The sequence below is a fragment of the Thermus brockianus genome (genome assembly GCF_001880325.1).
GTDB lineage: Bacteria > Deinococcota > Deinococci > Deinococcales > Thermaceae > Thermus > Thermus brockianus.
In genome coordinates this window covers 1,898,813-1,950,829 of record NZ_CP016312.1, presented here as the reverse complement: position 1 = coordinate 1,950,829, position 52,017 = coordinate 1,898,813, and the positions used below count along the sequence as shown (strand labels likewise).

Annotated in this window: 67 protein-coding genes, 2 other RNA genes and 4 pseudogenes (2 of these 73 only partly in view); 28 read left to right on the top strand and 45 right to left on the bottom strand. The window is 69.4% G+C overall.

Going from position 1 to position 52,017, the window contains the following annotated elements; all coding sequences use genetic code 11:
• The 3 genes in view from udk to csaB are tightly spaced (each overlapping or abutting the next) and all read left to right on the top strand, a layout consistent with a single transcriptional unit that may run on beyond the window.
• A protein-coding gene (gene udk / locus A0O31_RS10550; RefSeq protein WP_152024467.1) for a uridine kinase crosses the window boundary here: on the top strand, positions 1-96 show its end. It extends 540 nt beyond the left edge of the window; 96 of the gene's 636 nt are visible here — the last part of the coding sequence; its start codon lies off the left edge, out of view; it ends in the stop codon at positions 94-96.
• Positions 93-1,793, top strand: coding sequence for a DUF5693 family protein (locus tag A0O31_RS10545; RefSeq protein ID WP_071677804.1), 1,701 nt, complete (start codon positions 93-95; stop codon positions 1,791-1,793). The genes udk and A0O31_RS10545 overlap by 4 nt, the downstream gene beginning before the upstream one ends.
• A complete protein-coding gene (gene csaB, locus A0O31_RS10540; protein WP_071677803.1) occupies positions 1,778-2,770 on the top strand; it encodes a polysaccharide pyruvyl transferase CsaB in 993 nt (330 codons plus the stop codon). Before A0O31_RS10545 ends, csaB begins: the two co-directional genes overlap by 16 nt.
• Here the strand turns inward: csaB and A0O31_RS10535 are convergent.
• The 4 genes and pseudogenes from A0O31_RS10535 to miaA all read right to left on the bottom strand — a co-directional run bounded on the left by A0O31_RS10535 (position 2,745) and on the right by miaA (position 6,880).
• Positions 2,745-3,797 (bottom strand): hypothetical protein, encoded by a 1,053-nt coding sequence (locus A0O31_RS10535; RefSeq protein ID WP_071677802.1) that lies wholly within the window; start codon positions 3,795-3,797, stop codon positions 2,745-2,747. The two genes, csaB and A0O31_RS10535, sit on opposite strands and share 26 nt — an antisense overlap.
• Position 3,798: 1 nt before the next feature.
• Positions 3,799-4,545: a 3'-5' exonuclease gene (locus A0O31_RS10530; RefSeq protein WP_071677801.1), complete on the bottom strand. Its 747-nt coding sequence runs from the start codon at positions 4,543-4,545 to the stop codon at positions 3,799-3,801.
• A 4-nt stretch (positions 4,546-4,549) separates the two neighbouring features.
• Positions 4,550-5,965 carry an Asp-tRNA(Asn)/Glu-tRNA(Gln) amidotransferase subunit GatA gene (gene gatA / locus A0O31_RS10525; RefSeq protein ID WP_071677800.1) on the bottom strand — a complete coding sequence of 472 codons (1,416 nt, stop codon included), beginning with the start codon at positions 5,963-5,965 and terminating at the stop codon, positions 4,550-4,552.
• Positions 5,966-5,972: 7 nt separating this feature from the next.
• Positions 5,973-6,880, bottom strand: a pseudogene (miaA, locus tag A0O31_RS10520) (tRNA (adenosine(37)-N6)-dimethylallyltransferase MiaA).
• 18 nt (positions 6,881-6,898) lie between these two features.
• Between miaA and A0O31_RS10515 the strand changes: the two are divergent.
• Positions 6,899-7,306, top strand: coding sequence for an Hsp20/alpha crystallin family protein (locus A0O31_RS10515; RefSeq protein ID WP_071677799.1), 408 nt, complete (start codon positions 6,899-6,901; stop codon positions 7,304-7,306).
• On the opposite strand, the gene A0O31_RS10510 is transcribed toward A0O31_RS10515, so the two are convergent.
• The 3 genes from A0O31_RS10510 to A0O31_RS10500 form a co-directional block, all read right to left on the bottom strand.
• Complete coding sequence (locus A0O31_RS10510) at positions 7,300-7,878, bottom strand: thymidine kinase (protein ID WP_071677798.1); 579 nt, start codon at positions 7,876-7,878, stop codon at positions 7,300-7,302. The genes A0O31_RS10515 and A0O31_RS10510 overlap by 7 nt on opposite strands.
• A 65-nt stretch (positions 7,879-7,943) precedes the next feature.
• On the bottom strand, positions 7,944-8,159 hold the full coding sequence (rpmE, locus tag A0O31_RS10505; RefSeq protein ID WP_026234242.1) for a 50S ribosomal protein L31: 216 nt from the start codon (positions 8,157-8,159) through the stop codon (positions 7,944-7,946).
• Between the two features lie 78 nt (positions 8,160-8,237).
• Positions 8,238-8,426 (bottom strand): hypothetical protein, encoded by a 189-nt coding sequence (locus A0O31_RS10500; RefSeq protein ID WP_237259004.1) that lies wholly within the window; start codon positions 8,424-8,426, stop codon positions 8,238-8,240.
• 43 nt (positions 8,427-8,469) lie between these two features.
• Here A0O31_RS10500 and rnpB (A0O31_RS10495) point away from each other — a divergent pair.
• Positions 8,470-8,817: RNase P RNA component class A (gene rnpB, locus A0O31_RS10495), an RNA gene on the top strand.
• Between the two features lie 15 nt (positions 8,818-8,832).
• Here rnpB (A0O31_RS10495) and A0O31_RS10490 read toward each other — a convergent pair.
• The 38 genes from A0O31_RS10490 to A0O31_RS10305 all read right to left on the bottom strand — a co-directional run bounded on the left by A0O31_RS10490 (position 8,833) and on the right by A0O31_RS10305 (position 35,121).
• Positions 8,833-9,939, bottom strand: a complete 1,107-nt coding sequence (locus tag A0O31_RS10490; protein WP_071677797.1) for a hypothetical protein — start codon at positions 9,937-9,939, stop codon at positions 8,833-8,835.
• Positions 9,929-10,312 (bottom strand): hypothetical protein, encoded by a 384-nt coding sequence (locus A0O31_RS10485; protein ID WP_071677796.1) that lies wholly within the window; start codon positions 10,310-10,312, stop codon positions 9,929-9,931. The genes A0O31_RS10490 and A0O31_RS10485 overlap by 11 nt, the downstream gene beginning before the upstream one ends.
• A 3-nt stretch (positions 10,313-10,315) precedes the next feature.
• The gene (locus A0O31_RS10480) at positions 10,316-11,179 is read right to left on the bottom strand and encodes a hypothetical protein (protein ID WP_084720326.1); all 864 of its coding nucleotides are present in this window, start codon (positions 11,177-11,179) and stop codon (positions 10,316-10,318) included.
• Positions 11,180-11,190: 11 nt separating this feature from the next.
• Positions 11,191-11,502: a hypothetical protein gene (locus A0O31_RS10475; RefSeq protein ID WP_237259003.1), complete on the bottom strand. Its 312-nt coding sequence runs from the start codon at positions 11,500-11,502 to the stop codon at positions 11,191-11,193.
• A 278-nt stretch (positions 11,503-11,780) separates the two neighbouring features.
• Positions 11,781-12,539: a phage tail protein gene (locus A0O31_RS10470; protein WP_071677793.1), complete on the bottom strand. Its 759-nt coding sequence runs from the start codon at positions 12,537-12,539 to the stop codon at positions 11,781-11,783.
• Positions 12,532-13,566 (bottom strand): baseplate J/gp47 family protein, encoded by a 1,035-nt coding sequence (locus A0O31_RS10465; RefSeq protein ID WP_071677792.1) that lies wholly within the window; start codon positions 13,564-13,566, stop codon positions 12,532-12,534. Before A0O31_RS10465 ends, A0O31_RS10470 begins: the two co-directional genes overlap by 8 nt.
• Positions 13,559-13,921: a hypothetical protein gene (locus A0O31_RS12890; RefSeq protein ID WP_071677791.1), complete on the bottom strand. Its 363-nt coding sequence runs from the start codon at positions 13,919-13,921 to the stop codon at positions 13,559-13,561. The genes A0O31_RS10465 and A0O31_RS12890 overlap by 8 nt, the downstream gene beginning before the upstream one ends.
• A 3-nt stretch (positions 13,922-13,924) precedes the next feature.
• Positions 13,925-14,572: a hypothetical protein gene (locus tag A0O31_RS12885; RefSeq protein WP_071677790.1), complete on the bottom strand. Its 648-nt coding sequence runs from the start codon at positions 14,570-14,572 to the stop codon at positions 13,925-13,927.
• Complete coding sequence (locus A0O31_RS10450; RefSeq protein WP_071677789.1) at positions 14,562-15,299, bottom strand: hypothetical protein; 738 nt, start codon at positions 15,297-15,299, stop codon at positions 14,562-14,564. The genes A0O31_RS12885 and A0O31_RS10450 overlap by 11 nt, the downstream gene beginning before the upstream one ends.
• Positions 15,296-15,889: a hypothetical protein gene (locus tag A0O31_RS10445; RefSeq protein ID WP_071677788.1), complete on the bottom strand. Its 594-nt coding sequence runs from the start codon at positions 15,887-15,889 to the stop codon at positions 15,296-15,298. Before A0O31_RS10445 ends, A0O31_RS10450 begins: the two co-directional genes overlap by 4 nt.
• Positions 15,889-18,705 (bottom strand): phage tail tape measure protein, encoded by a 2,817-nt coding sequence (locus A0O31_RS10440; RefSeq protein WP_071677787.1) that lies wholly within the window; start codon positions 18,703-18,705, stop codon positions 15,889-15,891. The genes A0O31_RS10445 and A0O31_RS10440 overlap by 1 nt, the downstream gene beginning before the upstream one ends.
• Positions 18,702-19,334 carry a M23 family metallopeptidase gene (locus A0O31_RS10435; RefSeq protein ID WP_084720324.1) on the bottom strand — a complete coding sequence of 211 codons (633 nt, stop codon included), beginning with the start codon at positions 19,332-19,334 and terminating at the stop codon, positions 18,702-18,704. The genes A0O31_RS10440 and A0O31_RS10435 overlap by 4 nt, the downstream gene beginning before the upstream one ends.
• Before the next feature lie 99 nt (positions 19,335-19,433).
• Positions 19,434-21,122 (bottom strand): DNA methyltransferase, encoded by a 1,689-nt coding sequence (locus tag A0O31_RS10430; protein ID WP_071677785.1) that lies wholly within the window; start codon positions 21,120-21,122, stop codon positions 19,434-19,436.
• Between the two features lie 20 nt (positions 21,123-21,142).
• An RNA gene (gene rnpB, locus A0O31_RS10425) (RNase P RNA component class A) lies at positions 21,143-21,514 on the bottom strand.
• Positions 21,515-21,807: 293 nt separating this feature from the next.
• Positions 21,808-22,104 (bottom strand): hypothetical protein, encoded by a 297-nt coding sequence (locus tag A0O31_RS10420; protein WP_039456918.1) that lies wholly within the window; start codon positions 22,102-22,104, stop codon positions 21,808-21,810.
• Positions 22,062-23,252 (bottom strand): phage head morphogenesis protein, encoded by a 1,191-nt coding sequence (locus tag A0O31_RS10415; protein ID WP_071677784.1) that lies wholly within the window; start codon positions 23,250-23,252, stop codon positions 22,062-22,064. The genes A0O31_RS10420 and A0O31_RS10415 overlap by 43 nt, the downstream gene beginning before the upstream one ends.
• Positions 23,236-24,747: a DUF935 domain-containing protein gene (locus A0O31_RS10410; protein ID WP_071677783.1), complete on the bottom strand. Its 1,512-nt coding sequence runs from the start codon at positions 24,745-24,747 to the stop codon at positions 23,236-23,238. The genes A0O31_RS10415 and A0O31_RS10410 overlap by 17 nt, the downstream gene beginning before the upstream one ends.
• Positions 24,747-26,030 carry a terminase large subunit domain-containing protein gene (locus A0O31_RS10405; protein ID WP_071677782.1) on the bottom strand — a complete coding sequence of 428 codons (1,284 nt, stop codon included), beginning with the start codon at positions 26,028-26,030 and terminating at the stop codon, positions 24,747-24,749. The genes A0O31_RS10410 and A0O31_RS10405 overlap by 1 nt, the downstream gene beginning before the upstream one ends.
• A complete protein-coding gene (locus A0O31_RS10400) occupies positions 26,020-26,553 on the bottom strand; it encodes a phage protein Gp27 family protein (protein ID WP_052155158.1) in 534 nt (177 codons plus the stop codon). Before A0O31_RS10400 ends, A0O31_RS10405 begins: the two co-directional genes overlap by 11 nt.
• On the bottom strand, positions 26,550-26,732 hold the full coding sequence (locus A0O31_RS10395) for a hypothetical protein (RefSeq protein WP_071677781.1): 183 nt from the start codon (positions 26,730-26,732) through the stop codon (positions 26,550-26,552). Before A0O31_RS10395 ends, A0O31_RS10400 begins: the two co-directional genes overlap by 4 nt.
• 2 nt (positions 26,733-26,734) lie before the next feature.
• Positions 26,735-27,037 (bottom strand): hypothetical protein, encoded by a 303-nt coding sequence (locus tag A0O31_RS10390; RefSeq protein WP_152024437.1) that lies wholly within the window; start codon positions 27,035-27,037, stop codon positions 26,735-26,737.
• Between the two features lie 37 nt (positions 27,038-27,074).
• Complete coding sequence (locus tag A0O31_RS10385; protein WP_071677779.1) at positions 27,075-27,323, bottom strand: hypothetical protein; 249 nt, start codon at positions 27,321-27,323, stop codon at positions 27,075-27,077.
• Between the two features lie 60 nt (positions 27,324-27,383).
• Entirely contained in the window at positions 27,384-27,830 is a 447-nt protein-coding gene (locus tag A0O31_RS10380; protein WP_039456905.1) for a hypothetical protein, read from the bottom strand.
• Complete coding sequence (locus tag A0O31_RS10375) at positions 27,823-28,665, bottom strand: helix-turn-helix domain-containing protein (RefSeq protein ID WP_071677778.1); 843 nt, start codon at positions 28,663-28,665, stop codon at positions 27,823-27,825. Before A0O31_RS10375 ends, A0O31_RS10380 begins: the two co-directional genes overlap by 8 nt.
• Complete coding sequence (locus A0O31_RS12880) at positions 28,662-28,922, bottom strand: hypothetical protein (RefSeq protein ID WP_161489865.1); 261 nt, start codon at positions 28,920-28,922, stop codon at positions 28,662-28,664. Before A0O31_RS12880 ends, A0O31_RS10375 begins: the two co-directional genes overlap by 4 nt.
• A 13-nt stretch (positions 28,923-28,935) precedes the next feature.
• Positions 28,936-29,160 (bottom strand): hypothetical protein, encoded by a 225-nt coding sequence (locus A0O31_RS12875; protein WP_071677776.1) that lies wholly within the window; start codon positions 29,158-29,160, stop codon positions 28,936-28,938.
• 159 nt (positions 29,161-29,319) lie between these two features.
• Positions 29,320-29,535 carry a hypothetical protein gene (locus tag A0O31_RS12870; protein WP_054391875.1) on the bottom strand — a complete coding sequence of 72 codons (216 nt, stop codon included), beginning with the start codon at positions 29,533-29,535 and terminating at the stop codon, positions 29,320-29,322.
• Complete coding sequence (locus A0O31_RS10355; RefSeq protein ID WP_039456885.1) at positions 29,519-29,902, bottom strand: hypothetical protein; 384 nt, start codon at positions 29,900-29,902, stop codon at positions 29,519-29,521. The genes A0O31_RS12870 and A0O31_RS10355 overlap by 17 nt, the downstream gene beginning before the upstream one ends.
• Positions 29,868-30,278, bottom strand: a complete 411-nt coding sequence (locus tag A0O31_RS10350; RefSeq protein WP_071677775.1) for a helix-turn-helix domain-containing protein — start codon at positions 30,276-30,278, stop codon at positions 29,868-29,870. Before A0O31_RS10350 ends, A0O31_RS10355 begins: the two co-directional genes overlap by 35 nt.
• A 197-nt stretch (positions 30,279-30,475) precedes the next feature.
• Positions 30,476-30,721, bottom strand: a complete 246-nt coding sequence (locus A0O31_RS10345) for a hypothetical protein (RefSeq protein WP_039456879.1) — start codon at positions 30,719-30,721, stop codon at positions 30,476-30,478.
• Entirely contained in the window at positions 30,711-30,986 is a 276-nt protein-coding gene (locus tag A0O31_RS10340) for a hypothetical protein (protein WP_071677774.1), read from the bottom strand. Before A0O31_RS10340 ends, A0O31_RS10345 begins: the two co-directional genes overlap by 11 nt.
• The gene (locus A0O31_RS13505; RefSeq protein ID WP_039456873.1) at positions 30,983-31,264 is read right to left on the bottom strand and encodes a hypothetical protein; all 282 of its coding nucleotides are present in this window, start codon (positions 31,262-31,264) and stop codon (positions 30,983-30,985) included. The genes A0O31_RS10340 and A0O31_RS13505 overlap by 4 nt, the downstream gene beginning before the upstream one ends.
• Entirely contained in the window at positions 31,254-31,439 is a 186-nt protein-coding gene (locus A0O31_RS12760) for a hypothetical protein (protein WP_054391872.1), read from the bottom strand. The genes A0O31_RS13505 and A0O31_RS12760 overlap by 11 nt, the downstream gene beginning before the upstream one ends.
• Positions 31,439-31,864, bottom strand: a complete 426-nt coding sequence (locus A0O31_RS12755) for a hypothetical protein (protein ID WP_071677773.1) — start codon at positions 31,862-31,864, stop codon at positions 31,439-31,441. Before A0O31_RS12755 ends, A0O31_RS12760 begins: the two co-directional genes overlap by 1 nt.
• Entirely contained in the window at positions 31,851-32,186 is a 336-nt protein-coding gene (locus tag A0O31_RS10320) for a hypothetical protein (RefSeq protein WP_071677772.1), read from the bottom strand. Before A0O31_RS10320 ends, A0O31_RS12755 begins: the two co-directional genes overlap by 14 nt.
• A complete protein-coding gene (locus tag A0O31_RS10315) occupies positions 32,183-32,977 on the bottom strand; it encodes an AAA family ATPase (RefSeq protein ID WP_071677771.1) in 795 nt (264 codons plus the stop codon). Before A0O31_RS10315 ends, A0O31_RS10320 begins: the two co-directional genes overlap by 4 nt.
• 10 nt (positions 32,978-32,987) lie before the next feature.
• On the bottom strand, positions 32,988-34,919 hold the full coding sequence (locus A0O31_RS13500) for a helix-turn-helix domain-containing protein (RefSeq protein ID WP_071677770.1): 1,932 nt from the start codon (positions 34,917-34,919) through the stop codon (positions 32,988-32,990).
• The gene (locus A0O31_RS10305; RefSeq protein ID WP_071677769.1) at positions 34,897-35,121 is read right to left on the bottom strand and encodes a helix-turn-helix domain-containing protein; all 225 of its coding nucleotides are present in this window, start codon (positions 35,119-35,121) and stop codon (positions 34,897-34,899) included. Before A0O31_RS10305 ends, A0O31_RS13500 begins: the two co-directional genes overlap by 23 nt.
• A 112-nt stretch (positions 35,122-35,233) precedes the next feature.
• On the opposite strand from A0O31_RS10305, the gene A0O31_RS10300 reads away from it, so the two are divergent.
• From A0O31_RS10300 to A0O31_RS10190, 23 genes and pseudogenes are all read left to right on the top strand, one after another.
• Positions 35,234-35,866, top strand: coding sequence for a helix-turn-helix domain-containing protein (locus A0O31_RS10300; RefSeq protein WP_071677768.1), 633 nt, complete (start codon positions 35,234-35,236; stop codon positions 35,864-35,866).
• Between the two features lie 94 nt (positions 35,867-35,960).
• Positions 35,961-36,230, top strand: coding sequence for a hypothetical protein (locus A0O31_RS10295; protein ID WP_054391867.1), 270 nt, complete (start codon positions 35,961-35,963; stop codon positions 36,228-36,230).
• 71 nt (positions 36,231-36,301) lie between these two features.
• Entirely contained in the window at positions 36,302-37,315 is a 1,014-nt protein-coding gene (locus tag A0O31_RS10290; RefSeq protein ID WP_071677767.1) for a phage protease, read from the top strand.
• On the top strand, positions 37,315-37,698 hold the full coding sequence (locus tag A0O31_RS10285) for a capsid cement protein (RefSeq protein ID WP_071677766.1): 384 nt from the start codon (positions 37,315-37,317) through the stop codon (positions 37,696-37,698). The genes A0O31_RS10290 and A0O31_RS10285 overlap by 1 nt, the downstream gene beginning before the upstream one ends.
• Entirely contained in the window at positions 37,699-38,607 is a 909-nt protein-coding gene (locus A0O31_RS10280; RefSeq protein WP_071677765.1) for a Mu-like prophage major head subunit gpT family protein, read from the top strand.
• Positions 38,604-39,041, top strand: coding sequence for a gp436 family protein (locus A0O31_RS10275; protein WP_039456851.1), 438 nt, complete (start codon positions 38,604-38,606; stop codon positions 39,039-39,041). The genes A0O31_RS10280 and A0O31_RS10275 overlap by 4 nt, the downstream gene beginning before the upstream one ends.
• A complete protein-coding gene (locus A0O31_RS10270) occupies positions 39,041-39,538 on the top strand; it encodes a phage virion morphogenesis protein (RefSeq protein ID WP_071677764.1) in 498 nt (165 codons plus the stop codon). Before A0O31_RS10275 ends, A0O31_RS10270 begins: the two co-directional genes overlap by 1 nt.
• On the top strand, positions 39,535-40,026 hold the full coding sequence (locus A0O31_RS10265) for a hypothetical protein (protein WP_071677763.1): 492 nt from the start codon (positions 39,535-39,537) through the stop codon (positions 40,024-40,026). Before A0O31_RS10270 ends, A0O31_RS10265 begins: the two co-directional genes overlap by 4 nt.
• Position 40,027: 1 nt before the next feature.
• Positions 40,028-40,225 (top strand): hypothetical protein, encoded by a 198-nt coding sequence (locus tag A0O31_RS10260; RefSeq protein ID WP_071677762.1) that lies wholly within the window; start codon positions 40,028-40,030, stop codon positions 40,223-40,225.
• Positions 40,226-40,239: 14 nt separating this feature from the next.
• Positions 40,240-40,530: pseudogene (locus A0O31_RS13220) on the top strand (DUF2586 family protein); the annotation flags it as partial.
• 221 nt (positions 40,531-40,751) lie between these two features.
• Positions 40,752-41,651 (top strand): annotated as a pseudogene (locus tag A0O31_RS13215) (DUF2586 family protein); the annotation flags it as partial.
• Positions 41,652-41,662: 11 nt separating this feature from the next.
• On the top strand, positions 41,663-42,079 hold the full coding sequence (locus A0O31_RS10245) for a hypothetical protein (protein ID WP_039456840.1): 417 nt from the start codon (positions 41,663-41,665) through the stop codon (positions 42,077-42,079).
• Positions 42,080-42,087: 8 nt separating this feature from the next.
• The gene (locus tag A0O31_RS10240; protein ID WP_039456838.1) at positions 42,088-42,339 is read left to right on the top strand and encodes a DUF6848 family protein; all 252 of its coding nucleotides are present in this window, start codon (positions 42,088-42,090) and stop codon (positions 42,337-42,339) included.
• Between the two features lie 1,213 nt (positions 42,340-43,552).
• A complete protein-coding gene (gene mraZ / locus A0O31_RS10235; RefSeq protein ID WP_071677759.1) occupies positions 43,553-43,987 on the top strand; it encodes a division/cell wall cluster transcriptional repressor MraZ in 435 nt (144 codons plus the stop codon).
• A 6-nt stretch (positions 43,988-43,993) separates the two neighbouring features.
• A pseudogene (gene rsmH / locus A0O31_RS10230) lies at positions 43,994-44,853 on the top strand (16S rRNA (cytosine(1402)-N(4))-methyltransferase RsmH).
• Entirely contained in the window at positions 44,850-45,095 is a 246-nt protein-coding gene (locus A0O31_RS10225) for a hypothetical protein (protein WP_071677758.1), read from the top strand. Before rsmH ends, A0O31_RS10225 begins: the two are co-directional and overlap by 4 nt.
• Positions 45,092-46,411, top strand: coding sequence for a peptidoglycan D,D-transpeptidase FtsI family protein (locus A0O31_RS10220; RefSeq protein ID WP_071677980.1), 1,320 nt, complete (start codon positions 45,092-45,094; stop codon positions 46,409-46,411). Before A0O31_RS10225 ends, A0O31_RS10220 begins: the two co-directional genes overlap by 4 nt.
• Positions 46,395-47,705, top strand: coding sequence for a UDP-N-acetylmuramoyl-tripeptide--D-alanyl-D-alanine ligase (locus A0O31_RS10215; protein WP_071677757.1), 1,311 nt, complete (start codon positions 46,395-46,397; stop codon positions 47,703-47,705). The genes A0O31_RS10220 and A0O31_RS10215 overlap by 17 nt, the downstream gene beginning before the upstream one ends.
• Entirely contained in the window at positions 47,693-48,388 is a 696-nt protein-coding gene (locus tag A0O31_RS10210; RefSeq protein WP_071677756.1) for a hypothetical protein, read from the top strand. The genes A0O31_RS10215 and A0O31_RS10210 overlap by 13 nt, the downstream gene beginning before the upstream one ends.
• Positions 48,379-49,236: a phospho-N-acetylmuramoyl-pentapeptide-transferase gene (locus A0O31_RS10205; protein ID WP_071677755.1), complete on the top strand. Its 858-nt coding sequence runs from the start codon at positions 48,379-48,381 to the stop codon at positions 49,234-49,236. Before A0O31_RS10210 ends, A0O31_RS10205 begins: the two co-directional genes overlap by 10 nt.
• Positions 49,233-50,486, top strand: coding sequence for a Mur ligase family protein (locus A0O31_RS10200; RefSeq protein ID WP_071677754.1), 1,254 nt, complete (start codon positions 49,233-49,235; stop codon positions 50,484-50,486). Before A0O31_RS10205 ends, A0O31_RS10200 begins: the two co-directional genes overlap by 4 nt.
• Positions 50,465-51,523 (top strand): FtsW/RodA/SpoVE family cell cycle protein, encoded by a 1,059-nt coding sequence (locus tag A0O31_RS10195; protein WP_071677753.1) that lies wholly within the window; start codon positions 50,465-50,467, stop codon positions 51,521-51,523. Before A0O31_RS10200 ends, A0O31_RS10195 begins: the two co-directional genes overlap by 22 nt.
• On the top strand, positions 51,511-52,017 hold the start of the coding sequence (locus tag A0O31_RS10190) for a UDP-N-acetylglucosamine--N-acetylmuramyl-(pentapeptide) pyrophosphoryl-undecaprenol N-acetylglucosamine transferase (RefSeq protein WP_071677752.1). It continues 513 nt past the right edge of the window; 507 of the gene's 1,020 nt are visible here — the first part of the coding sequence; it begins with the start codon at positions 51,511-51,513; its stop codon lies beyond the right edge, outside the window. Before A0O31_RS10195 ends, A0O31_RS10190 begins: the two co-directional genes overlap by 13 nt.

The following is a 52,017-nucleotide window of genomic DNA, read 5'->3' as shown; positions in this document are numbered from 1 at the left end:
GACGTGATCCTGCCGGGTGGCGGGCAAAACCCCGTGGCCGTGGAGATGCTAAAGGCCAAGGCCCTTGCCCGCCTGGCCGAGATGGAGGCAGCGTGAGGGCCTTCTTTAATGTCCTCCTCCTCCTGGCCCTTTTCCCCTCCCTCCTCGCCCTCGCCCCCCGGCTACGGGCAGAACGGCCTGGGCCCGTGGTCCTCCTTTTGGACGCCGAGTCCGTCCGCGAGGAGGCCAGGGTGGAGGGGAAAAGCCTCCTGGAGGTCCTGGAAGGCTACCGGGCCTTGGGCGTTCAGGGGGTGGCCTTTCCCGAGCGTTTTCTTAAGGACTGGGTGGATGAAGGCGTTCTCCTCTACCGGCCGGGAAGCGAGCTACGAGAGGCGGGACTAACCGCCCGGAAGGGCTGGTACTACGTGAAGGGGGAAGCGTGGCTTGTGGAGCTGTTGGCCAAAGCCTACGCCCTCCCCACCCACCGCCTCGGGGACTGGCTTGGCTTTCCCCTGGACGTGCAGGCTTTTCCCGCCTTCTACCCCTTGGAAGAGCTACGCCAGGCCAAGGCGGCGGGGTTTTACGTGGCCGTGCGGCCCATCAACCACCGCCTGCGCCTCCTTGACCCAGGCCTCCCCCTGGTGCCCAAGGAGGCGGACGCCCTGGTCTTCGCCGGCCTCGAGGCTCTGGGCCACCCCTACCGCCTGGAGGAGGCCAAGGCCTTGGTGGGGGTCCCGGTGGCCCTCATTGAGGGCACGCCCCAGCCGGGCCTCCAGGCCTTTAGGGAAAAGGGGGTTCTCCGGCTTTTTGGCCTGCGCTACGAGTGGCAGCTCACCCTACGCCCCGAGGAGGCGGCGGACAAGTACGCCCTGGCGGCCCGGGAGCGGGGGCACCAGCTCCTCTACCTAAGGCCCTACCCCTACCGAGAGGACACGGAGCGCTTCCTCAAGCGGCTCACCGCGGAGCTTAAGGCAAGCGGCATCCCCTTGGGCCGCCCTGCCCCCCGGGACTTCGCCCCAAGCCCCCTGCGTCACGCCGCCTGGATGGGGGTGCTAGCGGGACTTGGCCTTCTCGCCTTGGGGCTTCCTGTCTACGGGCCCCTGGTGGCCTTTGCCCTCCTCCTCCTGGCCTTGGGCTATGCCGGAAGCCAAGCGGGGGCCCTCCTCGCCGCCTTGGTCTTTCCCGTGCTGGGCTTTTTGGGCCCCAGAAATGGCCTTTGGATGTGGCTTCGCACCCTGGGCTACGCCCTGGCGGGGGTGGTCTTCCTCTCCGCCCTGGGCTCTACCCCGGCCACGGTGCAGGGGCTAACCCCCTTCAAGGGCGTTTCCCTGACCCTCCTGGTGCCCCCCCTCCTGGTGGCGTACAGCTTTTTGGAAAAGGATTTCAAGCGGGCGCTTACCCAGCTCTTCCAACACCCCTTACGCCTGGGAGAGGTGGCCTTGGCGGGGCTTGCCCTTTTCCTCCTGGCCCTAGCCCTCCTCCGCCGCGGAAACGACGCCCCCCTGGTCCCAGACCTGGAGCTTAAGCTGAGAAGCCTTCTCCAAGACATCATGGTCCGTCCCCGCTTCAAGGAGGTCTTCGGCCACGCCCTCTTCCCCCTGGCCCTTCTCCTCCCCTGGCCCCGCTTCGTGCAAAACGGCCTCCTCTTCCTGGCCGCCTTGGGCGTGGCCTCCATCCTGAACACGTTTAGCCACTTCCACACCCCCCTCACCATCTCCTTCTTCCGGGTGGTAAACGGGGCCATCTTGGGCCTTCTTTTGGGGCTTGTTGGGGTTATCCTGGTGAGGAGGCTCCGGGCATGGTGGTTGGGGTAGCGGGGTACTACGGCTTCAAGAACACGGGGGACGAGGCCATCCTCGAGGCCATCGTCCGCGAACTGAAGGCTAGAGGCCACGAGGTGGTGGCCCTTTCGGGGGATCCCAAGCGCACCCGGGAGGAACACGGCATCCGCGCCTACCACCGCCTAAACCCCTTGGCCCTCCTCAAGGCGGACCTTTGGCTTTTGGGAGGGGGCGGGCTTTTGCAGGACGCCACCAGCTCCCTAAGCCTTCTCTACTACCTTTCCGTGTTGCGCCTAGCCCGGCTTTTCCGCAAAAAGGTGGTGGTCTTCAACCAGTCCCTGGGCCCCCTCTCCCCTTGGGGCGAGGCCCAGGTGCGCCGGGCCCTCCAGGGGGTACCCCTCATCGTCCGGGACCAGGACTCCCACGCCTACGCCTGGGAGCTGGGCCTAAACCCCCTTTTGGGCGCCGACCCCGCCCTCCTCCTCACCCCTCCCCCGGTGAAGCGGGAAGGGGACCTGGTCCTGGTCATCCCCCGGGCCGGGGTAGACCCGGAGGCCCTGAAGAACCTCTACATCACCGCCAACCATCTCTTCCACGAGGGGAAACAGGTGATCGTCCTCCTCCTCCAGCCCGGCTACGACGACGAGGTGGCGAGCGTCTTCTACCTCCACCGGATTGAAAAGACCTCCGACCCGCGCCGCCTCCTTTACCTAACGGCCCAGGCGGGGTATGTGATCTCCATGCGCCTCCACGGGCTCATCCTAGCGGCGGCGGCGGGAACCCCCTTCGCCGGGGTAGCTTACGACCCCAAGGTGGCCGCCTTCGCCAAGGAAACCGGGGCCTACTACCAAGACCTCCCCGGGGACCCCACCACCCTAGCCAAGGCGGCCCTCTACGGCCGCAGCCCCGACTGGGAGAAGGTGGCGGCCCTGAAGGAGCGGGCGAGGCAAAGCTTTGACCTGGCCCTCGGGGAAGCCGCTTTGGTCAAGCGCCCTCACGGACGCGGTTAAGCCTGGCCTTAAGCCCCTCGGCGAAGGCCTGGAGGTCGCTTAAAGCTTCCTCCACCTCCTGCCTTAGGAGGAACTCCCCAGGGGAAAGCCTCTTTAGAACGAGGAAAGGCGGGCTTGCCAAAAGCTCCACCCCCTTGCGCACCACCTCGGGGATGAGGCCTTCCTCCAGGGCCTCGGCCTCGAGGTCCGAAAGCAGGAAGACCTGCCCCAAAGGCTTCTTGGCGAGAAGGAGGAGCAAGGCGGCAAAGGCCCCCCTTTCCGAGAGCTCCGCCACCAGGCGGTCCTCCAGGGCCTCCACCGCCTCGAGGTCCACCCGTCCCTGGCGCAGGAGGTCCTCCAGATCCAAGGCGGAAACGGGGAAACGGGCCTTGAGGCGGACCAAGCGGCCGATGGCCTCGGGGGAAACGTGGCCGAAGCCCTCGGGCACCTGGGCCTTGTGGGACTCGGGCGCCAGGTAAGCGGGGTAGCTCCCTTCCCGGCGGTAAGGCTTGAGCAGGGCCGGCTCCCCTTCCCCTAAGCGCAAGAGGGCCAGCACCACCTGCCGCCGCCCCAAGGGGGCCTTGTAAACCCAAGGAAGCCCGCCCTCCAACACGAAGCCGAGCCGCCTTAGGTCTTCGGTAACGCCCGGGGGTTCCAACACCTGGGGCTCGTGGGGGAAAAGCACCTCCTTGGGGTACGGCGCAACCCGCACCCGGCGCTTTTCCAGCCGGGGCTCCTCCCGCTCGGGGCGGGAAGGCTCGGGGGCAGGAGCCCGCCCCTGGCTCCTTGGGGCCGCTTTGAGCTCCACCTCCTCCCCCCGGAAGTGGAGCAGGATGGTCTCGTTCACCGCCAAACGCCGCTTGGCGTAATAAGGGCCGAGCCCCCGGACCACCCCCGCCTTCCAGTCCACCTCCCCTTCGTACACCTCGCCATCCTCGTCCACGAAGCGCACCCGCTCCTTGCCCAGAAGCCGCTGGCGCAAGGAAACGGTGAGGGCCATGGTGCCCGTTTGAATACACGCACTGGTAAGGACATAGCGTGCGGTCATATCACCTCCCAAGGTCCTCGAGGGGACGGGGGCTCCCTGAAGTGAGCATATAATACACCTCGTACACCACGGCAAGGGTCCGCTCCACATCGTCAAGGGCCCGGTGCACCTCCCGCTTGGGGAACTCCAGCACCTCGGAAAGGGCGTCCAGGCCGTAGCGCTTTAGCCCCCTGAAAGCCCGGCGCGCCAGGCGCACCGAGTCCACCACGGGGTTTTCCAACCGGTAACCCATGCCCTCCAGGGCCGGGCGCAGGAAGGAAAGGTCAAAGGCGGCGTTGTGAACGACCAAGGTGGCCCCGGAGAGGAGGGGATAAGCCTGCTCTAGAACCGCCTCCAGGAGAGGGGCCTCCTCCAGCATCCCCGCCCGGATGCCCGTGAGGCGCTCAATGAAGGGGCTTGGCGGGCGCTCGGGCCGGACCAGGCTCTGGAAGGGGATGCGCTTTTCCCCTTCCAGACGCACCAGGGCCACCTCAATGATCTCGTTCAAGCCGGGGGCCAGGCCCGTGGTTTCCAGGTCCAGGACCACCACCGCCTCCCCCTTGTGGGGAAAGGGATAGCGCCACTCCCATAGCCCCACCTCCCTCTCCAGGACAAAGCGCCCGTCCAACAGGGGCCGCACCACCCGCTCCACCGGCCCCCGGAGGCCCAAGGCCTCGCCCAAAGCGGGAAGGGGCAAAGGCCTTGCCGCTTCCCTCAGGGTGCGGGCCAGGCGCGTGGCCAGGCGGTAGCGGAGGAAGGCATCCTCCATGGGGCTAAAGCGCCTCCCCTAAAGGCGTCTTGAGGAAGGCCCGGTCCGTGGCCTCTTCAAAGGCCAAGGCCACCCGCAGAAGGCGCTCGTCCTGGCCCCAAGGGGCGAGGAGCTGTAGCCCCACGGGGAGGTTCCCCTCAAACCCAGCGGGGAAGGAAAGGGCGGGTAGCCCCGCAAGGCTCGCCCCCACGGTGTAGAGGTCCTCCCGGTACATGGCGAGGGGGTCCTGCCGCCCCCCCAGGGGGAAGGCGGGGTGGGGGGTGGTGGGGAGGAGGAGGAGGTCCACCTCCTGGAAAAGCGCCTTGGCCTCCGCCTTAAGCCTCCTCCGGAAAGCCTGGGCCCGGCCGTAGTAGGCCTCGTAGTAGCCGCTTTGGAGGACAAAGGTGCCCACCAGGATGCGGCGCTTGACCTCGAGGCCAAACCGGGCCCGGGTGGCCTCCACCACGGGCCAAAGCTCCTCCCCCTCCGCCCGGTGGCCGTAGAGGGTCCCGTCGTAGCGGGCCAGGTTGGAGCTGGCCTCCGCCGGGGCCAGGATGTAATAGGCGTTGAGGGCCAAGGGCAAGGAGGGCCAGGACACCTCCGCCACCTCCAGGCAAAGCCCTCGGAAGACCTTAAGGGCCCCCTCCAAAGCCCTTTCCACCCCCGGGCTATTGCCCGCTAGCCCCTCCCGCACCACCCCGAGGCGCAAAGGGGGCAAGGGCTCGGCCAGGGCCTCCTGAAAGCGGGGGGGGAGGTCCAGGCTGGTGGCGTCCAAGGGATCCGGGCCCGCCATGGCATCCATGAGGAGGGCCAGATCCCGCACGGAGCGGGCCAGGGGGCCGATCTGGTCCAGGCTCGAGGCGTAGGCGATGAGGCCATACCGGCTCACCCGGCCGTAGGTGGGCTTCAGGCCATACACGCCAGAGAAGGCCGCAGGCTGGCGCACGCTTCCCCCCGTGTCCGAACCCAGGGCCACGGGGGCCAGGTCCGCCGCCACCGCCGCAGCGCTTCCCCCGCTGGACCCTCCCGGCACCCGGTCCGGGTCAAAGGGGTTCTTGGTGGGGAAGAAGGCGGAGTGCTCCGTGGAGGAACCCATGCCGAACTCGTCCAGGTTGGTCTTGCCCAGGATCAGGGCGCCCCGCGCCTGCAGCCGGGCCACCGCCGTGGCCTCGTAGGGCGGGACAAAGTTTTCCAAAAGCCGGCTCCCCGCCGTGGTGCGCAGGCCCTTGGTGGCGATGTTGTCCTTCACCGCCACCACCACCCCGGCGAGGGGAAGGGCCGGATCCAGCCTCGCGGCCTCCTCCCAAACCGCCTCGTTTAGGGTGAGAAAAGCGCCCAGGCTAGGGTCAAGCCGCTGGACCCGTTCCCAGTACGCCTGGACCACCTCCTTTGGGGTAAGCTCCCCCCGGGCCACCCGGGCGCGGATCTCGTGGGCCAACATGCCCCCACTATAGCCCGAAGTGGAGGCGAAGCCAGTCGCGAAAGCCCACGTAGGCCGCCTCCCCCCGCGGGGCAGGTAGGTGACGTCCCCCGGCTCGTGGCGGAACCAGGTGTACTGCCTTCTGGCGTAGGCCTTCACCGCCTGGATGTCCCGCAAAAGGGCCTCTTCCAAGGAATACTCGCCCCTTAAGTAGCCCACCACCTCCTTGTAGCCGATGGCCTGCAGGGCGGTGGGGATCTCGGGATAGCGGGCGAGGAGGCCTTGCACCTCCTCCACAAGCCCGCGGGCGAACTGGGAGCGCGCCCTCTCCTCCAGCCTTGGCCAAAGCCAGGCCCGTTCGGGCCAGAGCACGAGCTTCTTGTAGGGGAAGCGGGGCGGGCGCTTGGGAAAGCGGGCGGGGGGCGTACCGGTGCGGCGCAGGACCTCCAGGGCCCGCACAAGCCGCCTGGGGTTTTTCCCCACCCGCGCCGCATCCAAAGGACTCGCCCGATAGAGCTCCGCCCACAGGGGCGCAAACCCCCGCTCCCCAAGCTCTTGCCAAAGGGCGGCCTGGACCGCAGGCTCAGGTGGGGGAAGGTCGTATAGGCCCTCGGAAAGGGCCCGGATGTAGTACCCCGTTCCCCCCACCACCAGGGGCAGGCGGCCCCGGGCAAGCACCTCCGCGATGGCCGCCTCCGCCATCTCCAGGAAGCGGGCCACGCTCATGGCCTCGGAAGGTTCCAGCACGTCCACCAGGTGGTGGGGCACCCTTTGCCTCTCCTCCGGGCTCGGCTTGTCCGTCCCGATGTCCAGGCCCCGGTACACCATGGTGGCGTCCGCAGAAATGACCTCCACGGGCCACTCCTCCCCCAGGCGCAAGGCGAGGAGGGTCTTGCCGCTTCCCGTGGGGCCTGCCAGCACCGGCACCGCTTCCACATCCCTTATGCTAAGGGCATGCTGGAGCGCCTGGACCGCCTGGAAACCCTACGCAAGCTAAAAGAGCTGCAAGAGCGCATCGCCGAGCTCGCCTACCAGCTCACCGGCGAGGAGCCCGCCGCCTGGACCCCCCGGGTGGACCTCCTGGAGGACGAGGACCATTACGTCCTCCTGGTGGACCTCCCCGGGGTGCGCCCCGAGGACCTGGAGCTTTTGGAAGAGGGAAGCCGCATCACCTTGGCTGGGGTCCGCCACCCCCTTCCCGGCACCTACCTGCTGGAGGAAAGGCCCATGGGGACCTTCCGCCGCACCCTGGACCTCCCCGGCCCCATTGAGGAAGGAACCGCCCAAGCCAGCCTCCGCCAGGGGGTGCTGGAGGTGCGCTTCAGGAAAAAGAAGGGCACGCCCCTGCCCTTGGCTCAGTAAGCCACCTCGTGGCAGGCCCGGCACCGGGGCTCGTAGTGCTCCTTAGCCCCCACCAGGATGACAGGGTCGCTGTAACGGGCGGGCCTCCCGTCCACCAGGCGCTGGGTCCGGGTAGCGGGAGCCCCGCAACGGGGGCAGATGGCGGTTAGCTTCTCCACGAACTCCGCCCGGGCCAGAAGCTCGGGCATGATGCCAAAAGGCTCTCCCCGGAAGTCCAGGTCTAGCCCAGCGGCGATGACCCGCACCCCCGCTTGGGCCAGCCTCTCCGCCAGGTCCAGGAAGCCCCGGTCCAGGAACTGCACCTCGTCCACCGCCACCACCTGGGGTAAGGGGGCAAGGTGGGCTTCCATCTCCTCCGCGCGGTCCACAGGAATGGCTTCCACCTTCTCCCCGTCATGGCTCACCACGTGGCTTGCGTGGTAGCGGTGGTCCAGCCTTGGCTTGAAAACCAGAACCCTCTGCCGGGCGATAAGCGCCCGCCGCACCCTCCGGATGAGCTCCTCGCTCTTTCCGGAGAACATGGGTCCGGCGATGACCTCAATCCACCCTTGGCGGTGCAGTACGGGGGGCATCCTTTCCTCCAGGGGCTATTTTAAGAAGAACCGGGGGCTTAGGCCCCCGGTCCGGCCCCGTACCTCTAACGCCCCTTGCGGTAGGAATCGCCAAAGCGCCGTTGGAAGCGCTCCACCCGCCCCTCGGTGTCCACGAAGCGCTGCTGGCCCGTGTAGAAGGGGTGGCACTTGCTGCACACTTCCACGTGGATCTCGGGTTTGGTGGAGTAGGTGTGGATCACGTTGCCGCACCCGCAGATGATGCGGGCGGGAACCAGCTTGGGATGAATGCCCTCTTTCACGCTCGCCTCCTCCCGCACGGTCTTGGCCGTGCGAAAACCGCTTCCTAGTTTAGGGCCCGCCCGCCCTTAAAGCAAGGCCTAGCGGGGCGGGGGCAACCGGCGCCAGCGGGGACCCCATCGCCGCCGTAGCCCCTTAAGGGCCCAAAAAGCGGCGCCCAAAAGCAGGGCCAGCACCCCCACGAACCAAAGGGTAGCCAAGACCCCAAGGCCCACGAGGCTTAGAAGGAGGAGCACGAAGGGCACGTACCAGGGTAGACGCAGGCCCACCCCTTCACCCTAGCAGAAAAAACGGCTAAACTAAAGGATGCCCCGGGACAGGGGTGCGGTCGCGCTCAAGGGGCCAAACCCCCTTGGGTGAGGAAAGTCCGGGCACCATAGGGCAGGGTGCCAGCTAACGGCTGGGCGGGGTAACCCGACGGAAAGTGCCACAGAAAAGAGACCGCCAGCGGCCGGGCCCAAGGCCCGGTGCGGGTAAGGGTGAAACGGTGGGGTAAGAGCCCACTGTCACGCGTCACGCTTCGAGGTCAATTTCAGTCATCTTTTTAGTGCAGTTTGACTGAGTTCGGTCATTTTGAGGTTCGTAAGGTGAGCGTTTATGCGCACGGAACATGAGCGTTATCATGTAAAGTAGCAGGGCCGGGGCTCCATGCCCCGACCCTAGCTAGCCCCGCCGTCACAACGCCCAGACTACGAAGGCGTTAGAGGGACTATGAGAAAAGCCTAACCCGAAAACTACATTGCTCGACCAATCTGGCCGGGCCCGGTTTTGGGCTGGGTTCTTGCCGGCCAACTGGACATAATCGAGGAACGCCCCCTTCGTCACCCCGGGGATGGGCACGAGGCCCAACGCGTAGGCGATGGTGGGGGGGGTGAGCCCCGACTCGTAAGCGAGGCTCATGCTCGAGTTGGTCACGTAATCCTGTGTAGTCGTGTTTTCGTCCCACCCGCTGGGGAATGTGTCTGGGCTCGTGCCCAGGATGGCGGGGCCGACGTTTTGACTCACGCCGTCGTCCGTGAAGCTCTTCGTGGGGTCCTTTTTGTAATACAGGACCCCGGTCTGCCCCGACTGGGGCGTGACGGGCGCCCCGTCCGACGCCCGGATGGCCATCCAGTTGGGGGAAGCTAGGGATAGATCCAGGCTCGCATCGGGGATGATCTCTATGCGCCCGTAGTTGACGCGGAGCCCCCCAAACCAGAGAAAACGGCTGCCAAAAATGTCGGCCACGCCGAATGGCGTGCCGTCATGCCGCCATGCTAGAGGCCCAGACCCAGCAAGGGTAGCGTTGTCTCCCGTCGTCGTGCCCGGAGCCTGCCCATCCACCCGCACCCCCCACTCGTAGGGCGCTTCGTGCGAGCGCCCCCACTGCGTGTTGCCCCGGATGGGGGGGTCAGTCTTGCCCGCCTTGAGCCACTCGGGGAGGACCACGGCCATGAACTCCGCCCGGGTCATGAGGTGGAAGCCGGGGCCGTTGGCCGCGGCGTAGGCCACGGCCTGATCGTAGGTGAGCAATGACGCATTCTGGCCGGGGACGCTCACGAGCTCGCCATTGGAGAGCACGGCGCGGTACATGGAGACCCAAATCTCGCTTTTGGTCTCCCCGTTCACCACAAACGCCGGGTGGGGGCCGGAGCCGAACTGGGGCCCGAGCTGCTCCAGGTTGAAGCGGGGGATGCGCCGCATGAAGAGCGGCTGCCCCTTTTTGGTGTACATCACCGTGCACAGACCTCCTGACGCCGCCTCTACCGCTTGCCGCAGACTATCCTTCACGCTAAAGATCATGCCTCACCTCCAAAGCGTCCAAAATGGGCAGGGCGAAGAGCCGCACCCGCACCAAATCCGCCCGCAGCGGGGTGGGGCGCCACTCGTACACGGGCTCCCGGCGCTCCACCACTTCGCCGCCGTCCTCCAGCTGGTAGACCATCTCCCCCACCTCCACCTGCTCCAACGGCCGAGCCGGCAGAAGGACCTCCGCCCCCAGCCAGTCGGTGGGGTCCAGGGTGGGACCGCCCTGGGGGGTGGCGTAGACGTAGACCCGCTGGGGCTCTGGGCCGGAGAGGGCCTCGAGGTCCAGCGCCACCCCGTCCACATAGAGGACGCCCCCTTCCAGCCGCGCCTCCCAGTGCCGCCCGTCTCCAACGCGCTCCACCGTCACACCTCACCTCCAGTTTTGGTGCACCGCCATCCACCAGACCACGAGGTCATCCGCGGTGCCGCGGTTTTCTATCGTGAAGGCGTTGCGGGCCTTGTTCGCCACCGCAAGCGCCACCCTCCCCAGGTCCGAGGCGCCTTCCACGCGCAGGTAGACGTTGTAGTTGGTGTTTGGCATAGGGTAGGCCAGGGACACCGTATAGGCGGGGAGCACGGGGGGGAACCACGTGGACGGGGAGGCCACCACCCGCGCGTCCGTGATGGTGCCGGCGAAGGTGGGGCCCGTGTCCCCAGCGGGGACGCTCACCTGGGCTAACGGCATTCCCCCCTCGGGCGCCTGGGCGCCCTCCACCAAATAAGGGGCGCCGTCGTTGGTGAGGTAGAGGGTGTAGGTCTTGGCCGCGCTACCCGGGTTGGTGGGCACGGCAATGGCGTTGGGCCGCGCGGGGTAGCTGCGCCGCATCCCCCCTTGGACCGCCACCCCCGCGGCGATGGAGAGGGAGCGCCCCGTTCCCGCGCTCACCTGGAGCCCGGAAACCACATACTTGCGGGGAATGTACACCCGCCCCGTCTGGATGGCCCGGTAGCGGAGGTCCTGGAGCCCGTCCCAAGCCCCCTTGGCCAGACTGAGGGCGGCGGAGCCCAGCACCGCCGCCGCCCGCATGGCCGCCCGGTCCCGCATGGCGTACTGGGCCATAATCCGGGCGAAGGGGCCAACCTCCAGGATGTCGTTGGTGGCGCTCCGGACCAACCCCTTGGATGAAGTTTTGGGGATTGTCCCCCCGCCCGACTCGATGGTCTCCGCGGGCTGCCAGTCGTCGGCAAGCCCTTGACTAGCCAGAAACTCTAGGATGTCCTCTACTGTGGGCACGCTTCACCTCCCTACACGCTCTCCAGGCTGACCTCCAGCCGGTCGATGAGGGTCAGCCCCACCTCCAGGTCCACCGGGTCCCGGGTGCGGCGGTAGAGCATGACCCGGTTGCCGTTGGCGTCCCGGCCAAAGAGGGCGATCTCCCGCAGGGTGCGCACCCCTAGGCCCTCCCAGGCCAGGGCGTACTCGAAGATGGCCCGCCCCCCCTCCAGACGCTTGGAGATGAGGGTGGTGTAGACCGGGTTGGTGAGGGCGCTGGCGTTGGCCGCCCCCGAGGTGCCCCAGCCCGCTTCCACCACCATCTCCATGAGCCTGCGTAGCAACTGCTCTCTGGCGTACGTTGTGAACATTCAGAAGCTCACCTCCCCGAACGGCGGCGCGTAGTCCCGCCACCGCTCACCTCCCTCGCTCAGCAGGGCCAGGCGGGGATACGCCACGTCTCGCTCCCCAGCTTCAAACGGCCAACCGTCCAGGGGCAGGGCGTAGACCCTGCGGTGGGTCAGACCCCCCACCAGCCCTGCCCGCCCCTCTCCCCTACCCTCGCCCCGCCACCTGGGGCGGGAGGGGATGGGTCCCCACGTGCGCCTAGCCACCGGTGCCGTCAAAATCCCACCTCCCCAAAACGCCAGCTTCCGTCAAACACTTGGGCTTGGGCCATCCTGCCCTCGGCCCAGGCGGCGAGGCTCATCCCGCCCGCCAGCGCTACCCGCCGGGTGTCGCCAAAGAGGAAGTCCCCGAAAGCTCCAAGGTCCAGGAGGACCACCGCCGCCTGCGGCCGCAGGCGGAAGACGCGGCGGTCCTGGGCGTAGAGCTCCACCCCCCGCAGGACCGCGTGGGCGGGCTTGAGCTCCCGGACCGCGTGGCGCAGGTAGGCCCGCTCCCGCGCGGTCCAGGGCCCCGCTGGACTGACCTCCAAAATGAACTCCGCCCAGGCAGGGCCCGTGAAAGCGCCCTCGTAGTCCCCAAAGTGCCACGTGCCGTCAAAGGCGTTCTCGAAGGGCCCTTCCACCACCTTGGCCACAAAACCAAGGCGGGCGAGCTCGGCCTCCATGCCGGGCTTCGTCCCCGCCCGGAGCCACCAGTCCCAGGCGTGCCGGACGCGCTCCCGGTAGGAGGCGTCCGGCTCGTCGGGGGGGAAGCGGCGGAGGGCGCGGCCTTCGCCCAGCCGGGAGAGGGCCTCCCCTTCCGCGTACTGGGGGAAGGCCTGGGGGAAGGCCTCCAGGGCCTCCCGGATGAGGTCGGCCTCCTCCTGGGCCAGGGCCCGCACCATCCCGTCCGCCGCCCTTCCCGCCCGGGGGTAGCGGCCCGGGGGGAGGAGGGAGAGGAGGTGGCGGTAGAGGGCCTCGGCGAGCTCACTCATAGACCGTCACCTCCCCGGGGACGATGAGCTCGTCCCGGGCCACGGCCACAGGTCCCGCGGGGGCCAGGACCTCCACCGCCTCGAGGCCTCCCCGGTCGTGCAGGTGGTCCATGAGGCGGGAGGGCCAGAAGGTCTCCCCGATGTTTAGCCCGTTCAGGAAATCCAGGGCGAAGCCCCGCCAGGCCTCGAGGGAGGGGCTTCCCGGGAGGCGGTGCAGGCGCAGGGCGAGGTCCAGGGGCCGGGGGCTGGGGGAGCGCACCAGGGCGTTCACGGTGAGGGGCCGCCGCTCGTCCACCACCCTCTGGACCCGGGCGAGGAGCTCGGGGGAAGGGAGGCCCCGGGCGGGGGCTATGACCACGTCCACGGTGCCCTGGCCCCGGGGGTGGTCGTCTATGACCTGGACCTTCCGCACCTCGGGGTCCTCCAGGGCCCAGCTCATGTAGGCGTGGTAGGTGCTCCCCCGGCCCAGGGCGGGCCAGGCGAGAATGAGGCGGGCCCGGAGCTCCTCGTCCGTCTCCCGGTCCAAGCCGGGCTCCAGGACCTCCTCCACCTCCAGGGCCTCGAGGCCCCCCACCACGGTAACGGGGAGGAGGCGGGTCCCCGGGGGGAGGTTGTAGCGGCTCCCCACGCCCTCGCTCCAGACCTCCACGAGGGCGTCCGGGGCGAAGGGACCCTCGGCCCGGTAGCGGAGTTCCCCCACCCCCAGGAGGGCCCCGGGGGGGAAGGTGCCGGGAGCGGAGGCGAGGACGCGGCAGCGGAGCCTGGCCCCCCGGGCCTCCTTGCGGGCGAGGCCCAGGCCCTTGGCGTGCTCATCCAGCCAGGCGCCGGTGGCGGTGATCACAAAGAGCTGGGGGACGAGCTCCCGGGTGAAGGCGCGGGCCTCGAGGGCCGCTTGGGCCGCGAGGCGCAGGTAGGTGCCGAAGGCGCTGAAACTGTCGGGGTTCCGCACGGGGAAGCCCTCGGGGAGGAAGCCGAGGAGCCTCTGGGTCTCCTCCTCCAGGGTGGGGAGAGGGGGAAGCTCAGGCACCCTTCACCTCCAAGGGCCAGGGGAGGAGGAGCCTAAGGGCCTCCCCCGAGAGGCGCAAGGCGAGGCGGAGGCCTCCTTCCGTCCACTCCCCCCGGGCCTCCTCCACCCGGGCGTCCTCGAGGCAGGTCCGCTCCGCTTCCTGCAGGACCTCCACTCGGGTGAGCTCGTCCAGGGCCGCCTGCACGTAGTCGGGGAGGGCGCTTCCCTCATGGGGGAAGGCCCAGTGGCTCCCCCGGGGGGAGACGAGGCGGGCGAGGAGGTCCTGACGCACCACCTGGAGGCCCTCCACCAGGGCCGCATCCCCCCTGGGGGTGAAGCGGAAGTCACCGTCCTCAAAAAGCCAGTCCCGGTACACGGCTCACCCCGAAAAGACTTTGGAACTGCCGCCGATGATTACCCCGATGGCCGCCCCCACCTGCACCGGGTCCCCCACCCGGGCCACAGGGGGGCCACCGCCCGCGAGCTCCACCCGGGGGGCGTCCACCCGCACCACCGCGGTGCCCAAGAGCTCCACGGTCCCGTCCGGCTTCAGGCGGAGGACCACCCCGGGGGCGGCCTGGACTTCAATCTCCCCGTCGGGCTTGAGGCGCACCCAGGTGTCGGCGTCCTTCTGCACCAGGTACTCCCCGGGCTCCACCGGGACCACGGCCTTCCCCTCGGAGAGGACCCCGTCCACGTAGGGATAGGCGGGGTTCCCCTCGTAGTAGGCCACCCGCACGATGGCCCCCACCTCGGGAAGGGCGTAGACCCCGCGGCCCCCGCCGATCCAGGGCACGTCCAGGGGGACGTCCCGGAGGAGGGGGCGGCTCGGGTCGGGCTGGCCGTCCACGGTGAGGGGCTCCAGGTCCACGCTGTAGCGCGGGCTCCCGGGAGGCCCCGCCACCCCGGGCTCGGACCTCACCGCCACCACCCGGGCCTTGTGGGGGAGGTGGGTGCGGTGGGCGAGCTCGGGCCAGAGGGCCTCCACGAGCCTGCGGAGGGCGGTCTTCAGGGCATCACTCCTCACGGCCGATCACCTCGTGGTAGGCCTCCTTGGGAGAGAGGACCAGGCGGTGCTCCTCCACCCTGAGCCCCCCCCGGTAGGCAGGGTGGTCCACCCGCAGCAGGTGGAGGACCCTAAGGGCGGGGAGAGGGGCCATGCGAAGCCCGTAGCGGCCCGGGGACAAGGGGCGCACCCAGGCCACCTCCTCCCCCACCCGGTGGACCACCCCGTAGTGGGGGCTCTTCCCCTCGGGCCCGGCGTAGAGGACTCCCCCGTCCAGCTCGTGCATCACCGCCTCCACCCCCCAGGCCTTGAGGACCATGAGGACCCCCTCCCAGGCCCGCACGCGGGGGAGGGCGTAGTGGCGCTTGGGCTCGGTCTGGAAGCCCCAGAGGGCCTTCCCCCCCACCTGGCCTTTGACCCACTCGGCCACCTCCTCGGCCTTCGCGTCCTGGAAGCCCTGGGGGCCCACCTCCCGCCGCCACTCGGGGAGGCCCCAGGCCACCCCCTCCGTGGCCGAGAGGAGGCCCTGAAGGGCGCCCCGGAAGAGGGGGCCCTCGAGGGTGAGCCGCACCGCCTCCCCAGGCTGGAAGGGTTTAGTGGTCTCGTCGGAGGGGCGGGCCGTGCCCTCGAGGTAGACCTGCCCCTGGAGGTGCAGGGTGCGCCAGGGGACGTGCAGGCTCTCGTGGAAGACGAGGCCCGCGGGGGTGCCCTTCTGGGTCTCGGGTTTGGGAACGTGGACGAGGTTCATCTGGACCCTCCCACGAGGCTATGGGCGCTCTGCCGCCCGTCCAGGAAGCCCTGTAGCATCGCCGGGGGCTTGGGCGGGGCCTGCCCCCCCTTCCCCTCGTTCCGCCTCTGCTGGGCGCTCCCCGGCGGGGGGCCCGCCTGGGGGCCGGGGGCCGCGGCCAGGGCCTGGGCCTCCCGGGCGTTGGCCTCGGCCAGGGCCTCCCGGGGCTCCACCTGGGTGAGCTCCAGCACGGCCGTGAGCCCGTCCTCCCCGCCCTCTTCCCGGGTGGTGAGCCGGGCGAAGAGGGCCTTCTCTATCCCCCGGGCCGCCAGGTGGGGGTGGACCACCCGCAGGGGCTCGGTCTTGCTCTTGGCGAACTTGGCGTGAAGCCGCCTGGCCTCCGCCAGGGGGTCCTTCCCCGCCAGGCGAAGGGTGATGCGCACCCGGAAGTCCCGGTAGCCCCTGAGGACGTGCACGTCCCCGGTGCGGCCCTCCCGGGGAAGGCTCTCCACGGAGTTCTCCCCCTCCACCTCCACGGCCACCACCACCCCGGGCATCTCCTCCCCGTCCAGCCGCAGGCGGTCTCCGGTGGCGAAGCGCAGGTAGGGCATCAGACCTCCTCCAGATAGGGCAGCATGAGGCGCTTCAGGGCCCCGAGGAACTCGTCCGCATCCCGCACGGAGGGGAGTTCCAGGCGCTCGATGCGCACCACCTGGACCACCCTGCCCTCCGCTTTGCGGCCCTCTCCCCTGCCCTGAGCCTGGCCGGGCACGGGGGCCACAGGGGAAGGGGGCACCAGGGCCCCCAAAGGCGGCAGCTCCGGCATCTCCACCGCAGGGCGCAAGACGGGAAGCTCCAGCAACTGCGGTACCGGGGGCACCAGGGCCTGCACCGCCCGGGCCACCTCGGGGGCCGCCCCCTGCAGGCCCACGGCCATCCCCAGGGCGGTCATGGCACCGATCTCGGCGAAGACCCGGCTGGGGGAGCGCATCCCCAGAAGGTTCCGGAGCGTGGTAATTGCCTTCCCCCCCAGATCCCTGACGGCATTCACCGGGGCCGCCGCCAGGCTGAGGATGCCTTGGGTGAGCCCCTGGACGATGGCCTTGCCCGCCTCCAGGAAGGAGCCCACCAGCCCCCGCACGAAGGCCAGGGCCTGGCCCAAGGCCGCCTTTAGGGCGTCCCAGACCACGCCCCCCAGGCGCAGGGGCAAGGAGAGCAGGGCCTTGAGAGCCTGCCACCCCCTCTCGGCAAAGGCCAGGGCCAGGCGGAAATCCCCCTGGAGGAGGGCCCGCAGGGCCCCGATGCCGGAGAGGACCACGGTCTGGAGGAGCCGGAAGACCGCCTCGGCCCCCGTCACCAGGCCCCGCCAAGCGGCCCCCAACCCCTCTCCCAGCCGGGCCAGGGCGGGAAAGCGCTCGCTGGCCACCTGCCAGAGGCGGGCCAGGGCGTTGAGGGCGGTATCCACCAGAACGCCCCCCACCCGGATGGGCACGGAGAGGACAGCCCGGAGCCCCTCCCACACCCGCAAGGCCCCCTGGCGGGCCCGGTCCAGGTCCAGGGTGAAGAGGCCCACCACCAGGTCCACGAAGCCCCGCAGGATGCGGATGAGGCCCGCGAGGCCGTCGGCGAAGATGGGGGCGAGGCGGACGACGAGGGCTTCCAGGAGGCCGAAGAGGAAGCCGATGCCATACCCCAGGGCGTAGCCGAAGCGGTCCCAGGCGGCCTGGGCGGAGGCCAGGGAGGCCTGGATGGCCCCCCCGAGGGGGCGGAAGAGCCCGGCCAGAGCCTCCCCCAGGCCCCGGAACTCGGCGAGGACCGGGGCGAAGGCGCTCCGCACCGCCTGGAGGGTGCCGAGAACGCTCTTGCGGAAGCTCTCGCTCGCCCCCCAGGCCTGGCGGAAGAGGTAGACGAGCCCGGCGAGGGCGCCGAGGACCAGCCCCACCGGGTTGAGGAGGAGGGCCCGCCCCAGGAAGAGCACCGCCTGCCCGGCCCGGAAGGCCCCCTGGGCGAGGAGGCCGAAGGCCCCCCGGAGGAGCCCCACCGCCCCCAGCCGGGCCATCTCCCCCCGCAGGAGGGCGAGGCCCAGGGAGAGGAGGCGCGCCTGCCTGAGGGCGCCGGCGAGGCCGCTTTGGAGGGCGAGGAGGCCCAGCCGGGCCTGAGTGGCGGCGAAGCCCAGGGCGGCGAGCCCCGTGACCAGGAAGCCGCCCACTACCAGAAGCCCCCCGAGGGTGGCCGTGACGGCCACGAGGGCCCCCCGGAGGAGGGGGAAGCGGTCCAGGAGGTCGGAGACGCGGTTCAGGAGGTCGGCGAGGCGGGCCACCACCGGGGTCACCACGGGCAGGAGGGCGTTGCCGAGGGTGATCCAGATGCGCTCCAGGGCGTTCCGGAGCAGGATGAGCTGGTTCCTCAGGGTGGCGGAGCGGTTCTGGAACTCGGCGAGGACGCTCCCCGTGTAGGCGGCCGGACTTCGCACCAGGCTGAAGGCCTTCTCCAGGGTGCCCAAGGAGCCCACCAGCTTGGCGATGTCGTCGGCGTACTCCATACCGAAGAGGTCGGAAAGCACGGTGAGCTGGTCGGGCACCGCCCTGAGGCGGCGTAGGAAGTCCATGATGGCCCCGGCGGCGTCCCGCCTCAGGGCCTGCTGGAGGCCCGTGGCCGTGAGCCCCAGGCGGGCCAAGGCTTCCTGAAAAGCCTTGGGCTGGACGTGAGCGGTGGCCAGGCGCTGGAAGAGGGCGTTGAGGCCGGTGGCGGCCACCTCGGGGGCGGTGCCGAGGGCGAGGAGGCTCGCGGAGAAGGCCGCCACCTGCTGCCCGGTGAGGCCCAGGAGCTTCCCCGTCCCCCCTACCCGGCGGAGGACCTCCAGGATCTCCGGGGCGGTGGCCGCCATGTTGTTGGAGAGGTGGTTCACGGCGTCCGCCAAGCGCATGACCCCCTCCTGGCTGAGCTCCAGGACGTTGCGGAGCTTGGCCAGGGCGTCTCCCGCCTGGCCCGCGGAGATGCCGAAGGCCACCCCCACCCGGGCCGCGTCCTGGGTAAAGCGGACCAGCTCCTGCATGGGGATGCCCGCCTGGCCCGCGGCGGCGGCGATCTCCGTGAGCTCCCTGGCGGTCATGGGGATGACCCGGGTGAGGCCCAAAAGCTCCCGCTGGAGGGCCATGAGGGCGGGGGCGGGGGCGTCCACCACCTTGCGCACGTCGGCGAAGGCGTCCTCAAAGTCCATCGCCGCCCGGGTGGCGAGGACCAGGGGCGCGGCGAGGGCCGCCCCGGCCCCGGCCACGGAAAGGCCCGCCCCCAAGCGTTGCAGGGCGAGGTCCGCCCGGCGGGAAAGCTCCTCCACCCGGCGCAGCCCCTCCCCCACCCGGCCCAGGGGGTTGGAGACGCGGTCCGTCAAGTCCAACAGCAGTTGCAACCTGAACAGGGCGTTCACAGCTTCCTCACCGCCACCTGAACCCGGTCGGGTTCCTCCAGGTTCACGACCACGCCCTCCACCTCCTGCCGGGCCGGGGTCCAGAAGACCCCCCGCACCCGGTAGAAGCGGCGGGCGGGGGCGTAGTGAGCCTTTAGGAAGGCCTCGGGGTCCAGGTACTTCTCCCGGATGAGGTCCACGTTGCTCCCGGGCCAGAAGTCGGCCTCCAGGGGCGCCCGCCGCACCTCAAAGTGGAGGTGGGCGAGGTACGGCCTGGCCGGGTCCCCCTTGCCGATGGCCCCCACGGGCTCGCCCGCGAAGAGGTAGTCCCCCTCCCGGGCCACCCGGAAGAGGAGGTGGGCGTACTGGGTCCAGAAGCGCCCGAGGCCGGGGAGGTCGTGCTCCAGCAGGACCACGTTGCCCCAAACCCGGTGGAAGGCGCTGTGGACCACCCGCCCCTCAGCCACGGCCACCACGGGGTAGCCCAGGTCGGCGTCCCCGGAGGAGCCGGAGAGGTTAAGGTCCACCCCGGGGTGCTGGTGAGGGGCGAGGCCCTGGGCCTTCCGCCACTCGGGGTAGCGCGGGTCCAAAAAGCCCGCGTCCACGCGGTTCTTTTCGGGAGATGGGGGCAAAGGCCAGAGGACGCGCATGGAGGGGTAAAATCAGGCTGCCCCCGGGTTTCCCCGGGGGCAGTTATCCCACCTTAGCCCTATCTTACCCCGGAGGGTGGGGGGGTGGCAAGAAGGCGGCTAAAGCAAAGGCTCCATCCCCCCCTTTGGCCGTGCCGTCCGCACTTCCTTGCGCTCGTAGCTCACGTTGAGGCTTCCCGCGGGAAACTCAGGGCGCTTTCCGGCGAGGAGCTCTTCCACGGTAAGGATCTGGAGCCTGGGGTAGGACTGGCTCCCCCAGGAATAGACACCCGCCTTCGCGGCCTCCTCCCGCATGCCTTGCGTGGGGGCCTCCAGGACGATGAGAACCCCGAAGGCCGCCTTCTCCCGCTCCATCACGCCCCGCAGGTCCCTCACCACGCTGGGCCCCAGGCGCTTCCCCCCCTTGACCTGGACCACGACCTTCTCCAGCCTACCCCCGTCCGGGGTGCGGAAGTAGAGGAAGCCGTCTATGCCCGTGTCCTTGCCCTTCTTTCCCTTTTGCGGGTCCCCGTACGGCTGAGCCCCGATCAGGCCCAGAGCCCAGAGCTGAAATTGGTGGGGGTCTTTCTCAAAGAGAAAACGGGCGCTCTCCACGTCCTTGGGCGTCCCAAGAACCTCGTAGTCCCTCCCCGGCTCCAGGCCGAAGTCCCGCCTCAGCCGCGCCTGGATGAGGGTAATGGCCAGGTGGGTGATGTCTATGCCTATCCATCTGCGCCCCAGCTTCTCGGCGGCGGCGAGGGCTGTGCCGCACCCGCAGAAGGGATCCAAGACCACGTCCCCGGGGTTGGAACTGGCCTGGATGATACGCTCCAGGAGAACGAGGGGCTTCTGGGTGGGGTAGCCAAGACGTTCCTTGGAGTGGTGGCCCAAGGGGGGGATGTCGGTGACGACATCCCGAATGGGAACCCCCTTGGCGGTGTCCAGGTACTTCTTGAAGCGGGGCATGACCCCACGCGAAGGCCAGTAAATCAACCCCTCCCGGTCCAGGAAGTCTAACCGCTCCTGCACGGGAAGGTCGTCCCAGTCATCCGGGGGGGTAAGCCACGAAGGGAGCTTATCCTTGGAGGGCACAGCCCAGTGACGATTTTTTACCCCAGGATCTATCCCCCGCCAGGGCTTCCCCGAGTCGCCCTTGCTGGCTCCTGCCCCCGTCAAATCCTTAAGGGCATATCTACCCTTGGCGTCTTGATAGTCGTATTCGTCTTCCATGTACCGTTCTTCATAGTTTTCGTAGACGACATTCCAGGTGTACTCCTCTCCCTTGGTATAAAACAGGAGCGTATCGTGCACCGGCCCCCACCTCTTGGCAGAGCTATGGGCACTCGTGCGCTTCCAAACAACCTCGTTGCGAAAGTTCTTGGGCCCGAATATCTGGTCCAGGATGACCTTCAGGTAGTGGCTCGCAGTGGGGTCGCAGTGGAGGTAGAGGCTCCCCGTGGGCTTGAGCACCCGGTGAAGCTCCAAAAGGCGCACCGCCATCATCACCAGATAGGCGGAGAGGTCATTCTTCCCGAGGAAGCGCACCAGGAAGTCCAAGAACTCCCCAAGTCTCCCGTGCTTAGCCACCACCTCCTGGAGGGCCTGCTCGCTCTCCATCCCCCAGCTCCAGGTGTCCTCAAAGGCCTTGATCTGGGCCCCGGGGCCCTTGCCCGTATGCTCGCGGAAAATGACGTTGTAGTCCGCCTTGGAGTTGAAGGGAGGGTCCAAGTAGATGAGGTCCACACTTTCGTCGGGGATGTGCTTCCGCAGGACCTCGAGGTTGTCTCCGAAATAAAGCCGCTTCTCCATAGAACCTCCCCCCAAAGGGGACCCCGGGACGGGGCGTAAGCCGGGTTCTGTTTTCCGCGGTCATCTCTCTGGGACCACGGTCGCCCGTGGCCTCAAGCGGCCCATCCCGCAGGTTCTGGCGGGCCGGGCAAGCCCTTCCTGCCTACTGGGCCTTGCACCGGGTGGGGTTTGCCGTGCCCCAGCCTGTTGCCAGGCCAGGCGGTGGGCTCTTACCCCACCGTTTCACCCTTGCCCGCACCGGACCGTTAGGCCCGGCCGCTGGCGGTCTTTTCTCTGTGGCACTTTCCGTCGGGTTACCCCGCCCAGCCGTTAGCTGGCACCCTGCCCTATGGTGCCCGGACTTTCCTCACCCAAGGGGGTTGGCCCCCGGGCGCGACCGCGCCCCCGTCCCGGGGCACCCCTATTCTACCACAGGCGAAAGCATTGAGGAAATCGCTCACGCTCCAGGACAGAAACCCGCCTGAGCGCCCTCCCGGAGAGGGAAAGACGCTGTGCACAGGAGGGAGGAAACCCGGCCTGAAAGGCCCAAAAAGGCGGGGGGAGGCCGGGGCTAAGGGGGAAGGCCAGGCCACCCCCTTCCCGGGCCTTCCAGGGGGGTTACAGGGCCGTGTAAGCGCTTTCAAATCGGGGATGGCGGAAGAAGGGGGGCCGGGGAGGACCCCCGGCCCCCCTGGGCCTGCCGCCCTCAGGGCTCCAGTCCCACCCGGGCGAGGAAGGCCTCCCAGGTCTCGGGAAGGGGGAAGCCGTGGGCCCGAAGCCTGGGCCCTTCAGCGAAGACCTCCCGGGCCAGGGCGAGGGCGGCCTCCCGGTCCTCCCGCGCGGCGTCCCTCAGGTACCCCCGGAAGGGGGTCCACTCCTCCACAGCGTCCAGGAGCTCGTCCGGGTCGGCCTCCTCCCCCCGGTCCAGGAGCTCCCTCACCCAGGCCACGTAGGCCCGGGCTAGGGCGAGGGGGGCGTAAGCCAGGGAGGTCTTTTGAGCCATACCACCTTGTCCCAAGGGACGTCCAGCTCGCTCAGGTCCCGCACGCTGTAGCCGGTGGCCAGCGTCCCGCTGTGGAAGGAGTATACCACGAACCAGAGGGCCTTGAGCCTGGGCCCCCGGGCCTCCTCGGGGATGAAGGAGGCGGGGGCCAGGGCGGCCAGCACCGGGCCCTGGTCCCGGGCGTAGGCGAAGAGGGCGGCCTCGGGGTGGGCCGGGGCCTCGCGGCACAGGCCCTCGTAGACCTCGGGAGGGGTGCCCGGGGCCAGGTGCCCGTCCATGACCCGCTGGGCCACGTGGAGCTCCAGGCTGGTGGCCCGCTCCCGGCCGAGAAGGGGCCTCAGCTCCTCGGGAACGGAGCGCCCCCGGCGGTTGAAGGGGGCCCGCACCATCTCCCCGGCGGCGAAGAGCCAGTCCCGAGGGGCGGGCCTCCCCTGGCCCCGGCTCTCCGCCAGGCCCCTGAGGTGGGCCCGGGCCTCGGGGAGGGCGGCGAGGGCCCGCAGGAAGGCCCGCCAGAGCTCAGGGTGGTAGTCCCGGGGGTCGGGGCTCCACTCCTCCGCCGTGGGGGGGCGGCCGAAGCCCGCCTGGGGCTCGTGGGGAGGGGGCTCCTTCCAGGCCCGCCTCTCCCCTTCCTCCCGGGTGTAGGTGACCAGGGCGGTGCGGCAGTTGTGGTGGAGGGGCGGGACGTGGGTGCGCCAGAACGGGTGGTCGGCGGGGAGGACGATCCCCGCGAGGGGCCGGCAGATCTTTGAGGTGCGCCCGTCCAGGACCACGGAGAGGCCCCAGTAGGGCCTGAGCTCCCGGGCGGAGACCGCCTCCTTCCACCGCCCCGCCCCGTAGGCCAGCTGGAGGTTGGTGCGGAAGACGGTCTCCAGGCGGTGGCGGCTCCCCTCGCCCCAGGCGTTCTTGACCCGGTCGGAAAGCTCCCTTTGGAAGTCCTCAAAGGGCCTCCCCTCTTCCAGGGCCCGGGCGAGGGCGTCCATCGTCTCCTGCACCATGTCCAGCGCGGCGAGGCCCGCCACGAAGAAGGCCCGGCGCCTCGCCTCCTCCCCCAGGGCGCGGAACTCGGGATCGGGGAGGGGAAGGCGGGCCCGGAACCAGCGGAGGGCCTCCTCGGGCCGCAGGGGGTCGGGCTCAACCGTCCAGGCCACTGTCCTGCCGCTGGGCCCATCTCCCCGCGAGCTCGGAGAGGGTGAGGGCGGCCTCCAGGAGCTGGGCGAGCTCGGCGAAGGAGATCCCGGGGAAGAGAGCGAGGAGGCGCCGCCTCAGGTCCTCGTACCCCTCGGCCTCCCCGATGGCCTGGAGGAGGGCGGGAAGCCCGGGCATAGGGGCCTTTTCTAGGAGCCTATCCCCCAGGCCGTCCACGAAGGCCTGGCCCGCCACCAGGCCCCGCTCTTTTCTCTCCTGGGGGGCGAGGAGGGGGGTGAGGACGGGGCCCTGGGGGTCGGGGGCGGGGACGCCGAACTCCTCCCGGAGCCAGGCCTCGGGGATGGAGAGGCCCATGCCCAGGAGGGTCTGGAGCACCCGGGCCCGGCTCTCCAGATCCTTCTCCTCCTCCACCTCGGGCACCACGAGGGGGGCGAGGTCCAGGAGCTCGGGGCCGAAGTTGAAGGCCACGAAGGGCTTGAGAAGCCCCTCCCGCAAGGTGCGGGCCAGGGCCCGGGCGTCCGCCTTTAGGAGGTCTATCCGCACCCGCTCGTGCACCTTGGCCAGGGCGTAGCTCCCCCCTTCCCCCTCCGAGGAGGTGAGGGTCTGTCCCAGCACCGCCTGGGTCATCTCCCGGTTGGCCAGGCGAATGAGGCGCTCGTAGACCTCGGGCCCCTGGCCCTTGGCGGCCTCGAGGATCTCTATCTCGGTGTCCTTGGAGATCACCCCGGCGGCGTCCGCCCCCAGGCTCCGCACCGCCTCCTCCAGCCGGCGGCGCTCCTCCTCGCCGGCGGCGGGATCGTACTTGCCGATGCGGTACGGCTGGCCGTAAACCTCGGCGAAGATCACCCAGTCCTTCAGGGCGTAGTGCTTAAAGACGTACAGCCAGGCCAGGCTCCGCATGAGCCCGGCGCGGGTGGGCAGGCCCGAACGGGCGCGGTAGCGGTGCTCTATAGCCCCGCCGTAGGGGAAGGCCTCCTCCCGACCGGGCCCCGCCGCCAGGTAAAAGCGGTCCTCTCCAGCGCGGTAGACCAAGAGGCCCGGGTGGACCCAGCGGAAGGCCTTGGGGCGCCACAAAAGGCCATCCCACTCCCAGGCCACCGCCACCACGCTCACCCCCTGCGGAATGGCGGAAAGGAGGTCGGTCATGAGGTCCTCCAGGGGGAGGTCCCAGAAGACCTCCTCCACCGCCCGCAGGACGCGCCGGGCGTCCCGGCCCTCCCCAGCGGGCTCCAAGCGCCAGTCCAGCCCCACCACCGCCAGCTTCCGGGTCTGGAGGAGGGAGAAGAGGAGGGCGTCCCGCTCCTCCATCTCCTCAAAGAGCTCCGCCTGGAGGGCGAGGTCCCCCTCATCCGCCTGGCGCAGAATGCGGGCCAGGCGCTCGGGGGTGAGGCCCCGGGCGGGGTAGACCCGGTAGGGGTCGTTCAGGGGGAGGAAGCCCCGGGCCTGCCCCGGGGGCTCCTTGGGGATGGGGTTCCCGTACTGGTCCAGGATGGGCATCAGAAGGCTCCTTTCCAGCCGGCGAAGAGCCGCCGGGCCACGCTGCGGTACTCCACGGGGCCCCTCCGGGTTTCGGCGGCGTGCAGGGCCAGGGCCAGGGCCCAGAAGCGGTCGGCGTGGCCGCGCTCGCTCCTCTCCGCGTCGTAGCGGACGTTCCCGGAAGGGGTGATGATCCGCCGCACGGCGTGGAGGTCCTCCCGGAGGGCCCGGTCCTCGGGGATGCGGATCCGGCGGTCCTCAAAGAAGAGGCGGAGGCGCTGGGCCAGATCCGCCTTCACCTCGGGGGTGAACTTCACCGGCTCCACCTTGTAGCCGAAGGCGCGGCGGGCGTTCTCCGCCAGCATCTCCCCCAGGCCGGTGGCGTCCAGGCAGGCCCGGCGCACCCGGGGCAGGAGGGCGTGGAGGCGGGCCTCCTGCTCGGCGAAGGGGGCCCGGTGGAGGGCCTCCACGAGGCGCGCCCAGTACACGTCCCCCACCCGCTCCAGCACCACCAGGACCGTGAGGTCCCGGTGCCGCCCCACGTCCATCCCCAGGTAGGCCCGCTCGGGGTCCCACTCCCCCCGGGGGTCCTCCTGGGCCTCGTTCTGCAGGATGAGGGTCCAGGGCAGGAAGGCCTCCTCCTCGGAGACGAACTCGCAGAGGTACTCCTGCTGCCAGATGAAGTCGTCGGCGAGGCCCGCCCGGAGCTCCTCGGGGTCTATGGGCAGGCCCTCGGCCACCGCGTCCAGGAGGGTGACCCGGTGCCGGCTCCAGACCTCTCCCCCCTTCTCCCAGAGCTCGTAGAACTTGCCCCGGGGGCCGTTGGGGGTGCTCATGATCCTGATCTTGAGATCGGGCCTCCGCGTGATGATGGGGAACATGGCGGCCCAGATGGCCTCGGAGTCCTGGTGGAAGGCGAACTCGTCCAGGAAGACGTTCCCGGTGTAGCCGCGGGCGGTGCGGGGGTTGGCGGGGAGGAAGATGAGCCTGGACGTGTTGGGCAAGCGGATCTCCAGCTGGGTCACCTCCTCCCCCGCCTCAAAGAAGCGGCTCTCCAGGGTCTCCGCCGCCTGCTTCAGGGCCGCGAGGTGGCGCTTGGCCTTCTCCGCGAGCTCCCGGCTCTGCCGCTCGCCGGCGGAGAGGAGGACCCAGAGGGTGCCGGGGCGCTCCACCGCGTCCAGGACCACCTCCAGCGTCCCGGCGAAGCTCTTCCCCGTCTGCCTCGCCCAGAGGCCGATCTTGAAGCGGGATTGGTCCCACACCCAGCGCCGCTGGTACGGGAGGAGGAGGCGCTCAGAGTCCATAGATGTCCCGCTTGATGGCCTCTATGACCTCGGGCTCAATCTGCCGGGCGCGGAGGCTCTCCTCCACCTTCTGGGCCGCCTCCTCCCTTAGGGAGCGGTCCAGCCGCTCCAGGCTCAGGGCCACCCGGGCGGCCTCGAGGCCGAGCCGCACCACCTTCTCCGGATCCACCTCCTCCCCGAGCTCCAGGTCCTGGAGGTAGCGGAGAGCTTTGTGCACCACGATGTTGGCGAGGGCGGCGGCGTAGGAGAGGCGCTTGCCCGTGGCCTCCTCCACCGCCTCCACCAGGCGCTCCATCTGCAGGACCTGATCCAAGGCAGGGGCCAGGTGGCGGGCGTGGCGGCGGACGCTGGAGGGACTCACCTCGTGCCCCTGGGCCCTGAGCCAGAGGGCGATCCCCTCCATGCTGTAGGGCCTGCCGTCCTCCTCCGTCTCCTCCCCCAGGAGCATGGCGTCCACCCGGTCGCGAAGGTCCTCCGGGAGGGTGCAGACCTTGCAGAGGCGGTGGCGCTTGTAGCCCTTCACGGCCGCACCCAGCCCACCAGGGCCGCCACCAGGGCCAGGGCCAGGAGTCCCCGCTCCCAGAACCGGGCCCGGCGCTCCCTCTCCAACTCCTCCCGGAGGAGGCGGAGCTCGGCGAGGATCTCCTCGTGGTGGCGGCGGAAGGCCACGGCGAGGGCGTGGATCTCCTCCCTGAGCTCCACGGCTACCTCCTGGGCAGGAGGACCCCGGGGTCCTTCAGGTTCCCCTCCACCAGGTCCATGCCCTGGGTGGTGAGGCGGACCAGGGTGAACTCCCCGTCCTCGTCCCAAACCGCCTCCACGTAGCCCTTCTGCTGCAGGTAGCGCACGGCGGCGTTCATCTCGGAGCGGGCGGGGAGGACGTGGGAGAGTTCCATGACCCGGGCCAGGACGCCTCTCGGCATGGCGTAGGGGTCGTGGATGTTGACGGGGGCGTCCACCCCGAAGGCGTTCAGGTACAGGGCCTGGAGGATCGTGCCTCGGATCAAGCGCTGGCGGTTTGGATCCCTGAACATGGCGCTCCTTTCACGGGAAGAGCTTGTGGACGGGAAGGCCCAGGAGGCTGGCCACGATGCCGAGGAGGAGGGCCAGGACCGTCCAGAAGAGGGGGCGGCTCCAGAGGGAAGGGGCCTGGGGCTTGGGCATCATGCGGTAGAGGCGGAGGGCCCAAAGGCGCTCCCTGAGAGGGCGAAGGTCCGCCTCTGAGGCCCCCAGGCGGGCGAGGAGGGCGAGGGCCTCCTGCCAGAGCTCCAGCTCCAGATCGCGTTCATCCACGGCACCCCCAAAAGCTTGGCCCCCGGAGCTTCCTCCGGGGGCAGGTTTCCCACCTTAGGTCTATTCTACCCCGGGGGGTGGGGGGGTGTCTACCTCGGCCCGGCGGGCGAGGCGCACGAAGAGGTCCAGGAGGTCCAGGGGGGCGTGGGTCTGAAGCCGACCGGCCGAGGGGTTGTAGCTCACCAGGGTACTGGGCTTCCCCTTGCCCAGGTAGGCTTCCATGAGCTGCCGTTCCCCGTATCCCAGCCCCCGGACGAAGGCCCGGGCGTCGTGCCGCCACAGGCGCAGGTTGTGGGCCTCTATGCCCAGGGGCGGGACCGGGGGGACGTAAATGGGCAGGAAGGCCGGGGCCTCGGGGGGGCGGGCGTGGAGGTCGGCGCGGCCCCCGAAGGCCCCGGGCCTGGGGTCCTGGGGGTGGACCGGGACCCAGCGGGCCTCCCCGTGTTCCACCCGCCAGAGGGCCAGGGCCACCCAGGCCGCCCGCCAGAGGTCCAGGGGTTCATGCATAGCGGCCCTCCTCCTTCAGGGTCCATCCTTCCCCAGTCCGGTGGACCAGCCCCTGGTCCTCCAAGCGGTCCAGCCAGCGGCGGACCGTGGTCTTGGGCCACCCCAGGTCCCGGACCAGGGTGCCGAGGGTCACGGGACCGCGGTACCGGGCCAGGGCCTCCAATAGCTCGGCCCCCTTGCCCTCCACGGTCCACTCCAGGGTGCGGGACTCCGTGAGCTTCAAGGTGGTACGCCCGTCCGTTTGGGAGGTTTCCCCCGGCACCGGGGTACCGGTACCGGTGCCAACAAGGGTGCCGCCCGGTGCCACCAAGCGGTCCTCCACCCCTGCGAAGTGGGACCCCTGGGGTGCCAGGGTGCCGGAAGGGGGTGCCGCCTTGCGGTACACCCGGGCCACCGGCAAGCCCACCCGCGGTACACCCTGCGGCACACCCCCCGTGTCCTCACGGTACCCCCCGGCACCCCCGCGGTACCGCAGCATCTCCCCCACCACTTTCCCCACCACGTAGGTGCCCACGGGCACAAAGAGGCTCATGGCCAGGGTCTCCCAGAGGGGCACCCCCGGGGCCCCCCGGTGCATGGAGAGGGCGTTGCCCATCCAGACCAGCCCCAGGGCGGCCAGGGCCCCACCCCCCGCCCACGCCGAGCCCCGAAGGAGGGAGTTGGAGAGGAGGGAGAGGAGGAAGGCGGTGAACTCCAGGCTGGCGGCCAGGCCCCAGGCCAGCCAGGGGGGAAGCCCCCCCAGGGTGAGGGCGTACCACTGGGCCAAATGTCCGGTGCTCATGGCCAGGGTGCTGAGATAGGCCAGGATCAGCAGGAAAAGCAAAAGGTTCCTCATGCTTGCCTCCTGAGCAGGCTGTGGGCCTCCAGGAGCAGGAGGAGGGCCCGGCCCCGGGCCTCGTCCAGCTGGCGGAAGCGGGCCTCCAGCGCCCGGTGGCGGGCTTCCAGGGCCTCCAGGGCCCGGCGGCGCTCCTCCAGGAGCCTGAGGGCCTCGGCCAGGGTCTCCTGGGCCTGGTAGACCCGCAGGATCTCCCCGCCCGCCGCCCCCTCGAGGGCGGCTTGCGTGAGGATGGTCAGGGCATCCTTGGGCTCCATCACCCCTCCGGCTTCAAGGGCTGCCACATCCAGTAGGCCCGCCCCCTCTGCTCTCCCCACCACACCAGCCCCCGGGCACCCGGAAGGAGGCGGAAAGCCGCCCCACCCCGGGGCAGTAGGGCCACCCCTGGGCGGTGATGCCGGAGAAGAGGGGCACCGCCTGGGTGCGGCGGGCCACCTCGCGCTCTAGGTCCGAAAGCCACGAGAAAAAGGGGCGGAAATGGTCTTCGCGCCTCATACCCACCTCCAGACCAGGGCCAGAACGACCCCCAGAAGACCGAAGAGGGAGGCCAGGAGCAGGAGGCCCACGGAGGCCCCTCAGGGAGGGGGCCCCGCCGGGAAAGGGCCAGGTAGGCGAGGAGGAGGAGAAGCCCCACCTGGGCCGCCGCCACGTAGATCAGCGTGAGCTTGAGTAGCGCCGCCACAGGGCCTCCTCTACCGCCTCGAGGTCGTAGCCCCAGTCCAGCTCCAAAAGGTCCTCCCCCCGGAAGAGGGCCAGCGTCCAGCGCCCCTCCTCGTCCAGGAAGGCCCACACCAGAAGCCCCCCGCGCTCGCGCGGGTAGCGCGCCAAAAGCCCCTCCAGGAAGGCCAGGACCTCATCGCCCTCCTCCATCGGCCACCTCAAACAGGCCGGGCTGGGCCCAGCGGGGGGAGCGGTGGGCCTTCCAGTGCCGCCAGGCCAGGTCCAGACCCCGCACCGCCGCGTGCAGCTCCTCTATGCGGGAGAGGAGGCTCTGGCGGTAAGCGCGAAGCTCCTCCTCCGAGTCCGCCACCTTGTAGACCTCGTCCCCGGCGGGGGACTCGGCCACCACCACGGGGAGCACCCCGCGCTTACGGAGCTCGGCGATGATGGCCCGGCCCCGGCGATCCCCGCCGAAGTGGCGCCCAAACTCCTCCCGCGGCACCCCCCACGCCCCCCGCATGAGCAGGAGGTCCACCGCGGCCCTAAGCTCCCCGTCCGTGATCTTGGGGACCTTCATGCCTCCTCCTCCTTCGCCAAGGCCTCGGCCAGGGCGAGGAGGGCCTCCTCGGGGGAGACCCCAAGGGCCTCCTTCCCCCGGCCGAAGCGCGGAAGCCACCCTTTGGGTCCGTGAAAAGCTCCACCCGCAGGCCCGCCCGCTCCATGAGGCGGAGGGCGAGCCAGGCGGCCTGGGCCGCGGGCACACCCCCCTCCACCAGGCGCTCCAGGCTGGCGGCGGTGATGTAGACTTTGCGCCCCACGCGCACGGTGCGGACCCGCCCCTCCCTAATGAGGCGCTCCACGGTGGGCCGCCCCACTTCCAGCACCGCCGCCGCCTGGGCGGGGGTGAGGAGGGGGCGGTCCAGGCCCATCTCTCTAAGCCGCTCCCGGATCATACGTCCTCCCCCTTGCAGGCCCCACGACGGTCAAGTGCGGCGTGCGCCCGTACTCGGGCGGCCCCCCGTAGATCCACGTGAGCCGGAGCCGCACGGCCAGGCAGACGCAAAGCCCCACCGCCCCGTCAGGGGCCAGCGCTGGAACAGTGAGGGCCCTCTCGCACCCTTCCACCGGGCAGGGCACGAGCACCGGTCCCTTAGACCGCTCCCCCATCCTCCCCCTCCAGCCAGGCCTCCAGGATCCGCCAGGGCTCCATGACGCGAAGGGCCTCGGGCTCCGCCTTGGGCCCGTCCCAGAGGCGCAGGGGCCTCAGCCAGAACTTGAGGCCCCCGTCCTCCCACTTCACCCTCACCTCCCCCCGGCCCGTCCGCCCCACGATGGCGAGGCGGACGGGGGTCCCAGGGTTTGCCCGGGCCAGGCGGATCACGGCCTCAGGCGTCACGGCGCACCTCCACCCAGGCCCGGGAGAGCCCGGGGTCGCACCGCCAGCAGGGGATGCCGTCGGCGACGCGCCCCGTGCCCCCGCAGAGGCCGCAGGGGCGGAGCCTCAGGACCACCTCCTGGGCCTCGGCCTCGTCCAGGTAGAGCTGGGCCAGGAAGGTCTGGCCGTGGGCGTAGGCCAGGCGGGCCCGCTCCCGGAGCTCCGCCGGGGTGAGGCCGTGGCCCCGGATGGTGTCCAGGACGCTACGGAACGGCCGGGGCCTCATGGACAGGCCACCCCCTTCATGCGGTGCGGGTGGGAGAGGAGCTCCCTCGCCTTGGCGTCGTTCTCCGCCTGGGCGGCGGCCACCACCGCCAGGGCCCTGCGGGCCAGGCGCTCCAGCTCCCCCTGGTCCACCGCCTCCGTGTCCCGGGCCTCGTTGGCGGCCCGCACCATGTCCCGGGCCAGGTCGTAGAGGGCGTAGGCCACCCGCATGTGCCGGGGAAGCCCCTCCTCCGCCAGCTCGTCCACCAACTCCTCCAGCTTGGTCCGCTTACCCTTCACGGCGCACCTCCTCGTGCCGGGCCAGCCACTCCCGCTCGGCCTCGGCAAGGACGGCTTGGATGCCCCTTCCCGCCTCCTCCAGGGGGCGGGGGCGCGCCCCCTGGAGGGCTTCCTGAAGGGCGGCCCGGACCTCCGGGTCCTCCCTGAGGAGCCGAATGAGCTCTTCCCGCGTCATCAGTTCCCTCCCCGGGGCGCCGGGGGCTTCGCCCCGAAGAGCCCCGCCGCGAGGGCCGCCTCCAGGGCCTCCGCGTGCCGGGCCACCAGCGCCCCGTAGACCGCCTTTCGCTCGTGCTCCAGGACCTCAAGCTCCGCCTGGAGCTTGTCCAGCTGGACCAGGATCTGCTGCAGGCGCCGCTCCGCCTTCTGCCACTCCGGGTCCTGGGCAAGGGCCACCTTTACCCGGGCCTGGCGCTCCCGCTCCGTCTTGCCGGGGGCCTCGAGGTAGGCCTGGGCCTCCCGGGCCTCCATCCACCGCTCCAGCTCCCGCCTCTCCGCCCGGAGCGCGGTCATCTGCCGCTTCACCTCCCCGATGAGCCCGGGGAGCTCCAGAATGCGCATGACCAGGCGGGCGGCCTCGAGGGTGTAATCAACCCTGTTCACGAAGGACCTCCTCAACGAGCCGAAGGGCCTCCTCCCCTTCCGGGAAGGGCTCCACCAGAACGTGCACCACCACCTGCCCGTACCAGCCGGGGAAGACACGCACTTGCGGGCGAACTTCCAAGACTCTCACACGCATGAGTGTGCCCATCGCCGAAGAAGGCCGCAGGTCTTGAAGCTCCAAAAGCATCCCCTCCTGGAGCCAGAAGAGGGCCGTGGTCAGGATGACGTAGGGCTTCTCCGGCCACTTCCCTTCCTCCGCCACGTAGATGTACGTGCCCTCCGCTTTAACGGCAGGTATCTCCGGGGGCTTCTTGGACCTCACCGCGCACCCCCCGCGAGGTTCAGGCGGCTCGCCACCCGGCGCACGTGGGCCGGGGTGAAGGCGGCCTTGGTGAGGCCCCGCTCGCCGCTCCACTCCACCACCCGGTCCATCTGCCGCATGAGCCGCACGATGTCCCGCAGGATCCCCCCGGTGAGGGTGTGGACCTCGGCCAGGACCTCCGGGGAGTAGCCGGAGTCCTTGTAGATGGCCTGGGTCTCCTGGAGGGAGATGGGGCCTATCCGGGCCACGGTGCCGATGCGGCTCTCAATGTCCCGGTGGCGCCGGATCTGTCCCTCAAACTCCTCCGAGGTGATGAGGACGAAGGAGCTCCCGGTCTCGTCCGCCAGGTACTTCACCGTCTCCAGGGTTGGGCGGTCCAGGAGCTGGGCCTCGTCCACGAAGATCACCCTGGGGCTCATGAGGAGGGCGTCCCGCACCATGCTGAGGAGGACGCGGAAGGTCTTGGTGCGGGTGATGCGGAGCTCCACCGCCAGGTCCTCCAGGAGGGCCGCCGGGGAGTAGCTGGGCTGGGCCCGCACCCAGGGGGCCTCGTGCTCCCGGGCCCAGTAGCGGCAGGTGAGGGTCTTCCCCACCCCCGCCGGGCCCACCACCAGGGCCAGGGGGAAGCCCTCCTGGGCCACCAGGTGGAGGTGCCCCAAGAGGGCCTTCGCCCCCTCCGTGGGGATGAACCCGTCCCGGGGGTCCTTCCAGAGCTCCGCCTCCCCCATGACGATGCCCAGGGCCTCGTCAATGAGGGCCAAGGTCTGGTCGCCGTTCGCCTTCCTTCCCATGCGCTACCTCCTATTCCTCCTCGCCCCGGGGCAGCAGGCCGCGCTCCTTTAGCCACTGCTCCCCCAGGGCGATGGGGTCCAGAACCAGGTCGTCCTCCAGCTCGGCGGCGAGCTCCTCCACCCCGCGGGCGATCTCCTCCGGGGAAGGGGCGGGGAGCTCCTGGGCCCGGAGGGTGATGCGCTCCCGCCGGGGCAGGGGGGCGAGGCCGGAGAGGCGCTCCAGCATGTCTTCCAGCCGCATGGCGGGGGAAAGCTCCTCCACCAGGCGGCGCGCCTCCTCCTGCAGGGCGCGGATGGCCGCCCGGTCGGCCGCCCGCTTGGCGCGGGCCTCGAGGCTGTCCGCCCGCAGGGGCTCGGGGAGGAGCTCCCCGAGGACCCGCAGGGTGCCGTCCGGGTTCTTGAGGGCCACCCGGAGGGGCTGGCCCGGGAGGACCTGCACGTCCAGGAGCACCACCTTCTGCCCCTGCCAGGGCAGGAGGCTCCCGTGGCGGGGGTCCAAGTACCAGGTGCGCCCCCGGTACTGCACGGTGCCGTTCCCCCGCACCACCCGCTCCACCTGGTAGGCCGCGGCCAGGTACAGGTCCTCCAGGCGGAAGTCCGCGAGCCGGTGCCGGGGGACGAAGGCCCGGAAGAGGTCCAGACGGGTGAGGCCGTCCTCCAGGGGCTCCCGGTGCCAGGTGCCGAGGAGCCACTGGAGGGCGCGGCCCTTGTACTCCTCCTCCAGGAGGAGGCGGTCGGGGTAGGGGTCCCGCTCGGGGGGCATCCCCTCCGCTACCCAGCGCCGGGTGTTCTGGAGGAGGCGGCGGAGCTCGGAGGAGTCCCGCTCCGTGGCGTCCGAGCCCGCGTAGCCGGGGAGCAGGGCCTCAAAAGTCTGGTGGAAGGCCCCGAAGAAGCGCTCCACCTTCCCCCGGGTGTGGGAGACGTGGGGCCGGGAGTAGACGAGCTCAATCCCCAGGGTGCGGGCCCAGTGCTCCGATTTCTCCGAGCGGTAGACCTTGCCGTTGTCCCAGTAGATGCGCTCGGGCACGCCCCGCACGTCCCAGTCGGGCACGATGGCCGTCTTGTCCTGGGTCATGAGGATAAGGAGCTGGTCCGTGGGGACCTGGCTCTCCTCCCGGCTGAACACCAGGGAGGGCACCGCCCCCGAGTAGACGTCCAGGGCCACGTGGATGCGGAGGCGGACCATGCGGTCCTCCTCGGGGAGGTAGACGAAGGTGTCGCATCGGGTCATGTCCACCATGACCATCTGCATGGGGTACTCGGCCAGGACGTGCCCCGCCCAGGTGCGGGCGAACTCCCGCCTCCCCTCCTCGGAGAGGAGGGCGTAGCGGAAGGCGGGGTTCTCCTCGGCCTTCCGCAGGATGCGCCGTACCGTGGCCTCGGAGAGCCGGAACAGGGTCTCGGTGGAGTAGGGCCGGTAGAGGAGGAGGCCCGGGTCGTTGGCCTCCACGATGCGCAGGATCCGCCGGGCGCTCGCCCGGGGATGGGCGAGCTTGAGGCCCACCACGAGCTTCCTCAGCTCCGCGGGCACCCGGTGAGTTCCCCGGTCCCGCCGAGGGCGCCGTGCATACAGGAGTTGCCCCGCTTCATAGCGGCGGAGGAGCCGGGCCAGGTAGTTGGGCGTGACGCCGAGCCGCTGCGCCTCCTCCTTGATGAGGTCCCACTTGAGCCCCCGGGGGAGGTCCCGGGCCTCCGCGGCGATCCGGGAGAGGTGGGCCTCGAGGGCGGGCTGGGAGGCGGAGGAGGCCTCCACGGGCCGGGGTTCAGGAGGGGCCTCCCGCCCCAGGGCCAGAGCCAGGAGGTCGGCGTCCACCAGGGTGCGCCAGGTGCGGCCGCGCTTCTCCTTGCGGGTGGGAATGCCGTGGCGCTGAATGAGCCTCCACGCCGAAGCGCGCGAAACTCCTAATCTTTCCGCGGCCTCATCTACGGGAAGCCAGGGCATCGCTTTCCTCCAAGAGCAACTCCTGAACGGGCACGTCTAGGGCCTTCGCCAAACGCACCAAGGTACGCACCTCGAGGCGGGTGCGCTCCCCCTTAAGGATCTGGGACACATGTCCGGTAGAAAGGCCACTGAGGCGGGCCAAGTCCGAGGGGCGCAGCCCCCTACTCCGCATCAGGGTTATGAGTCGGTCCCGGTTCACCATATCCGTGCCCCTTTACACGCACCTGCGAGAAGTTTACTCTGTTCTCGCATGTGCGTCAAGGGGGGCTATGCGAAACAGCCAACTCGCAAAACTGAAAAAAGAGAAAGCGCGGTTGGAAGGCCCCTTCGCCGAGGAAATCCTGGCCGCCATGAAGCGCCTCGGCATGCGGCGCCTGGAAGAGTTCGCCGACGCCTTCGGTCTGGGTCGTACCACCGTCTACAACCTTGTCCTGGGCCGCAAAGTGGGGAATAAGTGGATCAAACCCTCCTTAGACACCGTGGTCCGCCTCTCCTTGGCCCTTAACATCCCCGTGGAAGACCTTATCGCCAAGCTTTACGAAGACGAGGTACCCACCCTAGGGCAACGGGAGGAGGTTCACGTCCCCGTGGTGGGCTACGTGGGCGGCGGCCCCTCCCAGCTGGAGGAGATTGAGGAGCGCACCGTCCCCGTGCGGGTGAAGGGGGACGCCCGGCACCTCGCGGCCTTCAAGGTGCGGGGCAACTCCATGTGCGCCGGGAAGCGCCCCATCTGCCACGGGGACGTCATCATCGTCAACACCGAGGACAAGGGCCACCCAGGGGCCATCGTGGTGGCCCGGCTGGAGAACGGGGAGTACGTGGTGAAGCTCCTCAAGAACGGGGCCCTCTACTCCACCAACCCCGAGGAGAACGGGCCTCCCGTCATTCCCCTGGACCAGGTGGCGGAGATCGTGGGCCGGGTGGTGGAGGTGCGGAGCAGGCTCTAGGTTTGACACCCCCCCACCCCCTGGGTTAAACTGGGGCTAAGGTGGGAAACGTGCCCCCGGGGAAGCCCGGGGGCAAAACCTTTTGGAGGGAAGGATGCTCAAGGTCATCCGTATCGCCTACTTCGCCCTCGGGCTCGCGGTCCTGGTGGTGGAGGACCTCATGGACGGGGTCCCGGGCCTCCAGAAGAAGGAGGAGGCCATGAAGCGGGTCAAGGAGGTGGTGAACGCCATCCTCGGCTTCTGGCCCGCCTGGATCCCGGACCCCATCCTGGGGTGGGCCATTGACCAGATCGTGGCGCTCTTCAACCGGGACGGCACCTTTCGCAAGGGCGCGGACGCTCAGCCTCAAGGGGCCGGGGCCTAGCTGGCCCCTCTCCCCGGAGACCGCGAGGGCAGAGAACCGCGCCTACTGGGGGGTGGTGCTGAGGCGGCCCTATGACGAGTTTGACCGGCTTCCCCAAGAATACCGATACCTCCACCCCGACCTTTTCCGGCACGCTGCGCGCCGCCTTGGCCGAGGCGCCTGACCGCATCCCCCTCCATCCCTTCGGGGAGTTCGTGGGGAACGGGACGGTCTTCCTCTACGACGAGGAGAGCCTCCAGGCGGCCCTGGAGGACCTTAGGACCCGGGGCGTGCCCTGGGTCCTGGACTTCCACCACCAGACGGTGCGGGTGGAGGAGGGCCAGGCCCAGGAGGCCCCCGCGGCGGGGTTCATCACCGGGCTGGTGGTGGGGGAGGACGGCTTCGTCTACGGCCTGGTGGAGTGGTCGGAGACGGGGCGGGAGCGGGTGAGCCGGGGGGAGTACGCCTACGTCTCCCCGGTCTTCTACTACGACCCCACCCCGGACGAGATGGGCAGGCACCGGGTGCTGGGCTACCACTCCTTCGCCCTCACCAACAACCCCGGCATCCGGTTCCAAAAGCGCATAGAAGCGGAGGCGGACATGCTGGAAAAGCTCAGGCAGGCCCTAGGACTGGACCCGGAGGCCACCGAGGAGGCGGCCCTCCAGGCCCTGGAGGACCTCAAGCGAGAGGCCGCCGTGGGCCGGGTGGTCCTGGAGGTGGGGCTCGGGGCCGAGGACCCCACGGAGCTCAAGGCCAAGCTCCTGCGCCTCCTGGCCGCGCAGGACGCCCTGGAGGAGCTGGAGCGCACCCGGAAGGAGCTGGAAGCCATCAAGGTCCAGACCCGGGAGGAGAAGGCCCAGGCCCTGGTGCGTAAGGCCCTGGAGGAAGGGCGCATCCTCCCCCACCAGCGGGAGTTCTGGCTCGCCCAGGCCCGGGCCGACCTCGAGGCCGCCCGCAAGGCCCTGGAGGGGATGCCCCGGCTGGTGCCCGTGGAGCTGCCCAAGGCGGAGCGGAAGGCCTTGGAGGAGGACGAGCCTCTGCGCAGGCTCGCCCAGGTCTTCAGGGTTTCCGAGGAGGCCCTGAAGCGGTTTGGAGGTGAGTGATGTTTGACACCGAGCGCTGGGCGGACGAGTACCTCATCCCCCTCCCGGTGAAGGCGAACGCCGTCATCCGGCAGGGAGCCCTGGTGATGGTGAGCGGGGGCTACGCCGAGGAGGCGGCCCCCGGCACCGGGAAGATCGCCCTGGGCGTGGCCCAGGAGACGGTGGACAACACCGGGGGGACGGACGGCGCGAAGAAGGTCCTGGTGCGCCGGGGAGTGTTCCGCTTTGAGAACGACCCCGCCGACCCCGTGGGCCCCACGGAGCTGGGAAAGGACGTTTATGCCACCGGGCCCAACACCGTGGGCAAAACGGGCACGGGCCGCTCCAAGGCGGGCCGGGCCCTGAAGGTGGAACCGGACTACGTCTGGGTGGAGGTGTGGTAGATGATCCTGAACCGCGAGAACCTGAGCGCCCTCAGCCGGACCCTCAAGGCCCTGGTCTTTGAGGCCAAGGAGGGGTACACCCCCCTCTGGCCGAAGCTGGCCCTGGAGGTCCAGTCCAACGGCCGGGCCAACTACTACGCCTGGATGGAGAACATGCCCACCATGCGCCTCTGGGAGGGGGAGCGGCAGGTCCAGAACCTCACCGCCGAGACCTTCGCCATCGCCAACGCCGACTGGGAGGCCACCTTCGCCGTGTCCCGCACGGACGCGGAGGACGACCAGATGGACCTCATCCGCATCACCGCCCTCCAGTACGCCCGGAGGTGGGCCGAGCACGACGACCTCCTCATCGCCGACCTCCTGCGCAAGGGGTTCCAGCAGAAGGGCTACGACGGCCGCCCCTTCTTCGGCTCCCACACGGTGGGGAAGCGGACCTTCCAGAACGCGAGCAATGCTCCCCTGACCCGGGAGGCCTTCCGTCAGGCCCTGAGCCAGATGAGGCAGCTCACCGACGCCCGAGGCTACCCCCTGGGCTTCTTCTTGCAAAAGCCCATCTACCTGGTGGTGGGCCCCGGGCTGGAGAGCACCGCCTACGAGATCGTGGGGGTGCCCACCCTGCCCTCGGGCGGGGCCAACCCCGACTACGGGAAGGCCGAGATCCTGGTCAGCCCCTGGCTGGTGGAGGAGTACGAGACCTACTGGTTCCTGGTGGATGGGAGCCAGGCCATCCGCCCCTTCGTCCTCCAGCGGCGGAGCCGCCCCGAGTGGGTGGCGAAGGACGACCCCGAGACCTCCGACGAGGTCTTCAAGCGCAACGTCTTCATCTACGGGGTCTACGAGCGTAAAGCGGCGGGCTACCTCTTCTGGCAGCTGGCCTACGGCTCCACCGGCACCGGCACCGGCGCATGATCACCCTCGAGGACCTCCGCCAAGCCCTCCCCCTAGACGTCCTCCTCTACCTGGTGGACGAGGAGGGGGCGGGGGTCCTCACGCCCGAGGGCCAGGCCCGGGCCGAAGCCGCCCTGAGGGAGGCCTGGGCCGAGGTGGAAAGCTACCTCGCCCAGCGCTACGCCCTCCCCCTCCCCTCCCTCCCCGAGGTGCTGAAGGCCAAGGCGGTGGACATCGCCGTCTACCGCCTCATGCTCCGCCGGGGCATCCGGCCCGGCACCGCCGACGAGGCCGCCCTCACCCGATACCGGGACGCCGTGGCCTTCCTTCGGGACGTGGCCGTGGGCAAGGCCTCCCTGCCCCTCCCCCCCACGGGGGAGCCCGCGAGGCCCAAGGGCGGGGCCGCCGTCCGGGGGAAGCGGGTCTTCTCCCGGGAGAGCCTGGAGGACTTCTGATGGGCGTGCGCCTCAAAGGGGACTGGCGGGAGCTAAACGAGGCCCTGAGAAAGCTCGGGCGGGGCGTCCCCCAGAAGGTCAAGGAGGCCATCGCCGAGGGGATCCTCGCCCGCACCCACCGCCGCTTTGAGGAGAGCCGGGCCCCGGACGGCTCCCCCTGGCCGCCCCTCTCCCCCGCCACCCTGGCGAAGGAGGTGCGGCCCAGGGACCGGCTCAAGCGGGGCGGGATCTCCGCCGCCGCCCAGAGGCGCGTGGCCCTGCGCAAGCCCCTGGTCGTCACGGCCCGCCTGAAGAACTCCATCTCCTGGAAGGTGGCGGGAAGCCGCATCTACGTGGGCACTAACCTGGAGTACGCCCGCATCCACCAGTTCGGGGGCTACGCCGGGAGGGGGCGGAAGGTCTACATCCCCGCCCGCCCCTTCCTGGGCCTCACCGAGGAAGACCGCGAGGAGGCCAAGGCCCTCCTCCTGGAGTGGATGAAGGAGGCGACGCGGTGATCGCCCCGGTGCTGGAGTACCTCAAGGCGGCCTGCGCCCACGCGGGCCTTCCCCCCACCCGGGTCCTGGTGGGCCGGAGCCGGGAGGAGGCCTACCGGATGGCCCCCGCCGCCCTGATCCAGCCCCTCACCGGCGCCCTCAAGCGGGACGGGAGCCGGGTAGTGGCCGGGCCCGTCAAGACCCGGCGCAGGCTCTATGGAGGCACCTTACGTATCCGCCTGGAGCTTTATGCCCGCTCCAGCGAGGAGCTGGACCAGCTCCTCGCCGGGGTTCTCCTCTATATGTGGGACACCCCCCTGCACGTGGGGGAGGACTATCACGCCAAGCTGAACGATATCGCCCTCTCCTATCTGGACGAGGAAGGCCTCCTGGTGGGGGAAAACGCCCTGGCCCTGGAAGTCCCCGTGGAGATTGCCCTCTACGAGGACACCGCCTGGGTGCCCATCGCCGTGGAGGTGGAGGAGGCGGTCCTCGAAGAGGAGGTCTAGGATGCCCAAGGAAGAGGAAAAGGTCCAAGCGCAAGAAGCCCTTCCCACGATTGAAGAGCACGCCCAGGCCCTGGGGGTGCCCCCGTGGGCCTTCGCGGGGCTCAAGGTCTACGCGGGCTGGGCCGAGGGGACCCGGGTCTCCCGCGCCCAGTTTGAGAAGGCCCTGAAGGAGTTCCTCCAGGGGCCCACCCACAGGTAGGAGGTAGATAGAAGATGGCAAGGCTACCCGGCGTCTACCCAGAGATCCAAGACGGGGGCCTGGGCATCGTGGCCCCGAGCGGCGAGGGCCAGCGGGTGGTGGTGGGCGTCTCCAGCCAGGGGCCGGTGGACCAGGTCCTGGCCTTCAGCGACCTCGCCGCCGTCCCCGGCGTCCTGGGCACCGGCCCCCTGGCCCGGGCCGTGGCCGACCAGCTGGCCTACGGGGGCGGCCAGGTCTACGCGGTGCGGGCGCAAGCCGACATCGCGGGGAGCGTGGCCGCGGACAGCGGCAACCCCTCTTCCCCCGCCGTCACCATCACGGGAAGCCCCCTGGACGCCTACGAGATCGTGGTAAGGATAGCCAAGGGAGGGGCCCTGGGCACGGCCACCTTCACCTACAGCCTGGACGGCGGGGACACCACCAGCCAGGAGATCGCCACCGCCGCCACCTACACCCTGCCGGGGACGGGGCTCACCCTGAACTTCGCCACCGGCACCTACGCCGCGGGGGCCACCTACCGCTTCCAGGCCACCGCCCCCAGGCCAGCGTCTCTAGCGTCCAGGCCGCCGTCCGCGCCGCCCTCAACACCAACCTGCAGTACGAGTACATCCAGGTGGCCCAGCCCACCGGCCCCGCCATGTGGGCCGCCCTGGGCGCCCTGGCCGACGAGGCCGAGGCGAACTTCCGCTACATCTTCTTCCTCACCGAGACCCTGCCCCCGGGGAACGACCCCGACGCCTGGGTCAACGCCCGCTTGAGCGAGAAGGCGAGCTTCAGCCACAAACGGGTGATGATCGTGGCCGCCTGGGGGGAGGTGGTGGACACCCTCACGGGCAGGCTGGAAGTGCAGAGCCTCGCCTCCCGCGTGGGGGCCCGCATCTCCAGCCAGCGGGTCCACGTCTCCCCCGCCTGGGTCCAGCTCGGGCCCCTGAGCGGGGTGGTCCAGGTGGCCCCCTTCGTGGACACCCCCTTCGGCAAACAGAGCCTCTTCAACAACGCCCACGCCCTGGCCCTGGACCAGGCGGGCTTCACCACCGTCTACCGCCTCATCGGCCGGGACGGCTGGTTCCTCGTGGACGGCCGCACCGCCGCCGCCCCCACCAGCGATTACAAGGTGATTCAGAACCGCCGGGTCATGGACAAGGCCACCTACCAGGTGCGCCAGGCCCTCCTGGACTTCGTGCAGTGGCACGTGGACCCGACCGACCTCAAGGCCAGCCTGGCGAGCCTCCTGGCCCGGGCCAACACCCCCCTCCGCCTCATGCAGGCCGCCGGGGAGATCGCCCGGGGCCGCGTGGTGGCCCCTCCCGGCCAGGACATCCTGGCCTCCCAGACCCTTCGCCTCCAGATCCGCATCGTCCCTCTGGGCTACCTGCGGGAGATCGTCATGGACATCGGCTTTGAAAACCCCTTCCTGGTGGGGTGAGGAGGTGAAGCATGCCCATTAACGGCCGCTACTACGACTGGGAGCACATCAGCATCCAGGTGAAGGGCGTGCCCCTGGCGGACGTCCTCTCCATTGACTACGAGGACTCCGAGAAGGTCAACGCCATCTACGGCAAGGGCCGCACCCCCAGGGGCTACACCAAGGGCAACTGGGAGGCCTCGGGGAAGCTCACCCTCCTCCGGGAGGAGTACGACCGCCTCCGGGCCGCCGCCCCCGAGGGAAACGTCTACAAGCTTGACCCCTTTGACATCGTCATCTCCTACGACAAGGGCAACGGCACCGCCGTCACCGACACCCTGAAGGACTGCCTCTTCACCAAGCGCTCCTTCGGCGGGGTGGAGCAGGACACGGAGCGGATCACCGTGGAGCTGGAGTTCGTGGTGCTCGGGGAGATCCAGCACGGCTAGGAGGCTAGATGGAACGGGAAAAGCCCTTCTACACCTTCACCCACGGCGAGAGCACCTTCGCCTTCCGCAGGCCCGACATCGCCCAGGTGGACCGCTTCACCAGCCGCATGGCCCGGGCGCCCTTGAGCGCCGCCCTGGACTTCACCCGTGAGCTCGCCCTGGACCAGGAGGCCTGGGCCCGCGCCACCGCGGAGAAGCCCGGCCTCGCCCTCACCGCCGCCAACGGCATCCTGGAGGCCCTGGGTTTCCAGGCCGGTTAGCGGAGCTGGAGCGTGACCCTCCACCCCTCGCCCAGCTTTCCGCCCTCATCCGCCACTGGCTCCACCGCGAGCCTCCCGAGGACCCGGAAGACTTCCTAGAGCTGGCCCGCCAGGCCCTTTGGCTGGAAAGGCGCTACCTCCGGCAGACCCCCAGGTGAAGGCCTGGGGGTTGCGCTTTGGGGGCGGGGCTACCAGGAGGAGGGGGTAGGCGAAACATTATGGTACACCAGATGAGTTTTTCATTAGCATACACTAAGCTATCCTTTAGATTTTGGGCTGAGACAGCGTCACGGTGTCTCAGTTATGCAAAAGGTGCATAACACGATAACGAAGGGCTTCTCGCCACTTTCGGACGCTGTCTCACGCTGTCTCACGCTGTCTCACGCTGTCTCAAGTACCCCCTTCACGCTGTCTCACGCTGTCTCAGCCTATACAAACGACTGCATAGCGGCATTTCCCGGCTCCTGTAGCCGCTTTACTCCTCTCATCAACTTTGCGCGGTTTGCTATAAAGTGGGCTTACATCAACGGGCGCTTTTGCCTTCCTCATCGCCCTCTTTTACTGTCCTAAAAGCGTGAGCGATTTGCCCCAAAAGCATGACTGACCTCGGTCAAAGATTGCCCCGGTCAGCGGCTCCAGGTCGGCAAAAATTAACCTGGCACAGCGTCCTTTTCCGATCAGCATCGTACTGACCCGCATTACTGTCCTGAAAGCGTGATCGGCCGCCCTCCGCCAAACCGCCGCCTTTTTTCGGGAGCCCGCCGCCTTTTTTCGCCTTCTTTATCGCCTTCCTTCGCCTTTAGTCGGGTCCAGCCCAACTATCCTAAAAGCACGCTCTATTACACCCACCGCCTGGCCTGGTAACAGGCTGGGGCACGGCAAACCCCACCCGGTGCAAGGCCCAGTAGAGGGGAAGGGCTTGCCCGGCCCGCCAGAACCCCTGGGATGGGCCGCTTGAGGCCGGTGGCGACACCGGTCCCAGAGAGATGACCGCAGAAACAGAACCCGGCTTACGCCCTGTCCCGGACCCCGAGCTTCGGCTCGGGGTTTTTTTCTTGGGCAAGGTGGGACATAGGTGGGTCATAGGTGGGAGATGGTGGAAAACTGTGGGACTTCCGTGGTATACTGCCGCCAGCAAAGCCTTCCACGGGCACGGCGGCCACATCCCCTAGCCCCTTGGGCCTAAGCCCCGGAAGGTGGGAGCAGGTGGGAGATGCCCTTCGGCGAGTACCAGTACAGCCTGGACGACAAGGGGCGGGTGGTCATTCCCGGCCCTTTTCGCGATTTCCTCGAGGACGGCCTGGTGCTCACCCGGGGCATGGAGGGCTGCCTCTATGTATTCCCCACCGACCGCTGGCGCAAGATTGAGGAGCAACTGGTCAACCTGCCCCTCACCGACAGGGATGCCCGGGCCTTTGTGCGCTTCTTCTACTCAGGTGCCCACAAAACCCGCATGGACAACGCCTCCCGGGTCCTCATCCCCCCTCCCCTGCGCCAGTTCGCCGGGCTTACCGAAGGGGGCGAGGTGGTCATCGCCGGCGCGCCGGGAAGGTTGGAGATCTGGAGCTTGGAGCGCTGGTGGAAGGCCATCGAGGAAATCCTGCACAACCCGCCGGCCCCCGAGGCCCTGCGGGGACTTATTGGATAGGGATTTATGGCAGGCATTACCGAGCACGTTCCCGTGATGTACCAAGAGGCCTTGGACCTCCTGGCGGTCAAGCCTGGGGAGGTCTACGTGGACGCCACCTTAGGCGGGGCAGGCCACACCCGGGGGATCCTGGAGCGGGGGGGTTGGTCATTGGCCTGGACCAAGACCCCGAGGCCGTAGCCCGGGCCCAAACCTTAGGCCTGCCGGGGCTAAAGGTTTTCCAGAGAAACTTCCGCCATCTGCGGGAGGTCTTGGCCGAAGCCGGCGTGGAGCAGGTGGCGGGCATCCTGGCGGACCTGGGGGTTTCCAGCTTCCACCTGGAGGACCCGAAGCGGGGGTTCAGCTACCACAAGGAAGGCCCCCTGGACATGCGCATGGGGCTGGAAGGCCCCACGGCCATGGAGGTGGTGAACACCCTCCCCCTAGAGGCGCTTTACCGCATCCTGCGGGACCTGGGGGAGGAAAAGCAGGCCCACCGCATCGCCAAGGCCATCGTGGAGGCGAGGAAGAAGGCCCCCATCCGCACCACCACCCAGCTGGCCGAGGTGGTGCAAAGGGCCGTGGGCTTCCGCAAAGCGGGGCACCCCGCCCGCAAGACCTTCCAGGCCCTGCGCATGTACGTGAACGACGAGCTTGGGGCCCTGGAGGACTTCCTCCACCAGGCCAAGGCGGCGCTTAAGCCCGGGGGCCGGCTGGTGGTCATCACCTTCCACTCCCTGGAGGACCGCCTGGTCAAGCGCTTCCTCAAGGAAAGCGGCCTCCGGGTGCTCACCAAAAAGCCCCTCACCCCAAGCCCCGAGGAGGTGGCCCAAAACCCCCGGGCGAGGAGCGCCAAGCTGCGTGCGGGGGAAAAGGAGGCGGCGTGAGGACGGCGGTGCGGTTTGGGCTCCTTTACCTTTTGGCCCTCCTCCTCCTTTTCGCCCTGGGACACCGGAACCAGATGGAAAAGGCGGCGCTCGCCCGGATGGAGGCCCGGCTTGCCGAGCTCCAAAAGGAAGAGGAGGCCCTCCTCCAGGAAGCCTGGCGGGCAAGCCGCCCCTTACGGGTCCTGGAATGGGCCAAAAAGGAGGGGTTCGTCCCCATGAGCCAAGGGAGGTGGGCGCCGTGACCACCGGGGTAAGCCGGGTCCCTTTGGTCTTTGCTGGCTTGTTCCTTTGGTTGGTCCTCTTCGCCCTGGGGGTTTATGCCCTCCTCACCCACCCGCCCCGCCTGGCCCCTCCCCCTCCCGCCCCACCTCCCCCTCGAGGGGCCCTCTACGCCCACGACGGCACGCCCTTGGCCGTCACCCTGCAATCCGGCCGCTCCTACCCCCTAGGGCAAAGCGCTAGCCAACTCCTCGGCTTCGGGGAACGGAGCTCAGGCAGGGGCTTAGAGGGGCTGGAACGCGACCTCAACGCCGCCCTCGCCGAAGGGCGCTCCTTCTCCCTTACCCTAGACCCCTGGATCCAGGCCATGGCGGAGCAAGCCCTGTGGCAGGGCCTGGAGAGGAGCCGGGGAAGCTTTGCCACTGCCCTCGTCCTAGACCGCGAAGGAAGGCTTCTCGCCGTGGCCAACGGCCCCGCCTTTGACCCCTTGGCCCCGCGCAAGGACCCGGAAAAGGACCTCTCGTGGCGCAACCACGCCTTCTTGGTGCCCTTGGAGCCCGGCTCCACCATGAAAGCCCTCACCGCCGCCATGCTCCTGGAGGAAGGGGCGGCAAGCCTCACCACCCGGGTGGAAGCCCCCATGCACCGGGTGGTGGATGGCTGGACCATCCGCGACGTGGTCCCCCACCCTCCCGTGCTCTCCCTGGCGGAGGTGCTCAAGTACTCCTCCAACGTGGGCATCAGCCTGCTGGCCGAGGCCTTGCCCAAGGACGTATTCTTCCGCTACATGGAACGCCTCCACCTCACTGACCCCGAACTCCTTCCCGGGATCCGGGTGGCAGCCCCCCTGGTCAAGCCCCCTAGGGAGTGGAGCCAGGCCGCTTACGCCAACCACACCTTTGGCCAGGGCTTCCTGATAACCCCCCTGCACCTGGCCGCCGCCTTCGGCGCCTTGGTGGACGGCGTGTACCGCCCGCCGGTTCTTTTCGCCGGAAGCCAACGCCAAGGACAAAGGGTTTTCTCAGAGGCCACGGCCAAGGCCGTACGCCAAGCCCTCATGGAGGGCCTCGCTCCCCGGGCCCACCTCCCGGGGTACCGCCTAGCGGGCAAGACGGGCACCGCCCAGGTGGTGGTGAACGGGCGGTACTCCCGCGAGGTCTTCACCGCCTGGTTCGCCGGCTTCGTCCCCGGGGACAATCCCCTTTACACCGTGGTGGTGGCCGTGCACCACCCCAAGGGCGAGGTCCATGGGAGCCAGGTGGCGGCCCCCATCTTCCGGGAGATCGCCAGCCATCTCTTGGCCTACCGGGGCATCCCCCCCTATGCTGAAGGGCGGTGAGGGTCTTGTGTATCTTGCTCATGTTAGGGAAGTAACGCCGGAATGGGTGGCGGAGGCCACCGGGGGGCGGCTCCACCCTGGAGGCGGACCGGTGCGGGACCTCCACTGGGATAGCCGGGAGGTGACCCCCTTAAGCCTCTTCGTGGCCCTTCCCGGAACCCGGACCCACGGGCGCACCTTCATCCCCGAGGCCCGGGCCAAGGGGGCAAACCTCGTCCTGGCGGACGTCCCTGGCGAGGCCACGGTGGAGGTGGAAGACCCTGGCCAGGGGCTAGTCCGCCTGGGCAAGGCCCTGAGGCGGCTTTTCCCCGGGGTCGTGGTGGCGGTGGGCGGAAGCTCCGGCAAGACCACCACCAAGGAGGCCCTGGCCCAGGGCCTGGGTTTTCCCGCCCCCTTCGGCAACCAGAACACCGCTCCCCCTCTCACCCGCTTCTTTTTCCACCTGGACCCCAGGGCGGAAGGGGCGGTGGTGGAGCTTGGGGTAGACCGGGTGGGGGAGATGGCGGAGCTCATGGCCCTTTCCGAGCCCGCCCTTTCCGTCCTCACCGCCTTGGGGGAGGAGCACCTCCAGGCCTTCGGGAGCCTTAGGGGCGTGGTGGAGGAAGAGGCCAAGCTCTTGGATGCCCCACAGGCCCTGGTGAGCCTCCGGGCCAAGGAGGTGCTCCTGGCCTTCGGCCGTTATAAGGGGGAGCCCACCTACGGCTTCGGGGAGGCTACCTTCCAAGGAAGGGAGTTGGAACTTCTGCCCGAAAGGACGCGCTTCCGCTACCGCCACCTCCGGGTGGAGGTCCCCTATCCCGGCCTCGGCCCCGCCTTAGGGGCCCTGGCCGCCTTGGCGGTGGCGGAGCTCCTGGGAAAGGACCTGGAAGGGGTGGCGGAAAGGCTTGCCGGCCTACGCCTACCCCCGGGGCGCATGGAGCGGCGGGTCCTGGGAGGGGTGGTCTTCCTGAACGATGCCTACAACGCCAACCCCCTCTCCGTAAAGGCCGGCCTCGCCTGGCTTGCCGCCCAACCTGGCCGGAAGTGGGTGGTCCTAGGGGAGATGCGGGAGCTTGGGGCCCTGGCGGAGCCCCTCCACCTAGAGGTGGCGGAGGAAGCGGCCCGGCTTGGGCTAAGGCCCCTCTACCTGGGCCCCTACGCCAAGGCCCAGGCCGCCCTCGGGGGCGAGGCGGCGGAAACGCTGGAAGAGGCCATGGCCTGGCTCAAGGCCCGCGTGGCCCCGGGGGATCTCGTTTACCTGAAGGCCTCGAGGGCCGTGGGCCTGGAAAGGATCCTGGAGCTATGGGACGCCTGAGCCCCCTCCTCCTGCTCCTCGCCGCCTGCGCCCCCCTGGAAGCCTCCCTCCCTACCCTCCCCTACCCCGGGGGCTTCGCCCGCGGGGGCTTGGTGGAAGGCCGCTTCCAAGCCATCCTCCCTGGCCCGCCCCTCTTCCTGGACGCCGGGGAGGACACCCTCTACGCCGCATACCCCTACCAGCTCCTGGTGCTTAAGGGAGGCGTCCTGGAAAGCCTCCCCCTCCCCGGCGTTCCCCGGTTCCTCCGCGCCCGCCCGAGGCCCGTGGTGGGCCTGGACGGGGCGGTGTGGGCGGAAGGGAACCTCCTCCCTTACCCGGCCCAGGACGCCGTCCTAGGCGAGGAGGGGCTTTTCTGGGTGGGCAAGGAAGGGCTTTACCGGGAAAGGACCCTGCTCCAGAGGGGAAGCTACGGCCAGGTGGTGGCCTGGGAGGGGGTGGTGGCCTTGGGGAAGGAGGCCTTCTTCTACCCCGAGGGGAAAACCCTTCCCCTCCCCGCCCCCGCCCTCAAGGCCCAGGCGGGGGTGTGTGGGGTGGTGGCCCTTTTGGGGAAGGCGGTTTACCTGGTGCGCCAGGAAGGGGCGAAGCCCTTGGCCGAGGCCCAGGACTTTGCCGCCTTTGGGGAATGGGTCTACCTGGTGCCCGGGGAGCGCGTTCTGTCCTGTAGGGAGGTGGTATGGCCTTAGCCCTCCTTTTATCCTGGCTATTCACCGGCATCTGGGTCACCTTCATGCGGGGCTTGGGGCTGGGCAAACGGGTACGCCAGGATGGCCCCCAGTCCCACCTGGCCAAGGAGGGGACCCCCAGCATGGGAGGGGTGGCCTTCCTCCTCGCCGCCTTCCTGGCCTACTGGGCCCTGGGCAAGGACCCCTTCCTGGGGCTATGGCTCTTGGGGCTCGGCTTCGCCCTCCTTGGGCTATTGGATGACCTGGGCAACAGCCTGGCCCGGCCCCTAAAGGCCCGGGAAAAGCTAGCCCTGCAGGGGCTCATGGCCCTGGTCTTCGCCCTTTTCGCCGCCAGGCAGGTGGCCTACACCCCTTGGCCCATCCTGGACGTCCTCCTCATCTTCCTGGCCGTGGTGGGCGCCGCCAACGCCTTCAACTTCACGGATGGCCTGGACGGGCTCCTCGCCAGCGTCACCGCCATCCTGCTTCTGCCCTTTTACCCTTACCCCTTCGCCCAAACGCTCCTGGGAAGCCTCTTGGGCTTCCTCTGGCACAACGCCCCCAAGGCAAAGGTCTTCATGGGGGATACGGGAAGCCAGGCCCTAGGGGCCATGGTGGCGGGGCTTTTTGTGCTCACGGGGAAGCTTTGGCTCCTGCCCCTGGCCGCCATCGTCCCCGTGCTGGAGGTGCTTTCCGTGGTAGCCCAGGTGGCCTACTTCCGCCGCACGGGCAAAAGGCTTTTCCGCATGAGCCCCCTGCACCACCACTTTGAGCTTCTGGGCTGGGAAGAGGCCAAGATCGTCTTCCGCTTCGCCGTCCTTACCGCCTTGGCCACGGCCCTGGCCTTTGGGCTTGGAGGTGGGGCGTGATCCTGGTCTTTGGGCTTGGCCGAAGCGGGCTTGGGGTCTTGCGCTTCCTAAGGGCACGGGGCCTTGCCGCCCGCTTCTATGACGACCACCCCAAGGAGCCGGACGTGCGCACTGCCCTGGCCCTCGGCTTTGCCCCCGACTTCGGCCTGGAGGGGCGCTACACCCAGGTGGTCGCGGCCCCCGGGGTACCCCTAGACCACCCCCACCTAAAGCGGTTGCGCGAGGAGGGGGCCGAGGTCTTGGGCGAGGTGGAGCTGGCCTACCGCCTAAGCAAAACCCCCATCCTCGGCGTCACCGGCACTGCCGGGAAGACCTCCACCACCCTCTTCACCGCCCACCTCCTGAGGGGGCAAGGGATAAGGGCCCTGGAGGGGGGCAACGTGGACCCCCCTCTGGTGAGCGTGGTGGACGAGGCGGAGGTGGCGGTGGCGGAGCTATCCAGCTTCCAGCTGGAAAGGGTTTCCACCTTCCGGCCCCGGGTGGCGGTCCTCCTCAACCTGGGCGTGGACCACCTGGACCGGCACGGGAGCCTCGAGGCCTACCACGCCGCCAAGCTCAACCTCCTCAAGAACCTCACCCCAGAGGACGCCCTGGTCTACAACGCCCAAGACGCCAAGGTGCGGCAGGCGGCGGAAAAAAGCCCCGCCCGCCTCTACCCCTTTCAGCCGGCGGAAGACCCCCGGGAGAGCAACCTGCGGGCGGCCTTGGCTGCCACCCAGGCCTACCTGGACCTTCTCGGAAGGCCCCTGGACGAGGAGGCCCTACGGGAAAGCCTCCGCACCCTGCCCCACGCCCCCCACCGCTTCCAAACCTTTGCCAGGAAGGGGAAGGTGGTCTTCATTGACGACTCCATCGCCACCCGCACCCCCGCCGTGGCCGCCGCCCTACGGGCCGCCCCTGCCCCCATCGCCTGGATCCTGGGCGGGGAGGACAAGGGGGCAGACCTTGCCCCCCTAAGGCCCCTCCTCTCCCGGGTGCGGGTCATCCTGGCCCTGGGCCGGGACGGCCCCAGGATGGCCGAGGCCCTGGGCGGCGGCGCAGAGGTGGTGGTCATCGGGGAAAAGGATGGGTATAAGGCCATGCGCCAGGCCGTGGCCGAGGCCCTGGCCCGGCTGGAGCAGGGAAGCGTCCTCCTTGCCCCCCTCGCCGCCAGCTTTGACCAGTTCAAGGACTACAAGGACCGCGCCCAGGCCTTCCGGGAAGCGGTCTTTGACCTAGGAGGTGAGCCGTGGACCCCGTCTTCCTCCTAAGCGGGCTCCTCCTCATGGCCTTTGGCCTCCTTGGCGTGGGGGTGGCGGAACCCGACCTCCTCCAAGGCCACCTCCTGCGGGTAGGCTTGGCGCTCGCCGCCCTGCTCCTCGGCTTCCTCCTACCCCCGGAAAGGCTTCTCCGCCACGCCCTTGGGCTCCTCGCCCTCACCCTGGGGCTTCTCCTCCTGGTCCTCTTCTTGGGAGATGGGCCCGGAGGGGTAAGGCGCTGGTTCTACCTGGGACCCCTTGCCTTCCAGCCTTCGGAGCTAGCCAAGGTGGCCTTGGTCCTCTACCTGGCCTCCTTCGTGGGGCGAAAGGGGAACGACACCCCCATCCTGGGGGCCGCCATCCTCTCCGGGGTCACCGCCGGCCTGGTCCTGATAGAACCCGACTTCGCCACCGCCCTGTTCCTCGTCACCCTGGCGGCCTTGCTTTTCATCCTGGCGGGCGTGCCCTGGCGGAGGCTCATCATGGTGGGGCTCGCTGGGGTCCTCACGGTCGCCCCCTTCTCCGGCTACTACCTGAACCGATTCCGGTACGTTTCCGAACGCTTCACGAACTTCCTGGATTACCTGCAAGGGGAAGCCAGCCCCGCCCACACCGCCTACCAGGTGCTCCAGGCGCAGAAGGCCATCCTCCTGGCGGGGCCCATGGGGCAGGGCCCCGGGGGGAACCTTCCCCACCTCCCCGAAGCCCACAACGACATGGTTTTCGCCAGCGTGGTCTTCGCCACGGGGTGGCTTGGGGGGTTCATGGTCCTCTTCCTTTACCTCTTCCTCTTCCTCCGGGGGCTTTCCCTGGCCCTTACCCTCAAGGGTCCCTTAAGCCTCCTCGCCTTGGGCCTCACCCTCTACCTCACCCTCCAGGCCGCCATCAACATCGGGGTGACGGTGGGCTTCCTCCCGGTGACGGGGGTACCCTTGCCCTTCGTGTCCTACGGGGGGAGTTCGCTCCTCGTTTCCGGCCTCGCCCTGGGGGTGCTCCTGCGCCTGGCCAGGGAGGCCAGGGGAAAGGGGGTGGCGGCGTGGTCCTCCTGACGGGAGGGGGCACGGGGGGGCACCTTTTCCCCGCCCTGGCCTTGGCCGAGGAGTTGCGGAAACGGGGGCACGCCGTCTTCTACCTGGGAAGCCAGGAGGGCCTCGAGGCCCGCCTCCTCCCCCAAACCCCCATCCCCCACGCCCTCATCCCCGCAGGCAAGCTGGACCGGAGCGCCTTCAGGCCCAAGGAGGCCCTCAAGCTCCTCCAAGGGCTTAGGGGCGCCTGGCGGGTCCTCCGGGAGCACCCCCCCAAGGCCGTCCTCTCCACCGGGGGGTATGCTGGCTTCCCCGGGGCCTTCCTAGCGGGGCTCAAGGGCATCCCCCTTCTCCTCCACGAACAGAACGCCAAGCTGGGCCTGGCCATCCAGGCCCTCTCCCCCTGGGCCAAGGGCCTCGCCCTAAGCGTTCCCGCGGACCTTCCCCCTGGGCTTGGCAAGAAGGCCCGGGTGCTGGGCTACCCTGTGCGGGAGGTGCGCTACCCCCAGGCGGAGGCC

Coding starts and splice junctions, on each gene's coding strand:
- csaB (WP_071677803.1), top strand. CDS start 1,778: ATGGTGGTTGGGGTAGCGGGGTACTACGGCTTCAAGAACACGGGGGAC.
- A0O31_RS10260 (WP_071677762.1), top strand. CDS start 40,028: ATGCCCAAGGAAGAGGAAAAGGTCCAAGCGCAAGAAGCCCTTCCCACG.
- A0O31_RS10535 (WP_071677802.1), bottom strand. CDS start 3,797: ATGACCGCACGCTATGTCCTTACCAGTGCGTGTATTCAAACGGGCACC.
- A0O31_RS10315 (WP_071677771.1), bottom strand. CDS start 32,977: ATGGGAAGGAAGGCGAACGGCGACCAGACCTTGGCCCTCATTGACGAG.
- A0O31_RS10285 (WP_071677766.1), top strand. CDS start 37,315: ATGTTTGACACCGAGCGCTGGGCGGACGAGTACCTCATCCCCCTCCCG.
- A0O31_RS10305 (WP_071677769.1), bottom strand. CDS start 35,121: ATGGTGAACCGGGACCGACTCATAACCCTGATGCGGAGTAGGGGGCTG.
- A0O31_RS10450 (WP_071677789.1), bottom strand. CDS start 15,299: ATGAACCTCGTCCACGTTCCCAAACCCGAGACCCAGAAGGGCACCCCC.
- A0O31_RS12880 (WP_161489865.1), bottom strand. CDS start 28,922: ATGGAGCCCAAGGATGCCCTGACCATCCTCACGCAAGCCGCCCTCGAG.
- A0O31_RS10490 (WP_071677797.1), bottom strand. CDS start 9,939: ATGATCTTTAGCGTGAAGGATAGTCTGCGGCAAGCGGTAGAGGCGGCG.
- A0O31_RS10420 (WP_039456918.1), bottom strand. CDS start 22,104: ATGGCTCAAAAGACCTCCCTGGCTTACGCCCCCCTCGCCCTAGCCCGG.
- A0O31_RS10245 (WP_039456840.1), top strand. CDS start 41,663: ATGCCCATTAACGGCCGCTACTACGACTGGGAGCACATCAGCATCCAG.
- A0O31_RS10275 (WP_039456851.1), top strand. CDS start 38,604: ATGATCACCCTCGAGGACCTCCGCCAAGCCCTCCCCCTAGACGTCCTC.
- A0O31_RS10410 (WP_071677783.1), bottom strand. CDS start 24,747: ATGCCCATCCTGGACCAGTACGGGAACCCCATCCCCAAGGAGCCCCCG.
- A0O31_RS12875 (WP_071677776.1), bottom strand. CDS start 29,160: ATGAGGCGCGAAGACCATTTCCGCCCCTTTTTCTCGTGGCTTTCGGAC.
- mraZ (WP_071677759.1), top strand. CDS start 43,553: ATGCCCTTCGGCGAGTACCAGTACAGCCTGGACGACAAGGGGCGGGTG.
- A0O31_RS10430 (WP_071677785.1), bottom strand. CDS start 21,122: ATGGAGAAGCGGCTTTATTTCGGAGACAACCTCGAGGTCCTGCGGAAG.
- A0O31_RS10205 (WP_071677755.1), top strand. CDS start 48,379: ATGGCCTTAGCCCTCCTTTTATCCTGGCTATTCACCGGCATCTGGGTC.
- A0O31_RS10405 (WP_071677782.1), bottom strand. CDS start 26,030: ATGGACTCTGAGCGCCTCCTCCTCCCGTACCAGCGGCGCTGGGTGTGG.
- A0O31_RS10435 (WP_084720324.1), bottom strand. CDS start 19,334: ATGCGCGTCCTCTGGCCTTTGCCCCCATCTCCCGAAAAGAACCGCGTG.
- A0O31_RS10215 (WP_071677757.1), top strand. CDS start 46,395: ATGCTGAAGGGCGGTGAGGGTCTTGTGTATCTTGCTCATGTTAGGGAA.
- A0O31_RS10445 (WP_071677788.1), bottom strand. CDS start 15,889: ATGCCCTACCTGCGCTTCGCCACCGGAGACCGCCTGCGGCTGGACGGG.
- A0O31_RS12870 (WP_054391875.1), bottom strand. CDS start 29,535: ATGGAGGAGGGCGATGAGGTCCTGGCCTTCCTGGAGGGGCTTTTGGCG.
- A0O31_RS10355 (WP_039456885.1), bottom strand. CDS start 29,902: ATGAAGGTCCCCAAGATCACGGACGGGGAGCTTAGGGCCGCGGTGGAC.
- A0O31_RS10340 (WP_071677774.1), bottom strand. CDS start 30,986: ATGAGGCCCCGGCCGTTCCGTAGCGTCCTGGACACCATCCGGGGCCAC.
- A0O31_RS10350 (WP_071677775.1), bottom strand. CDS start 30,278: ATGATCCGGGAGCGGCTTAGAGAGATGGGCCTGGACCGCCCCCTCCTC.
- A0O31_RS10530 (WP_071677801.1), bottom strand. CDS start 4,545: ATGGAGGATGCCTTCCTCCGCTACCGCCTGGCCACGCGCCTGGCCCGC.
- A0O31_RS10510 (WP_071677798.1), bottom strand. CDS start 7,878: ATGCCCCCCGTACTGCACCGCCAAGGGTGGATTGAGGTCATCGCCGGA.
- A0O31_RS10375 (WP_071677778.1), bottom strand. CDS start 28,665: ATGAGGAACCTTTTGCTTTTCCTGCTGATCCTGGCCTATCTCAGCACC.
- A0O31_RS10470 (WP_071677793.1), bottom strand. CDS start 12,539: ATGAGTGAGCTCGCCGAGGCCCTCTACCGCCACCTCCTCTCCCTCCTC.
- A0O31_RS10210 (WP_071677756.1), top strand. CDS start 47,693: ATGGGACGCCTGAGCCCCCTCCTCCTGCTCCTCGCCGCCTGCGCCCCC.
- A0O31_RS12760 (WP_054391872.1), bottom strand. CDS start 31,439: ATGACGCGGGAAGAGCTCATTCGGCTCCTCAGGGAGGACCCGGAGGTC.
- A0O31_RS10280 (WP_071677765.1), top strand. CDS start 37,699: ATGATCCTGAACCGCGAGAACCTGAGCGCCCTCAGCCGGACCCTCAAG.
- A0O31_RS10290 (WP_071677767.1), top strand. CDS start 36,302: ATGACGAGTTTGACCGGCTTCCCCAAGAATACCGATACCTCCACCCCG.
- gatA (WP_071677800.1), bottom strand. CDS start 5,965: ATGTTGGCCCACGAGATCCGCGCCCGGGTGGCCCGGGGGGAGCTTACC.
- A0O31_RS10295 (WP_054391867.1), top strand. CDS start 35,961: ATGCTCAAGGTCATCCGTATCGCCTACTTCGCCCTCGGGCTCGCGGTC.
- A0O31_RS13500 (WP_071677770.1), bottom strand. CDS start 34,919: ATGCCCTGGCTTCCCGTAGATGAGGCCGCGGAAAGATTAGGAGTTTCG.
- A0O31_RS10270 (WP_071677764.1), top strand. CDS start 39,041: ATGGGCGTGCGCCTCAAAGGGGACTGGCGGGAGCTAAACGAGGCCCTG.
- A0O31_RS10240 (WP_039456838.1), top strand. CDS start 42,088: ATGGAACGGGAAAAGCCCTTCTACACCTTCACCCACGGCGAGAGCACC.
- A0O31_RS10515 (WP_071677799.1), top strand. CDS start 6,899: ATGCTGGAGCGCCTGGACCGCCTGGAAACCCTACGCAAGCTAAAAGAG.
- A0O31_RS10380 (WP_039456905.1), bottom strand. CDS start 27,830: ATGCATGAACCCCTGGACCTCTGGCGGGCGGCCTGGGTGGCCCTGGCC.